This window comes from Providencia sp. wls1943 (assembly GCF_009706275.1).
GTDB lineage: Bacteria > Pseudomonadota > Gammaproteobacteria > Enterobacterales > Enterobacteriaceae > Providencia > Providencia zhijiangensis.
Genome location: NZ_WLTU01000024.1, coordinates 1 through 57,671 on the forward strand (window position 1 = coordinate 1; position 57,671 = coordinate 57,671).

At 39.6% G+C, this 57,671-nt stretch carries 42 protein-coding genes, 1 tRNA gene and 4 pseudogenes (1 of these 47 running past the window's edge); 25 read left to right on the forward strand and 22 right to left on the reverse strand.

The window, feature by feature from the left end; translation table 11 throughout:
• Positions 1-110: 110 nt before the first annotated feature.
• Positions 111-10,190 (forward strand): anthrax toxin-like adenylyl cyclase domain-containing protein, encoded by a 10,080-nt coding sequence (locus tag GKR48_RS12915; protein ID WP_230088671.1) that lies wholly within the window; start codon positions 111-113, stop codon positions 10,188-10,190.
• 76 nt (positions 10,191-10,266) lie between these two features.
• On the opposite strand, the gene GKR48_RS12920 is transcribed toward GKR48_RS12915, so the two are convergent.
• From GKR48_RS12920 to pncB, 4 genes are all read right to left on the reverse strand, one after another.
• Positions 10,267-11,457, reverse strand: a complete 1,191-nt coding sequence (locus GKR48_RS12920; protein WP_154628373.1) for an amino acid aminotransferase — start codon at positions 11,455-11,457, stop codon at positions 10,267-10,269.
• 325 nt (positions 11,458-11,782) lie between these two features.
• The gene (locus GKR48_RS12925) at positions 11,783-12,910 is read right to left on the reverse strand and encodes a porin (protein WP_305071509.1); all 1,128 of its coding nucleotides are present in this window, start codon (positions 12,908-12,910) and stop codon (positions 11,783-11,785) included.
• 610 nt (positions 12,911-13,520) lie between these two features.
• The gene (asnS, locus tag GKR48_RS12930) at positions 13,521-14,921 is read right to left on the reverse strand and encodes an asparagine--tRNA ligase (RefSeq protein WP_036960395.1); all 1,401 of its coding nucleotides are present in this window, start codon (positions 14,919-14,921) and stop codon (positions 13,521-13,523) included.
• Between the two features lie 234 nt (positions 14,922-15,155).
• Complete coding sequence (gene pncB / locus GKR48_RS12935; protein ID WP_154628374.1) at positions 15,156-16,370, reverse strand: nicotinate phosphoribosyltransferase; 1,215 nt, start codon at positions 16,368-16,370, stop codon at positions 15,156-15,158.
• A gap of 456 nt (positions 16,371-16,826) precedes the next feature.
• On the opposite strand from pncB, the gene pepN reads away from it, so the two are divergent.
• The 3 genes from pepN to GKR48_RS12950 all read left to right on the forward strand — a co-directional run bounded on the left by pepN (position 16,827) and on the right by GKR48_RS12950 (position 21,629).
• Positions 16,827-19,445, forward strand: coding sequence for an aminopeptidase N (gene pepN, locus GKR48_RS12940; RefSeq protein ID WP_154628375.1), 2,619 nt, complete (start codon positions 16,827-16,829; stop codon positions 19,443-19,445).
• A gap of 305 nt (positions 19,446-19,750) precedes the next feature.
• The gene (gene pyrD, locus GKR48_RS12945; protein ID WP_154604233.1) at positions 19,751-20,761 is read left to right on the forward strand and encodes a quinone-dependent dihydroorotate dehydrogenase; all 1,011 of its coding nucleotides are present in this window, start codon (positions 19,751-19,753) and stop codon (positions 20,759-20,761) included.
• 322 nt (positions 20,762-21,083) lie between these two features.
• Complete coding sequence (locus GKR48_RS12950; protein WP_154628376.1) at positions 21,084-21,629, forward strand: cell division protein ZapC; 546 nt, start codon at positions 21,084-21,086, stop codon at positions 21,627-21,629.
• A 196-nt stretch (positions 21,630-21,825) separates the two neighbouring features.
• Here the strand turns inward: GKR48_RS12950 and GKR48_RS12955 are convergent, their stop codons facing one another.
• Positions 21,826-22,947, reverse strand: coding sequence for a YcbX family protein (locus GKR48_RS12955; protein WP_154628377.1), 1,122 nt, complete (start codon positions 22,945-22,947; stop codon positions 21,826-21,828).
• A gap of 98 nt (positions 22,948-23,045) precedes the next feature.
• Here GKR48_RS12955 and rlmKL point away from each other — a divergent pair, with 98 nt between their 5' ends.
• The 6 genes from rlmKL (at position 23,046) to rmf (ending at position 31,065) form a co-directional block, all read left to right on the forward strand.
• On the forward strand, positions 23,046-25,154 hold the full coding sequence (rlmKL, locus tag GKR48_RS12960) for a bifunctional 23S rRNA (guanine(2069)-N(7))-methyltransferase RlmK/23S rRNA (guanine(2445)-N(2))-methyltransferase RlmL (protein WP_154628378.1): 2,109 nt from the start codon (positions 23,046-23,048) through the stop codon (positions 25,152-25,154).
• A gap of 12 nt (positions 25,155-25,166) precedes the next feature.
• Positions 25,167-27,074 carry an ABC transporter ATP-binding protein gene (locus GKR48_RS12965; protein WP_154628379.1) on the forward strand — a complete coding sequence of 636 codons (1,908 nt, stop codon included), beginning with the start codon at positions 25,167-25,169 and terminating at the stop codon, positions 27,072-27,074.
• A gap of 34 nt (positions 27,075-27,108) precedes the next feature.
• Positions 27,109-28,383: a membrane integrity-associated transporter subunit PqiA gene (pqiA, locus tag GKR48_RS12970; RefSeq protein ID WP_154628380.1), complete on the forward strand. Its 1,275-nt coding sequence runs from the start codon at positions 27,109-27,111 to the stop codon at positions 28,381-28,383.
• Complete coding sequence (gene pqiB / locus GKR48_RS12975) at positions 28,380-30,029, forward strand: intermembrane transport protein PqiB (RefSeq protein ID WP_336431165.1); 1,650 nt, start codon at positions 28,380-28,382, stop codon at positions 30,027-30,029. Before pqiA ends, pqiB begins: the two co-directional genes overlap by 4 nt.
• Positions 30,029-30,583, forward strand: a complete 555-nt coding sequence (gene pqiC / locus GKR48_RS12980; RefSeq protein ID WP_154628381.1) for a membrane integrity-associated transporter subunit PqiC — start codon at positions 30,029-30,031, stop codon at positions 30,581-30,583. Before pqiB ends, pqiC begins: the two co-directional genes overlap by 1 nt.
• A gap of 311 nt (positions 30,584-30,894) precedes the next feature.
• The gene (gene rmf, locus GKR48_RS12985; RefSeq protein WP_036951696.1) at positions 30,895-31,065 is read left to right on the forward strand and encodes a ribosome modulation factor; all 171 of its coding nucleotides are present in this window, start codon (positions 30,895-30,897) and stop codon (positions 31,063-31,065) included.
• Between the two features lie 123 nt (positions 31,066-31,188).
• Here rmf and fabA read toward each other — a convergent pair whose 3' ends face one another.
• The 3 genes from fabA to GKR48_RS13000 all read right to left on the reverse strand — a co-directional run bounded on the left by fabA (position 31,189) and on the right by GKR48_RS13000 (position 33,914).
• A complete protein-coding gene (gene fabA, locus GKR48_RS12990) occupies positions 31,189-31,707 on the reverse strand; it encodes a bifunctional 3-hydroxydecanoyl-ACP dehydratase/trans-2-decenoyl-ACP isomerase (RefSeq protein WP_036951692.1) in 519 nt (172 codons plus the stop codon).
• Between the two features lie 96 nt (positions 31,708-31,803).
• Entirely contained in the window at positions 31,804-33,540 is a 1,737-nt protein-coding gene (locus GKR48_RS12995) for a Lon protease family protein (protein ID WP_272521234.1), read from the reverse strand.
• A 197-nt stretch (positions 33,541-33,737) separates the two neighbouring features.
• The gene (locus GKR48_RS13000; protein WP_071992149.1) at positions 33,738-33,914 is read right to left on the reverse strand and encodes a GhoT/OrtT family toxin; all 177 of its coding nucleotides are present in this window, start codon (positions 33,912-33,914) and stop codon (positions 33,738-33,740) included.
• 172 nt (positions 33,915-34,086) lie between these two features.
• Between GKR48_RS13000 and matP the strand changes: the two genes are divergently transcribed.
• Positions 34,087-34,548 carry a macrodomain Ter protein MatP gene (gene matP / locus GKR48_RS13005; RefSeq protein ID WP_154604226.1) on the forward strand — a complete coding sequence of 154 codons (462 nt, stop codon included), beginning with the start codon at positions 34,087-34,089 and terminating at the stop codon, positions 34,546-34,548.
• A 118-nt stretch (positions 34,549-34,666) separates the two neighbouring features.
• Here matP and ompA read toward each other — a convergent pair whose 3' ends face one another.
• The gene (ompA, locus tag GKR48_RS13010) at positions 34,667-35,728 is read right to left on the reverse strand and encodes a porin OmpA (RefSeq protein ID WP_154628382.1); all 1,062 of its coding nucleotides are present in this window, start codon (positions 35,726-35,728) and stop codon (positions 34,667-34,669) included.
• A gap of 355 nt (positions 35,729-36,083) precedes the next feature.
• Positions 36,084-36,650 carry an SOS-induced cell division inhibitor SulA gene (gene sulA / locus GKR48_RS13015; RefSeq protein ID WP_154628383.1) on the reverse strand — a complete coding sequence of 189 codons (567 nt, stop codon included), beginning with the start codon at positions 36,648-36,650 and terminating at the stop codon, positions 36,084-36,086.
• A gap of 268 nt (positions 36,651-36,918) precedes the next feature.
• On the opposite strand from sulA, the gene GKR48_RS13020 reads away from it, so the two are divergent.
• Positions 36,919-37,521: a TfoX/Sxy family DNA transformation protein gene (locus GKR48_RS13020; protein ID WP_181478311.1), complete on the forward strand. Its 603-nt coding sequence runs from the start codon at positions 36,919-36,921 to the stop codon at positions 37,519-37,521.
• Between the two features lie 66 nt (positions 37,522-37,587).
• Here GKR48_RS13020 and yccS read toward each other — a convergent pair whose 3' ends face one another.
• Positions 37,588-39,738 (reverse strand): YccS family putative transporter, encoded by a 2,151-nt coding sequence (yccS, locus tag GKR48_RS13025; protein WP_286272645.1) that lies wholly within the window; start codon positions 39,736-39,738, stop codon positions 37,588-37,590.
• Between the two features lie 123 nt (positions 39,739-39,861).
• On the opposite strand from yccS, the gene helD reads away from it, so the two are divergent.
• Positions 39,862-41,916 (forward strand): DNA helicase IV, encoded by a 2,055-nt coding sequence (helD, locus tag GKR48_RS13030; protein WP_154628384.1) that lies wholly within the window; start codon positions 39,862-39,864, stop codon positions 41,914-41,916.
• A 103-nt stretch (positions 41,917-42,019) separates the two neighbouring features.
• Here helD and GKR48_RS13035 read toward each other — a convergent pair whose 3' ends face one another.
• Positions 42,020-42,478 carry a methylglyoxal synthase gene (locus GKR48_RS13035; protein WP_132494534.1) on the reverse strand — a complete coding sequence of 153 codons (459 nt, stop codon included), beginning with the start codon at positions 42,476-42,478 and terminating at the stop codon, positions 42,020-42,022.
• Positions 42,479-42,608: 130 nt separating this feature from the next.
• On the opposite strand from GKR48_RS13035, the gene GKR48_RS13040 reads away from it, so the two are divergent.
• Complete coding sequence (locus tag GKR48_RS13040) at positions 42,609-43,022, forward strand: CoA-binding protein (RefSeq protein WP_154628385.1); 414 nt, start codon at positions 42,609-42,611, stop codon at positions 43,020-43,022.
• A gap of 75 nt (positions 43,023-43,097) precedes the next feature.
• Here GKR48_RS13040 and hspQ read toward each other — a convergent pair whose 3' ends face one another.
• Entirely contained in the window at positions 43,098-43,418 is a 321-nt protein-coding gene (hspQ, locus tag GKR48_RS13045) for a heat shock protein HspQ (RefSeq protein WP_006813539.1), read from the reverse strand.
• A 217-nt stretch (positions 43,419-43,635) separates the two neighbouring features.
• Here hspQ and GKR48_RS13050 point away from each other — a divergent pair, with 217 nt between their 5' ends.
• Entirely contained in the window at positions 43,636-43,914 is a 279-nt protein-coding gene (locus tag GKR48_RS13050; protein ID WP_230088672.1) for an acylphosphatase, read from the forward strand.
• Positions 43,915-43,921: 7 nt separating this feature from the next.
• Here the strand turns inward: GKR48_RS13050 and GKR48_RS13055 are convergent, their stop codons facing one another.
• Positions 43,922-44,251, reverse strand: a complete 330-nt coding sequence (locus GKR48_RS13055; protein WP_036951672.1) for a TusE/DsrC/DsvC family sulfur relay protein — start codon at positions 44,249-44,251, stop codon at positions 43,922-43,924.
• 194 nt (positions 44,252-44,445) lie between these two features.
• Between GKR48_RS13055 and GKR48_RS13060 the strand changes: the two genes are divergently transcribed.
• The 4 genes from GKR48_RS13060 to GKR48_RS13075 all read left to right on the forward strand — a co-directional run bounded on the left by GKR48_RS13060 (position 44,446) and on the right by GKR48_RS13075 (position 46,541).
• A tRNA-Ser gene (locus GKR48_RS13060) sits at positions 44,446-44,533 on the forward strand.
• 245 nt (positions 44,534-44,778) lie between these two features.
• On the forward strand, positions 44,779-45,210 hold the full coding sequence (locus GKR48_RS13065) for a hypothetical protein (RefSeq protein ID WP_036965219.1): 432 nt from the start codon (positions 44,779-44,781) through the stop codon (positions 45,208-45,210).
• A gap of 316 nt (positions 45,211-45,526) precedes the next feature.
• A complete protein-coding gene (locus tag GKR48_RS13070; RefSeq protein WP_154628387.1) occupies positions 45,527-45,889 on the forward strand; it encodes a DUF1622 domain-containing protein in 363 nt (120 codons plus the stop codon).
• A gap of 394 nt (positions 45,890-46,283) precedes the next feature.
• Positions 46,284-46,541 (forward strand): hypothetical protein, encoded by a 258-nt coding sequence (locus GKR48_RS13075; RefSeq protein ID WP_006662104.1) that lies wholly within the window; start codon positions 46,284-46,286, stop codon positions 46,539-46,541.
• A gap of 191 nt (positions 46,542-46,732) precedes the next feature.
• Here the strand turns inward: GKR48_RS13075 and GKR48_RS13080 are convergent, their stop codons facing one another.
• Positions 46,733-47,626 carry a hypothetical protein gene (locus GKR48_RS13080; RefSeq protein WP_154628388.1) on the reverse strand — a complete coding sequence of 298 codons (894 nt, stop codon included), beginning with the start codon at positions 47,624-47,626 and terminating at the stop codon, positions 46,733-46,735.
• 454 nt (positions 47,627-48,080) lie between these two features.
• On the opposite strand from GKR48_RS13080, the pseudogene GKR48_RS13085 reads away from it, so the two are divergent.
• Positions 48,081-48,587 (forward strand): annotated as a pseudogene (locus GKR48_RS13085) (aldo/keto reductase); the annotation flags it as partial.
• Between the two features lie 45 nt (positions 48,588-48,632).
• Here GKR48_RS13085 and GKR48_RS13090 read toward each other — a convergent pair.
• Both GKR48_RS13090 and GKR48_RS13095 read right to left on the reverse strand, forming a co-directional pair.
• The gene (locus tag GKR48_RS13090; protein WP_154628389.1) at positions 48,633-49,790 is read right to left on the reverse strand and encodes an MFS transporter; all 1,158 of its coding nucleotides are present in this window, start codon (positions 49,788-49,790) and stop codon (positions 48,633-48,635) included.
• Positions 49,791-49,976: 186 nt separating this feature from the next.
• Positions 49,977-50,909, reverse strand: coding sequence for a TIGR03571 family LLM class oxidoreductase (locus GKR48_RS13095; protein WP_154628390.1), 933 nt, complete (start codon positions 50,907-50,909; stop codon positions 49,977-49,979).
• A 267-nt stretch (positions 50,910-51,176) separates the two neighbouring features.
• On the opposite strand from GKR48_RS13095, the gene GKR48_RS13100 reads away from it, so the two are divergent.
• Positions 51,177-51,497: a MoaF-related domain-containing protein gene (locus tag GKR48_RS13100; RefSeq protein WP_036965210.1), complete on the forward strand. Its 321-nt coding sequence runs from the start codon at positions 51,177-51,179 to the stop codon at positions 51,495-51,497.
• A gap of 51 nt (positions 51,498-51,548) precedes the next feature.
• Here the strand turns inward: GKR48_RS13100 and GKR48_RS13105 are convergent.
• From GKR48_RS13105 to GKR48_RS13120, 4 genes and pseudogenes are all read right to left on the reverse strand, one after another.
• A pseudogene (locus GKR48_RS13105) lies at positions 51,549-51,761 on the reverse strand (DUF1471 domain-containing protein).
• Positions 51,762-51,915: 154 nt separating this feature from the next.
• Positions 51,916-52,327, reverse strand: a pseudogene (locus tag GKR48_RS13110) (SRPBCC family protein).
• Between the two features lie 27 nt (positions 52,328-52,354).
• The gene (locus tag GKR48_RS13115; protein ID WP_154628391.1) at positions 52,355-53,152 is read right to left on the reverse strand and encodes an SDR family NAD(P)-dependent oxidoreductase; all 798 of its coding nucleotides are present in this window, start codon (positions 53,150-53,152) and stop codon (positions 52,355-52,357) included.
• Between the two features lie 51 nt (positions 53,153-53,203).
• Positions 53,204-54,214 (reverse strand): annotated as a pseudogene (locus tag GKR48_RS13120) (aldo/keto reductase).
• A 148-nt stretch (positions 54,215-54,362) separates the two neighbouring features.
• Here GKR48_RS13120 and GKR48_RS13125 point away from each other — a divergent pair.
• From GKR48_RS13125 to GKR48_RS13135, 3 genes are all read left to right on the forward strand, one after another.
• A complete protein-coding gene (locus tag GKR48_RS13125) occupies positions 54,363-55,262 on the forward strand; it encodes a LysR substrate-binding domain-containing protein (protein WP_154628392.1) in 900 nt (299 codons plus the stop codon).
• Between the two features lie 102 nt (positions 55,263-55,364).
• Positions 55,365-55,883, forward strand: coding sequence for a GNAT family N-acetyltransferase (locus tag GKR48_RS13130; protein ID WP_154628393.1), 519 nt, complete (start codon positions 55,365-55,367; stop codon positions 55,881-55,883).
• Positions 55,884-55,916: 33 nt separating this feature from the next.
• Positions 55,917-56,378: a GNAT family N-acetyltransferase gene (locus GKR48_RS13135; protein WP_154628394.1), complete on the forward strand. Its 462-nt coding sequence runs from the start codon at positions 55,917-55,919 to the stop codon at positions 56,376-56,378.
• 50 nt (positions 56,379-56,428) lie between these two features.
• Here GKR48_RS13135 and GKR48_RS13140 read toward each other — a convergent pair whose 3' ends face one another.
• Positions 56,429-56,644 carry a KTSC domain-containing protein gene (locus tag GKR48_RS13140; protein WP_036974768.1) on the reverse strand — a complete coding sequence of 72 codons (216 nt, stop codon included), beginning with the start codon at positions 56,642-56,644 and terminating at the stop codon, positions 56,429-56,431.
• 413 nt (positions 56,645-57,057) lie between these two features.
• On the opposite strand from GKR48_RS13140, the gene GKR48_RS13145 reads away from it, so the two are divergent.
• Positions 57,058-57,671 carry the 5' portion of an NAD(P)/FAD-dependent oxidoreductase gene (locus GKR48_RS13145; RefSeq protein WP_036951608.1) on the forward strand. 802 nt of this gene lie beyond the right edge of the window, so only the first 614 of its 1,416 coding nucleotides appear in the window; its start codon is at positions 57,058-57,060; the stop codon falls past the right edge of the window.

Here is a 57,671-nt window from a genome sequence, read left to right on the forward strand (position 1 = left end):
TAATTATTATTAATTTTTATATCTATAATCTATTTTTAAAATAAATTCAGTGCGATTATGTTTTGATTGAATATAGATTGGATATTTATAAATTAGATGAGGACTTCTAAATGGATTTTGAACAAGTTAACTTACATCAATATGCAAACTCTATTGAAAATGAGGCTTTAAGAAATAAATTATTAAGTGAGTATGGCATTAGTCAGGCTAAGACCCTTGGTTATTGTTACGGCCTAGCTAATGAGTATTTAATATATGCGGGTAATAATCAACATATTGATTATATTAAACAGTTAAATGCCCTATTAGATGTAGCGAATAATCATAAAACAAACCAAGATACCTTAAGTCAAGCACGTTCAGATGCACTAAAAATGCATACGGAAGCGCTCTTGAATGAGTTTGTTTTTAATGCAGTCAAGCATCAAGAAAATTATGAAAGCTCCGTAAGAAATTATAATTATTTTGAACAAACCACATATGAAGATATTAATGGTCGAAGTTTCAAAGACTATATTGATTACGTTATAAACACGACATATGAAGATAGCCAATTTAAAGGTGAGTATTATGAATCTATTGTTGAACTACAAAAAATAAAAGCAAAAAAATATCATCGTGCACTTTTTGCTGATGATGATTTTTTAAAATCAAAAGAAGGTCTCGAAATTTCAAAAGATCCATTATTTCTGAAGCTAAAGGCGCATTTTAGTGATGTAAATAATCCAATGGATAAATATTTTACGAAACATGATGCAAGATTTTTTTTGAAGATTGTTTTTAATGATATTCAAAGGGATAATTATAATAAAGTTGAATCTTTAAATATATTGAGAGGAATGAAAAGGAGCCAGTCACATGAAGGAAATAAATATGATGACCATTTAAAAAAAGAGGTTTCATTAAATGAATTCATAAGAAAGTTAAGTAATGAAACTAGCCATGGGCATAATCCCCTGAGATACAAATTCTGTTCAAGTACTCATGTAATGGCAATAACAGCAGATTTTAATGCAACAACAAAATCTTGGGAGTTCACATTTTTCGATCCAAACTCAGGAATAAAAAAATATGATAACCAAGAAGAATTTTTTAATTTTCTAAAGGGTTTTGTACTAAAACAATCAGATGGTTATAGTTTCATTCCCTTGAAAAACAATGATTTTAAAATAGGTTATTATAAGTATAACTATGATGGAAATGTAAATTTTAACTTAAGTAAATTAAATAAAACTGAAATTAATATTACGGAAAGTGCATTACTATCAGAAAGAGAGGTATCTGTAGGTATTAATGATAGAGATAGGATTATTTATAAAGGTTTTAATCCTGAAGAGAAAATAATTAAAGTTAAAGCTGAAATTAATGGTAAATCATTTTACATATATACAGATATTATTGATAGTTTTGAATTAAAGTATTTAATAGAAAGCAACTCCCAAACTTTATCAGAATTAGGGAGAGATATTTTTATCTCTTATGATGGAGGCTTGGTATACGAGGTAAGTAAAAATTTTGATATTAAAGATGTTAAAATTAAATCTAAGGTAATATTAGAACTTAACAATACTAAACTTGATTATAAAAGTGTTAATTTACAATTAAGCCCAATTGAACCTGATGATAGAAAGATGATTACTGGTATACCTGAATCTCATCAAAAGGCGATTACGCAAGTTGCAAATGAGGAAAATATTATCATAGGTATTCGCCCTGTTGATGAAAAATCAGCGAGTTTAATTTCATCTGGAGAATACAGTAGTAAAGGATTAAATATTAAGAGTAAAAGTTCAGATTGGGGACCTCACAGTGGTTTTATTCCTGTATTGCAGGAATATGCTAAACGATCAGGACGTGAAAATAAAAATAAATATAATTCCTATACACAACAGGCGATTGATGATGGACATGCAAAATCGACTATTCTTGAGCTAACCCCTGAGAGAGTTAATGAATTAACTGTATATAATGAAATTACACCATTAGAGAAAGTTAATGGTAGTGAATATAGCAAAACAACCTCTTTTCTCGATGGGCAAGAAAAAGTTTTTTTGTTAAAGAAAATAAATCGAGATGGCAAATATTTTTGGCATGTATACCATGAAGATGAAGGTAATATTCAACCATTCCATGTTATTGCTGATCCTGTAACAGGAAAAGCATTGACTGCCGATTATGATCTTTTTACGATTATTTTCCCATTCTCTGAATTGGAGCACTATGTAAAAATGACAGAGATGCCAAGTTGGTCTGAATGGAAATCAAACGTTATTTATGATGAATTAACGCCAGAACAGAAAAAATTATATCATAATGAAGATGAGTATAATAAAAAAGAAGGCAAAGATAATGGCATTACAAATAAAAGAATCAAAGAAATAAAAAATAAATTAAATAAAAAACTTGGTCTAGCTGAAGGGATGGAGCTGATCCATCATGGGGCTGATGACGCTAACCCTGCAAGTGTCATGAGCGAAAATTTCCCTATTACCTTTTTCTTACCGGAACGGCTAAAAGGGAAAAATAACCTTATAGGTACGACGGAATCCATCGATACTTATTTTCATATGAACTCTCAAGGTGCAATCATTGTTCATAACGTCGAACAGCTTTCTAATTTTCAGCAGTTATTAATAAATCAGGGTTATAGAGCCCCATTAAATAAAAAATGGAGTGAAGGAGATAATGGTCAATACTTCGAACCTAAACGTAAAATATCAGACAGTTTTATTGAAGGACGAACGGAAATAATACGGAAAAAAAGTATCATCAATAATGATCCGAACACAGAAAAACCTGTTGTTCAGTTAGATACAGATTTTGGTGATATTTATGTAAACATGCAGGAAAGTCATCAAAGTAGCCGATTGTCGGAAACCGATTTACCAAATACGGGCAACCTAGATATTTGGCTAGATCCGATGCTGATATACAGTACGAACAAAGCTAATGATGCGGAAACTAATAGGCAGGTAAAACCTACTGAATATACCTATAATGTTATTATACAAAATGGTGGTGATGACCGTTCAGCTAAAGCAACTGCTAATGCATTTTCTAAACATCCTGAAGACTCTATGGTTATACAGTATGATATGGGCTCGAAGCAATATAAAATTTTGCATGGAGACCTAAATAGAATTAATGTAGGAAAAGTGCGTTGGATAACAATTGGTCATGGAGAATATTATGGTGATCATCAGCCAACTCTTTATATGGGAAAAAATGCACAGCAATATGTAGATGCATTAATGTATTTGCGCAGAAAAGTTTTAAAAAATACAACGCCGGATAAACTCGTCATGATAGGTTGCAATTTAGGTCGAGGCGGTGTTAATGAAAACTTTGCACTAAAAGCGACTAGTTTACTTGCTGAAAATAATATACAAGCTCCTGTTATCGCTTATAATCGGCAAGTTGGAAATATGTATTTAGGGTCTAAGCTGATCTATCCAGTTGATTTTGAAATAGACTCAGTAAATACCCAAGGTTATAAATTTGTCTATCAATACCATTCAGAAAGTGAGCAAGTCAGGATTAATAATAACTCTAGCACATTATATTTTATTAATGAGCTTCGTCGTGGTGAACTCTCACTTGCTCAGTTAAATGATTATATTGAGCCTGATCCTATGTCTATGTTTAGGGACCCCGATACTCGTACTATTGATAATAATTTACTAAAGAAAGTTGCTTATAATCAAGATGCCTATAAATTATTTATTCAGGAGCTTAAAAAACATAATAATATTTTACCTGATGATTTCTATTCAACTTTCCCTACACGGCTAAATGAACTTGGTATCATTGATACTCCCATTTGGAAGATGGTGAATAGCCAGAATATTCAAAAAAAGTCATTAGAAAGAACAATTAAGCACTCAGAAGAATTAACCGTTATTATTAGGCTGACGGGGGATAAAAAAGGTTTATTACAAGCAGAGAATTTAGCCGCTAGAAGCCCCCAAAATACATTAATATTTCAAATGGATGTTGATAGTAAAAAACATATTTTGGAATATGGTAAAGAACATTTAATGTCTTTAGTGGAACAACAAAAAATAACTAATTGGGTGATGATTGGCGATGCAGAAACGTTACGAAAGCCCACAAATGCATTATCTATTGAGTTATCGGCACTCAAAAAACAATATCCACTGATAAGTCCTGAAAATATCCTATTTCATTCTGTGGGACCGGCAATGATAACGGAAGCGAATGAGCATAAGACATTTCTTGAAAATTTATCTGAGGGGCTTAAAGTTCAAGGTATTAACCGTGAAGTTAAATCTAAATTTATCTATGAAGCTCCAGATAAACCTACAGCGGTAAGCAGTAATGTTTCTTCTGCTGTACTCTCAAGTCAGCCTAACCAGCAGCTCATTTCGTTTTTGGAAAAAATAGCATTAAAAGAAATTGCTATTCAAGATATTGATTTTATGCAACATCCTTATTTGTTAAATTACTTTTCGGATAACGAAGGGCTTATTGATGTTAAAAAACTAATTATTGTATTAAGTGATCCTCTCGTAAATTCAAAGTTAAATGAAGCATTAAACCGTAGATATGAACTCAATTCAGCATCAATAAATCAATTGATAGAGGCAACAATAGAGATGAGTTATCGGCAACAAGCAGATAGCATCCATACTTTATTAATGGCAATAAAAAATGATCTCTCAGTATTAAATAATTTAAGTAAAAACTCCCAAGAATTACTTAAACAGCTATTTCCTGCCGGTGATGGAATAGATAAAGGTAAAATTTTAGCTTTAGTGACTGATAACAATAATTTCATTTTGTTAAGTGAGAATTTAAAAGGATTTAGTGAGCTCAGTGCTAAAAACTTTGAAGGTAATAATGGAATATTTAAAAGCATCTCTTTTACTGAAGCATTTAAAACTTATGAAAATTATCAATCCCAACGATTGCAACAATATCACCAACAATTAAACCAAGGAAAAAATATTGGTTTGATTAATCATGGCATTATATCGCAAAATGGTGGCTCTAATGGGATAGGCCGAGAATTAGGTCGTATATATGGCATTGAATATTATCTAACCGATAGTAAGTTAGCACGTGATTTTCTTGAGCGAAAGGCTCAAATTGAGTTAATTGCAGACCAAAATACACTGACTTCAGCAGAGGATACTTTGCTGAAAAAAATGCAAAAATATACTCAGGATATTGATACGCTAATCAAGAATAACAGTATCTCTATTTCTGACCAATCAGTCGTAGATTTATTTTCAGTGGTTGCTGATACGTCAAATAGGATCGTATTTTTACATGGTAAGTCAACAACTTACACTGTCACTCATGTTAGGCGTAATGGGGCGTACGAAGTTTGCCTATTTGACCCTCAAGGGGTGCAATTTAGCATTAGAAATAACTCTCTTCAGTTAGCACAACAGCAATTTCAACAGCAACTTAAACAGTATTTTAATGAGGACATCAAACTTTCCGATGGGCAATCTATAAATAGAGGGAAGTCGGCCGGCTTCCAAAAAATGGAAAATGGTGACTTTAGGGGAAACATTCAATCAATTGATTTGGAGTCGCAGAGCTTAAAAGTCGGATTATCATCTCTACAGAGTCAACGTAAATCTATTATCGAGCAAGCTGAATTTAGTTCACCTAAAAATAGTTGGGTAACTATTAATGGTGAAAAAATCGCTTTCGCTAAATTACAGCAATTAGGGGCAACGATAGAGGGGAAACCCATCACTTTATCGGATATCACCTCAGATAACCTGCATAAAAAAATTCGTTTTTCTCCTGAAAAGCTAGCAATGTATTTTTCCTTAATGGAAGGTGGAAAAGACGACGTTATTTTTACTAAAATATTTCATGAGCAGCTAAATTCAGTAGATATATATCAATTAGTCAATCACCAAGCTAGTTTTAGTGAATCGGCTGTACTGAAAAAGCAGTTTAAGTATCTAGCAAATAATAGTGATGTACAGCGAGAAACTATTCCATCTTCGACTTTATTAAAAGTTCGCCAGGCTGGAACTAAACTTCCATTATTCCAGCGTACTGCAAATAAATTTGGTCAAGGAATGGGGACTGCTGGTGTTATTCAAAGCATGATTAGCGCATATGCTATTTTGGATAAACTCGATAAACCAGGTATTACAGAAGAAGAGATTAATGAACTAGAAAAACAATTTTATTTACTTTGTGCATCCGCTTTTTTTAATTACGGAGATATGATTATACAACCGATGTTGTTAAATATCTCTTCTGCAAGAGGTGTTAGCTCCCTTATTCGTACAAGGATTGCCGCAGGAACCGTTGTCATTTTTAACTTAGTCGGGATGGGCATTGATATCTATCAAGCCTACGATTGTTTATCCAAACTCAATGAAGTATCCGATCCTAAGCAACGCCAAGATCTTACCGTCAATGCGGCTTTATCAATTGCGAGTGCTGTAGTTAATGGTGTGACAGTGGTTGCTGTATTAGTTGGAGCTTCGACTGTTCCTGTTATTGGATTAGTTGTTGGGGGAGTTTTGCTTGTGGGAGGATGGGTTTACAATGGTATTCGCGCAGTTGAGAATATTAAAGAGGTCATTAATATTGATTGGGATCGGGAATTAGAAGAAGGAATTCGAGGGGCTTTAGGTTTAGAGCCTACTTTGCGCACTCAACAGGAGATGAATACCCAGTTGTATATCAATGCATTTAAAAAACAAGATTGGGAAATGGATCTTACATTATTTGAGAGCAATATTCTAGCGGCAGGCTTTGATCATCATTTTGGTATTATTGAAGCCCCTGTTTATGATGATGAGCAAAAATACTATTTAGTCGATGGACATGGAAACTATTTTCTTGGGAAATTAGAAGAACGACGTATAGATGCAGGGCATTATAAATCCCATTTTTCGAAAAGAGATGCGCCTTCTTTTACTGCTAACGAAATTGATTTTATTTTTAACAACAAGATCATTAGAAGAAGTGCATGGTTTAAAAATTTAAATTATGTGTATCAAAGAATGGGGTTATCGGTTCGTAGTGATTTCGAGCTTAAAAAAGAAGCTAAAGAGATAGTTGATATTAAACAAATAGGAGCGAAACCTACGCATGATAGTTATTCTTTAAATTCAGAATATAAAAATCCGTTATTTGAAGAATTTAAATCTCGCCATAAAATTTCAGAGAGTCTCTTGACCTTACCAATACATCATCAGTTATTAAATTCGAGCTCCTCTCAAATTAATTTTTATTCGAAGAAAACTGAATTTGGAGTGATAGGGCAGCAGGTGTTTAGAGAAAATGAGCGGAGATTTAGTGAAAATTTAGTGGGTAATATCCCTAGGATCGCATTGTATTTGGATAACCCTCGTAGTAGAGGAACGAGTTGGAATACAGCTAACGGTAATGATGTCATTATTGGTGCAAAAGAGCGAAAAAATGCATTTCAGGTTTTATCTGGCGAAAAATATTTCGCTGGTGGAGATAAAGATGATCTATTTTATCTGCGAGATAATAATTTAAGCGGATTAATGTCACGTAATAGCACAATGCCAACTAAGTATCTTGATGGTCAAGGCGGGAAGGATACGCTGATTATTGATCTATTACCTGATGCTCATCATGCTTATGTTAATTTAGAAAAAAATACACTGCATTATAAGAAAGAAGGAAAACATCCATTTATTTCTGTTGCTCATTTACAAAATATAGAAAATATTATCATCAGAGGAAATACCAATGATAGTTTACGTGGTGATGATAAAGATAATGTACTTGATGGTGGATTAGGTAAAGATTTATTAGTCGGATATGGTGGTGATGATAAGCTTATTTTAACTCAAGGTGATGCCGTGGGTGGTGATGGCAATGATAGTTATCATATTCGCCGTTTTGAATGGATGCAGCATGTTAACGATCTCTATCTTTCAGAGCAGTATTGGGAAAGGAAAGAAAAAGCCGTCAAAACTAGACGTTTTCTAAACCCTATCTATAAGAATAATAGTAAAGAATATCAGGCTAAGGTGGCTATCAAGGAATCGAGTCGTTCACAAAGTCATGTGAGCATCGAATATTCTTTAGATGAAATAGAACAGGTTGAACTAAGCGGTAATGATTTAATTCTGACCATTAAATTACCAAGTAGCACTGAGGATGGACATGATTTTACCAATGTAAAAAGTTCAGTTTTAATTCGGTTAGAGAATGTTATTGATCCAAATAGCGACTTAAAAAAAACTCACCATGTGTATCGAGTACAAACTCGAGATGGCTGGTTGATGACGACGCAGATTGGTCAAAAAGAGTCAGGGCAATATTTTAGCCTCAGTTATATTCAAGAAGCCGACCAAGTCGCGACTACAGACAGTAAATCCGTCGAAATAGATGAAACGACTAATACCATCATAATAAATAAGCACCGAAAACATGTTGCTCCTGAATGGGGATGGTTTGCACCAATAGGTCGTGCTGAGCAATTAACATATCGCGGTAATGATAAAAATAACTTTTTGCCTTTGGTTAGATTAGGGAATTATATTGAAGTCACTCGCGGGGCTGATACCTATCAAATTCTTACAGAAAAAGATGAATATGGCGAAATTACCTTTGATTTTGCGAAGGTAAAAGACAGTTTCACCGAACATGATAAGGTGATTTTATTATTACCTGCCGAGAATGGTTTTGCTCTATCGATGGATGAGGGCAAATTAGGTAACTTCGATAAGTTTGGGCAGAAAAAACTCACCGTTCATTTTACAAATGTGGGAGATAATCTTTCTGAGGTGATTTTGATCCAAGATAAATATAGTAATGTATTTAAAGTGGATTTACAGAAAAATCATATTTCCCCACTCAATCCAGTTATAAACAGTAGCGATCATGACGATCAAATTCTTTTACCTGCGGGTTATATATCAGAAAAGCATGTTATTGATGGTCAAAATGGTGACGATACTATTATCAATAAGAGCTTAAATAGCTATGTGATATTAGGTGGAGAAGGTGATGATAATATTAAAGCCACGGTGGGGAATAATGTTCTCTATGGAGGGACAGGAAAGAACTTTGTTAGTGGCGGTGAGGGGGATGATTTACTGTTATCAGGTGAGGGAATAGATACTTTGATGGGCGAAGGTGGAGATGACCATTATATTATTGATGGCAACCACTCAGGCGCCGTTTATATTGAAGATAATCTTGGTAATAACCATATCCATTTAGTTAACTTTAAACAGCAAGCTATTGAAGAAGTCGAGCCCGACTATCAGGTCTATGTTTCATCATCAGGTAAAATTCTTAAGATTAAACAGCCAACGCATGATAGCGGGGCTCGCTTTAATATTCATCATTATAACCAACTCGATAATAACTATATTTCATCGACGACGCATAGTATGACTTCGTTGTCTTACTACTTATCTGAAAAACTCGATAAAGCAAAACATTCAGGGCAGCTAGCCATCTGGAAGCCAGTTAATGAGCTTGCTGATATGTTAAATGGCGTTCCTAAACCATTAAAACAAACCTTGAAAAATGATGGAATTGTCTTATCTGAAAATTATGCGAGAGAGCATTGGCTTATTGATATGCTCGCCGGTAATGATGAAGTGATGGATATGTCACGACATGGTCGTGTGATCAAAGGTGGGAGTGGGAATGATAAGTTGATAACAACAGGTGGCGAAAATATCCTTTATGGTGGTCAAGGCGATGATATTTTATTGGCACAAGGTATGGGGCAGGATGTATTAATTTCTTTAGATGGAAAGGACCATTTAGCTGGTGATAAAGGGGATGATATCTATATTGTGAGTGGTCATGGGCAAGGGGATGTCACTATCCATGATCTCGAAGGGCATAATCAAGTGGTACTGGTTGATTTTTCCTCTACTGAAATAAGCTACAAAGAACTTTCAGCAACGCTTGCAGAAACGGTATATCAATCAAAGAGCGGAAGGAGAGTGATTTTGCAACACAATAATCACACTGCCTCAATGACTAGTGTGATGCAGGTGAGCTTTTTGAATGATTACAAGCAATTATCAAAACACAATGAGGAGTCAACTCTTGATCGCTTGATACAGTTGTTGGCGGAACAACGTATTGCTTATGAGGGAAGTTCTGATCCTAATATTGGTCATGATAATGTCAGAAATAACTGGGGAGGCGTCCAAATGACAGAGCGTTTCCTGAGCCATTTGAAGTAATTCCTTTGTTATAAACAAAACAGCCAGTTAAGTGACTGGCTGTTTTTGTGAAGTATTTAGTTGTTTGAATAAATACTTATAAAACTTTCACGATGGCATCACACAGTGGCACCATGTTTTCCAGAGTTAAGCCTGCGACGTTAATACGACCAGAACTTACAGCATAGATGCCAAATTCGCTCCGTAGACGCTCTACCTGCTCTTTAGTCAGTCCACTGAAGGAGAACATACCATTTTGGTTGATGATGAAGCTAAAGTCTTGTTTAGCGCCTTTTTCTTCCAATGTTTTTACCAGTAACTGACGCATACGTTTGATACGCTCGCGCATTGAAGTCAGTTCTTGGATCCACTCAGCTTTTAATGTTTCATCAGACAGGATAGTGGTAACCACCGCCGCACCGTGTGCGGGTGGGTTTGAGTAGTTAGCACGGATCACGGCTTTCGCTTGGCTAAATGCGCGCTCAGCGTTATCGCTATCTTTAGCGATGATGGTGCAAGCACCCACACGCTCATTGTACAGACCGAAGTTTTTCGAGAATGAGCTGGCAACAATCATTTCTGGGTTGTTTTTGGTGAAAATGCGTAAGCCTTCCGCATCTTCATCTAAACCTTTCGCAAAACCTTGGTAAGCGAAGTCGAATACAGGTAATAACCCTTTTTCAGCACACAGAGCAGCCAGTTGAGTCCATTGCTCTGGCGTTGGGTCAATACCCGTTGGGTTATGGCAGCAGCCATGAAGAACAATCACGTCACCAGCAACCGCAGATGACAGGCTGTTTAGCATGCCAGCAAAGTCCATACCGTGGTTGGCTGCATCGTAGTAATTGTAAGTCAGCACTTCTAAGCCAGCTGCTTCGAAAATATTCTTATGGTTAGGCCACGTTGGGTTGCTGATCCAAACACGCTTTGCGTTAGTTTGTTTAGCAATGAAATCAGCTGCGATACGCAGGGCGCCTGTGCCACCCGGTGCTTGTGCGGTACGAGCACGTTGTGAGCTGATGATTTCATGGTTATCACCAAACAGTAGCGCTTGAGTGACACGACCAAACTCCGGCATTCCGCTAATCGCAAGGTAGTTTTTGGTATTCTCGTTGTCTAGCAGGAATTTCTCTGCTTTTTTGACCGTGTCCAGAACAGGGGTTTTACCTGATTCGTCTTTGTAGACACCGATACCGAGGTTGATTTTATTATCGCGAGGATCAGCACGGAAACTATCAGCAAGACCGAGGATAGGGTCAGCTGGGGCAGAAATGATTTTCTCAAACATATTGTCGATTCCAAAACTCTGTGGTTTAGCTGAAAAAGAGGTATAACGGAAAATGTCGAGTCACCAGAGTAACTTGGTAACAAGTTTTTGCCAATTGTTTTACCAAAAATTGGTGTGATCTTGTGAGCTAGATAGCCATTACATCAAATTTGACCAAAAATTGAGTATAAACCAGTGACTTTATCTAATTAGTGGGATGATTAGCGAATAAGACGGTTAGCAGGTTCTATTATGAGGGATAAAATGTGAGTAATAAAAAAGCAGCGCCGGAGCGCTGCTTTCAAAAACATGATTTACTGTTTTCAGATTATCCGTTAACGGATAATTAGAATTGGTAAACCAGACCTAAACCAACTACGTTGTCAGTCATCAGACCAGCTTTCTTAGTAAATTCATCTTCATCTAACAGGTTGATTTTGTAATCAACAACTGCAGACATATTTTTGTTGAAGTAGTAGTAAGAACCTACAGAGATATATTTAACTAAATCGTGGTTATCTGCACCATACATATTCAGGTTTTTACCTTTGGATTGGTTATAACCTAAAGATGGTTTCAGACCGAAGTCAAACAGGTATTGAGCCACTAATTCAACGTTTTCAGTTTTGTTAGCGATGTCATGAGCTGAACCGTAGTGAGTCGTGTTCAGAGTTTGACCGTACATAGCTGCTAAGTATACGTTGTTAGCGTCGAATTTAGCACCAACGTTCCATGCTTCAGCGCGTTCACCACGAGCAGTAGAGCTCAGAGCTTTTTGAGCTTCAGTACGAGCAGAGTTAGAGTAACCACCACCCAGAGTCACGCCCCAACCTAAGTCATAAGCGGTAGAGAAACCGTAACCGTCACCGTTGTCTTTGTAACCGTTAGTCCACTCAGCTTCATCTTCATCAAATTTAGAAACACCTGATTTGTTAGAATCAGTGTTTTTGCCTTGATATTGCAGAGCAAAGCTCAGGCCATCAACATAACCGAACATGTTGTTGTTACGGTAAGTAGCCAGGTTACGGTTACGTGAAGTCATGAAAGTATCAGACTGAGCCATGGTGTCGCCGCCCCATAATGGGAAAACGTCGGTCCATGCGTTCGTGTCATAGATAACACCGTAGTTACGACCGTAGTCGATAGAACCGAAGTCTTTAAATTTCAGACCCGCGTAAGCTAAACGGTTTTTGTTATCGTTGTTGTTTTCAGTTTTGTTAGTCTTAGTTTCCCACTCGAAACGACCAAAACCAGTCAGTTGGTCAGTGATTTGAGTGTCACCTTTAACACCTAAACGAACACGTGAATCGTCGCCGTCTTCGCCGCTTTCTGAGTTAGCGAAGTAGTGACGAACGTCAACTTTACCGTACAGGTCTAATTTGTTGCCGTCTTTGTTGTAGATTTCAGCTGCGTTTGCTGCACCAGCAGCTAACAGAGCTGGGATAACCATTGCAAGAATATTGCGTTTCATCATTATTATTACCCTCATTGGTGTTATTCGGACACCTGCCACTGCCAAAAATAATCCATAAAATTCTTTTGAACTATTTATGAGAGATTAGTGTCGTCTTTAGTCGGCGTCCAGTGTTCCATTGGTAGATAAATTTATCTACCCCCAAAATGCTACAAAAACGAAGATTCTGAAACAAATGGTAACAAGGTGTTTCTAAATGTAAAAAATAGAGTAAAAAACAACCACTCATCCTACCAGTTGAAAAAATTTTACAAAAAAGAGGGAACTTTTTTGAAAGACAAATTGAACTTTTTTCGAACGATATCATTCATTGATGAGGGAAAAGTGTACTGACAAATAAGAATGGTAACACGCTCAAAGCAGATTATTCTTAGTCGGAATAGGAATCGTTAATAAAAAAGCAAAAAATAGGGCAATAAAAGAAAAACTGTGACAGTGCTCTCAAAATATTCAGTCAGGGCCAATAGTTAACGATAAATCAATATTAGCGACCTGCTTGGGTATAACGTTTTTGATAAAAAACGAGTGATAAACTGTGGCGATAAAAACATCGGGCCACTCAGTGACCCGATATGAATAACCATTTAAGCCGTATGACGGGCAATTGGCATTAGAATGCCGCGTTTCTTGGGGTACGTGGGAATGGGATCACTTCACGTACGTTGCTGACGCCAGTCACATAAGCAATTAAACGCTCAAAACCAAGACCGAAACCGGAATGAGGTACAGTGCCGTAACGGCGCAGATCACGATACCACCAGTAATCTTCTTTATTCATACCCATTTCTTCTAAACGTGCATCCAGTCTATCTAAACGTTCTTCACGCTGAGAACCACCGATGATTTCGCCAATGCCAGGGGCTAAGACGTCCATTGCGGCAACGGTTTTACCGTCTTCATTAAGGCGCATATAGAAAGCTTTAATATCTTTCGGGTAGTTTTTAACCACAACTGGCGCTTTAAAGTGTTGCTCAGCTAAGTAACGCTCATGCTCAGAAGACATATCGACACCCCAGTAAACTGGGTTTTCGAATTTCTGACCGCAGGTTTCGAGGATTTTGATCGCATCGGTATAGTCAACTTGTGCAAAATCAGAATTCACAAAACGTTCCAGACGGTTAATCACGTCTTTATCAACACGCTCAGCAAAGAATTCAAGGTCATCGCGACGCTCTGTTAATGCCGCTTTGAATGCATATTTCAGCATTTTTTCAGCCAGACCGGCGATGTCATCTAAGTTAGCAAATGCGACTTCAGGCTCTAACATCCAGAATTCAGCTAAGTGGCGGCTAGTGTTGGAGTTTTCAGCACGGAAAGTTGGACCAAAGGTGTAGATTTTGCTTAATGCCGTTGCATAAGCTTCACCGTTCAACTGACCAGAAACCGTTAAGAAGGCTTCGCGACCGAAGAAATCTTCGCTGAAATCGACTTCGCCTTTGTCATTACGTGGCAAGTTGTTGTAGTCCAGTGTAGAAACACGGAACATTTCACCCGCACCTTCAGTATCTGATGCAGTGATAAGTGGAGTCGATACCCAGAAGAAACCTTGTTCATCGAAGAAGCGATGCAGGGCTTGGGCTAAAGTATGGCGAACACGTGCAACAGCACCGATTAAGTTAGTGCGTGGACGCAAGTGAGCGGCTTCACGTAAAAACTCGACGCTGTGACGTTTTGCTGCCATTGGGTAAGTGTCAGGATCTTCAACCCAACCAACGACTTTGATTGCCGTTGCTTGTAATTCAAAAGACTGACCTTGACCTTGAGATTCAGCAACAATACCAGTGACTTCCACAGAGCAGCCTGTGGTTAAATGCAGGACTTCGTCATTATAATTAGATAAATTATTATTGATGATAGCCTGTAATGGGTTAAAGCATGAACCGTCATAAACGGCGAGGAAAGAAAAACCAGCTTTTGAATCTCTCCTTGTACGTACCCAGCCTTGAACGGTGACTTCAGAGCCCACCGCCACACGGCCTTGCAGTACATCGACTACAGGCGCAACGATCATAAAAATTACTCTCTTTTAAATAATATTAACGATATGAGATGACGGGTATGCGTTATTGGGGTTGACTGCTTAAGGGTTTACAAAGAAACACTATATAAGAAGAAAACTCACGATAAGAAAAAGCGATAACCCGACATCTTTTCCGAAATCCCATATTTCAGGGGTAATCTGCTATGTTACTTGCCATTTGGCAGGAAACAAGTAAAAAATCGCTATCGGGTTATTAATTTGTTTTTAGCAGGCTTTTTCCATTTTAGGAAGGTCAAAGGCTTTGCGTAGCTGATTCACAAATTCATCATCTTCACAGATGGTTTTTCCAGGGCTATCGGATAATTTAGCAACGGGTTTGCCATTACATTCCACCAGCTTGATCACGATATTCATCGGGACCACATTTGGAATGTTGCAAGTGAGTCTTGTGCCAATACCAAACACTAAATTTATCCGTTTATGGAAATAGTGGTATAGCTCTAAGGCTTTTTGCAGGTCTAAATTATCGGAGAACACCAGTGTTTTACTCAGTGGGTCAATGCCCAATTTCTGGTAATGGGCGATGGCTTTTTCACCCCATTCAATAGGATCCCCAGAATCGTGACGTAATCCTTGGTAACGATTAGCAAATTCGTGGTCAAAATCACGCAAGAATGCATCCATCGTAATACAGTCGGTGAGGGCGATACCCAAATGATTTGGGTACTCATCTAGCCAGCTTTGTAGGGCTTCACGTTGGCTATTGGCGAGTTCAGGGCTTATCTGTTGATGAGCTTGGAACCACTCATGTGCTTGAGTACCGACAGGCATTAACCCCAATTCACGCGCCAATTTGTAGTTACTGGTACCCACTAAATAAGGGAATTCTTGCTTGAGCATGCCCACGATAGCCGCTTGCACTTCATAGGAAAAACGGCGGCGAGTACCGAAATCCATCAATTTAAAACCGGATAGATTTAATTGGCGTTCGCTGGCCTCTTGATAAAACAGTTCCAGTAACTTGTGAAGTTGGTTAACGGCATCATCAGCGGTAATGGTAGGGTGTCTGTCACGTTGAACAATTTCACTCACTAACGCTAACAGTGGCACTTCCCACATAATGACTTCGCGCCATGGACCACTGATGCGCATGGCCAGTTGGCCATTATCAGCGACGCTGACAACAACTTGCTTAGGATTAAAGCGGAATGTTTTCAGCCACGAAAGGTAATCTTCGGTGAAAAAGGGCAGAGTACGTAGGTACTGATATTCATCATCCGAAAGAGAAAGCTGTGCCATCAATTGGATCTGTTGTTCAATCTCATTGGCATAGGCACCTAAAATATCACTGCTACGGCAACGAAATTCAGCGACAACGGGAACTTGGTTGTAGCGGTGAAAAACGGCTTGCTGCATGTGGAGCTTATAAGCATCGGTATCCAGCAGTGATGTAATAATCGGTGTTACGTCTAAATTCATGCGCGCAGAGTTCCTCGCGGAGCTGACTAATTGCTAAATCGTTAAAGTTGAAAAAGTATACCCGCTTTAACAAAAGATAGAAGTTTTATTCTATCTGTATGTTGTTGGAAGATAATTCAACTTTAATCCACCCAATTAACTGTTGAGTTAAACGCGTTCAACGTGGTCATTATTCTAAACGAATCTTCATTTACTGTTCGATAACATACTCAGAACAATAATCACTGAATGATACTAACATGTAAATTTAGATTTAATAGATCTATAGCACCAACAGGCAAACCGTTCGCCCACAAAGTTGGATACTACTCTCATAAATTTAATGGGGAATAATAGAAAAACATCGCAATTTGTGATGAAAATGTTTCTCAAGTCGATTCACATTAGTTCATCTTATAGTATTGTATACAGTAGAAAGAGACTATGACACGGATATAACGAATAAAAAGGTTACCTATGACTCAGTTAAGACAAGCGAAATATCGTCAAGATTATCAAGCACCTGATTATACAATTACAGAAATATCCCTTGATTTTGACCTTGATCCCGCCAAAACCAAAGTGACCGCTATCAGCAAGGTGAAACGCCTTAATCCGCAATCTTCCACCTTAGAATTATTTGGTGAAGATTTAACTCTTATTAGCCTTGAAGTCGATGGTAAAGCGTGGACAAACTATAAAGAAGAATCCGGTAAGCTTATCATTGAATCGCTACCAGACGCGTTTACACTGAGTATTGTTAATGAGATTAGCCCTGAGAAAAACAGTGCATTAGAAGGTTTATATGTTTCTGGTGAAGCTTTGTGTACTCAGTGCGAGGCTGAAGGTTTCCGCCACATTACTTATTACCAAGATCGCCCTGATGTTTTAGCGCGTTACACCACCAAAATTACAGCAGACAAATCCCGCTATCCTTATTTACTTTCTAACGGTAACCGTATCGCGGAAGGTGAACTGGATGATGGTCGCCATTGGGTAAAATGGGAAGACCCATTCCCGAAACCAAGTTACTTATTTGCATTGGTCGCAGGGGATTTTGATGTTTTACGCGATGAGTTTGTGACTCGTACTGGTCGCAAAGTCGCATTAGAGTTATTTGTTGATAAAGGCAACTTAGACCGTGCACCATGGGCAATGAAATCCCTACAAAATGCAATGAAATGGGATGAAGAGCGTTTCGGTTTAGAATATGACCTTGATATCTATATGATTGTTGCCGTTGATTTCTTCAACATGGGCGCAATGGAAAATAAAGGTCTGAACGTATTTAACTCGAAGTACGTTTTAGCAAAAAGCGAAACCGCCACCGATAAAGATTATCTGAATATTGAATCTGTGATTGGTCACGAATATTTCCATAACTGGACAGGTAACCGTATTACTTGCCGCGATTGGTTCCAACTAAGCTTAAAAGAAGGGTTGACCGTATTCCGTGATCAGGAATTTAGCTCTGATTTAGGCTCACGTTCAGTTAACCGTATCAATAATGTCAAAGTGATGCGTGCGGCGCAGTTTGCGGAAGATGCAAGCCCGATGGCTCACCCGATCCGCCCTGAAAAAGTGATCGAAATGAACAACTTTTATACGCTGACAGTGTATGAAAAAGGATCTGAAGTCATCCGCATGATCCACACTTTGCTTGGAGAAGAGATGTTCCAAGCAGGGATCCAGTTGTATGTTCATCGCCATGATGGCAGCGCAGCAACGTGTGATGATTTCGTGCAGGCAATGGAAGACGCATCGAATGTGGATTTATCCCTGTTCCGTCGCTGGTATAGTCAATCAGGAACGCCAGTTCTGACTGTGCGCGATGAATATTCTCAAGAGAAGCAACAATATACGCTACACGTTAGCCAAATGACGCCACCAACGGCCGACCAAGCAGAAAAACAGCCACTGCATATTCCATTGGATATCGAACTGTATGGTGAAGATGGCGCGGTGATCCCGCTTAAGCGTGATGGCAGTTTGGTGAATTCAGTCTTAAATGTCACTCAAGCGTCACAAAGTTTTGTATTTGACCATGTGACTTCTCGTCCAGTGCCTTCTTTATTACGTGAGTTTTCTGCGCCGGTAAAATTGGATTATCCATACACGGATGCACAATTAGCATTTTTAATGCAGCATGCGAGCAATGAATTTTCTCGCTGGGATGCGGCGCAGCAACTGATTAATAACTACGCCAAAATTAATGTAGAAAAACTGCATAAAGGGGAAGCGCTGGTTCTGCCTGTGCATGTTGTGGATGCATTTCGCGCTGTATTGCTCAGTGACAATATTGACCCTGCATTAGCCGCTTTAATTTTGACTCTACCTTCAGAAAATGAAATTGCGGAGCTGTTTACCGTTATTGATCCTGTGGCAATCCATAACGCGATTGATTTTATCCACTCAACGCTAGCGAATGAAATGCACGATGAGTTCTTAACGGTCTATCGCTCGATTAATATTGATGGATATCGTGTTGATCACGGAGATATTGCGCTGCGTTCACTGCGTAATACTTGCTTGCAATATTTAGCGGCAGCGGACGACCGTGAGTTGGCGAATAAGCTGGTGGAAGCGCAATACCGCAGTGCGGATAATATGACGGATTCACTCGCGGCATTAACCGCTGCAAACGAAGCGGGCTTGCCATGTCATGCAACGCTTATGGCAGATTTTGACGATCGTTGGCACCATGATGGCTTGGTGATGGACAAATGGTTTACGCTGCAAGGTACCAATCCAGCTAAAAATACACTGGCAAAAGTCCGTGAATTATTAAATCATCGCTCATTTAGCATGACTAACCCGAACCGTGTGCGTGCATTAGTGGGTTCATTTACGGCGGGTAACCCAGTGAACTTCCACGCGGAAGATAGCAGCGGTTATCAATTCCTGTATGAGATCTTAGTGGATCTAAATACTCGTAACCCGCAAGTGGCATCGCGATTAATTGAGCCATTAATCCGCTTTAAACGTTATGATGCGAAGCGCCAAGGTTTAATGCGTGAGGTTCTGGAAAAACTGAAAGGGTTAGAAAATCTTTCTGGGGATCTGTTTGAGAAGATAACCAAAGCGCTAGAAAGCTAATTCTTCGGATAGTAGGCAGTTAATTCTTAGAATAAATGCATGTAAGCCCTTAGATTTTCGAGTCTAAGGGCTTTTTTATGGTAGAAGATCAAAACAATTAGCACTTTTAGTGATATTTTCATGGATTATTACCCCACAGTTGGGGTAGCATATGTGCCGTTTTATCAAGCCAATCTCACTTGTATACTCACAAACCCTATTTGGTAAAACAGGTTTGGGGGTATTTTTGCACGCGCTGAGTTTGAGTGTGTCGTGTAGAGAAATGCATATTCAATCGTACTTAGACAGAAAGTAGGTTAATAGCTATGTTATATCACCTTGCCCGAAAGGCACTGTTTCAGCTCGACCCTGAAAAGGCCCATGAATTAACGTTTCGTCAGCTTCAGCGTTTAAACCACTCTCCTCTCCAATTCCTTCTTCGTCAATCCATTGCAACCAAACCCGTTACCTGTATGGGACTCTCCTTTAAAAATCCATTAGGCTTAGCCGCAGGACTCGACAAAAATGGCGAGTGCATTGATGCGTTTGGTGCAATGGGATTTGGTTTTGTCGAAATTGGAACCGTTACACCACGTCCTCAAGATGGAAATGACAAACCAAGATTATTCAGAGTTGTTGAAGCGGAAGGGATTATTAACCGCATGGGTTTCAACAATAAAGGGGTTGATAACCTGGTTGAGAACGTTAAAAAATCAACTTACGGCGGGATTATCGGGATTAATATTGGTAAAAATAAAGATACGCCGGTTGAGCATGGTAAAGACGATTATTTAATTTGTATGGATAAAGTGTATGCCCACGCAGGGTATATCGCGATTAATATTTCATCACCAAACACCCCTGGATTACGCACATTACAATATGGGGAAGCGCTGGATGATTTATTAAGTGGCATTAAAGAGAAGCAATTAGCACTGCAATCACTCCATCAGAAATATGTTCCTGTTGCGGTTAAAATTGCACCGGATTTAACTGAAGAAGAAATTGTGCAAGTTGCTGACAGTTTAGTGAGACATAATATTGATGGCGTTATTGCGACGAACACCACATTGGATCGCTCTTTAGTTCAAGGTTTAAATTACTGTAATGAAGCGGGTGGTTTAAGTGGTCGTCCGGTACAATTAAAAAGCACCCAAGTCATTAAACTTATTTCCCGTGAATTAAATGGAAAGTTACCAATTATTGGTGTTGGCGGTATTGATTCATTAACTGCAGCCAGAGAAAAAATGGAAGCAGGGGCATCATTAGTCCAAATTTATTCTGGTTTTATTTATCACGGACCAAAATTAATAAAGGATATTGTTAATCACATCTAAAAAAATGGTGATTAATTATACAAGGGGGTTTATTTATTCCCCCTTTTATCCTATATTAAGATTGAACATAAATTATATCCATTAAATGACAAGTTATACGTGTAGTTGTGCGGCATATGGTTATAGGTTTGCGGCATATAGTTTTCGCTCATCTGATTAATTCGTTATTAAAAAGTCGACATTGACGTTTGCTTATATTGATCAGTCAGTCGTGTATCTTTTTCTTTTAAGTTTTAGGATATAACAGAGATATGTTTAAAGGGATCTTAATAAAGGATCCAAACAAAGCTTATTTGCTTATAACATCGCTAAAGGATCGTTTATGAATATTAAACCTGATGATCATTGGCGTTGGTATTTTGATCGTGACCATGACAGAGTGATGTTAGATCTCGCCAACGGCATGATATTTCGGTCTTGTTTTCCAGCTAAAATGTTGACTGTTTCTGCACAAAATGAAATGCCTTTTAGTATTGAAGATGCAGCAGAGTTTTATTTATTTGATGAGCAAGCCAAGAGATTAAATATTAGTTATGAAGAGAGAGCGGAATTAGTCTTAAATAGCCTAGTTGCTTACCGCTTTTTAAAGCCCCAAATGCCAAAAAGTTGGTATTTTTCTAGTTTCCATTTTATGAGTACGCCAGAACGTGGTCAATTAATTCAAGTGTGCTTAGAAAATAGCAATGTTTATTCAACATTTATTATTGCAGAAGCGGGTCATTCAGCAAGCTTGTGTTTATTAGCTGAAGCATCATTAGAATTACCTGATCGTACTTTGCGATTCTGTGATCCAATTAAGATCATGAACGATCGGATGATGCATTATCAATCGAGAACCAAGCGTCTATTATATGGAAATGCCATGTAATTGATCACTGATGATCATATTCGTATTTTGATTGCTTTTATGCGAAATAAAGTTTTCCATGCAAAATAAATAAAATGAAAAAATAGGCATGATAAAGTTTATACGGTAAATACAGCTGAAGAATATGAGCAGAATTTATGTTTAATTAAGAGCCTCAACTAAAAAATTATTTTCTTAGTTGAGGCTTTATTTCTATTTAATCGGCTTGATTAAATGCAAGTTTGAGCGCAGTTTTAGGAATACAGCTACAAGCCAAAATATCCCCATTATCTTTGATAGCACTTTGTTTTAGTGGGGTGACTTCCCCTTCAAGTAGTGAAATTCGGCAACGTCCACAAATTCCCGCACGGCATGAATAAGGGATTGAAAGCCCGTGAGATTCAAGCTGTTCAAGGATCACATGCTCTGTATTTCCGATATATTCTATCTCTTCAAAAACCAAATTCACGGCAGTTGGAGTCGGTTTTGTGGTCTGGGTAACAGGGGCTTCTCTATCGCGTAATGGATACTGTTTTGGCTGCTTAGTTTCTAATACGGTGAGAGTATCTCCTACGCGGATGATCCCCGTATTTTCAATTAATGCATTTTGCCCAAAGTCCACATCACCAGTGTCATCCATACGGAAAGTTTGCAGCGTAGCGAGCGGTTCTGCGTGTGGGTGTTTGATCCCTTTTTCTGGACTGACGGTGGTCAAAATACAGCGGCTACAAGGTTTATCTAAAGTGAAAATCACATCACCAATTTGAATGCGTTTCCAGCTATCTTCTTCGAACGGCTTAGCGCCGGTAATGATTAAATTACCGCGAAATTGTTCGAGTTTTACGCTGGCTGGGCAGCGGCGTTGCAGCTCTTGCACGGAGGCTTCATTGATAAGTAAAAATGGGTAGCCATCGGCGAAAGATAAGGGAACATCTTGGTGCTTTTTGACTCGGCGAGATAATTCAGGACTTAACCATCTCAATTGGACAGGCTCGTCAAAAAAGCTGCTTAACCAACTATTTATCTCATCGGGTGCAATAAGTGCATGAAAATGATTGCCCCAAACTTCTGTAGGACTCTGTTTCTCATTAAAGTCCTGATACAATACGGTGGCGCTTTCACCATTAGGTGCTTTTAGATAAAGCCCATTATTGAGCATAGCCGGGGTAAATAATAACATCTGCGGATATTTACGCGCAGTGATAAACTTACCTTCTAATGTGGTGACCATAAAGTTACGATCAAACGTCAATCCGCTGATATCAGCGTAACCATGAGATAGACGAATGCCCCTCATTGACTTGACTGGGTGTGTATACAGGCGCGAAAGCGTAATCATTTTTTAATCCTATAATTGTTGTGCAGCAACTTTATGACAAGTGCATGAGATTAGCTATAATGCGCAACAATTTTTCATCGAAATCGGTAATAAATACTATGAATTTTCTGTTTGCCAGCACAGCTCGAGGCCTGGAAGAACTACTGAAAACTGAATTGGAAGCGCTAGGCGCTAGCCAGTGCAAAGTGGCACAAGGGGGCGTCTATTTTCAGGCTGATGACCGTGTGATGTATCAAAGTCTGCTATGGAGTCGACTGGCATCTCGTATTTTATTACCGCTGAATGATTTTGATGTCTATAGTGATCTTGATTTATATCTGGGTGTTCAAGCGATTGATTGGTCTGAAATCTTCGATGTGAATGATACATTTGTAGTGCATTTCACGGGAACCAACGAAGAGATCCGTAATAGCCAATACGGTGCATTAAAAGTGAAAGATGCCATCGTGGACAGCTTTGTGCGTAAGTTAGACCAACGCCCGAATGTTGCTCGCCAAGAAGCCGATATTCGCATTAACGTTTACCTAAATAAAGAACGCGCAAGCGTGGCACTGGACTTGAGTGGTGATTCACTGCACATTCGTGGTTATCGTGACCTTGCGGGGCAAGCGCCATTAAAAGAGACGTTAGCGGCAGCAATTATTAGCCGTTCAGGTTGGCAGAAAAATACCCCAATGGTCGACCCAATGTGTGGTTCTGGGACACTATTAATTGAAGCGGCAATGATTGCAGCGGATAGAGCGCCGGGATTATATCGCCAGCATTGGGGATTCAATGCATGGTTGAAACATAACCCTGAATTATGGCGTGAAGTTGTCACGGAAGCTCAGGTACGTTTCCGTCAAGGCTTGAAAGATACTACTTCCCGTTTCTATGGTTTTGATATTGATAAGCGTGTGCTGGATATGGCGCGTGCCAATGCTCGTCGTGCAGGATTGCAAGATTTAATCACCTTCAATCACGGTGATGCTGCGGCGCTGGAAAACCCAGTCAAAACCGATATCAAGGGAACTATTATCAGTAACCCGCCATACGGTGAGCGTCTAGAAAGTGAACCGGCATTAATCGCATTGCATAGCCAATTTGGTCGTATTGTTAAAGCACGTTTTCCCGGCTGGCGTTTATCGATTTTCAGCGCATCTCCTGAATTATTAAGTTGTTTACAATTACGTTCTGAACGTGAATTTAAAGCGAAAAATGGTCCATTAGATTGCGTACAGAAAAACTATCAGTTAGCGGAAACGCCATCAGAAACCATTGCGGAAATTTCCCCAGATTTTGCTAACCGTTTACGTAAAAACCAGAAGAAACTGGCGAAATGGGCGAAGCAGCAAGGTGTTGATTGCTACCGTCTGTATGATGCGGATTTACCTGAATACAACGTGGCTGTCGATATCTATGGCGACAAAGTGGTTATTCAAGAATATGCACCGCCAAAAACCGTTGATGAGCGTAAAGCGCGTCAACGCTTATTTGATGTGATCACCGCGACGATGAACGTCCTTGAACTGACCTCAAATCAATTAGTACTGAAAACCCGTCAGCGTCAAAAGGGTAAACAACAGTACGAAAAATTAGCGCAGAAAGATGATTTCTTCTTAGTGAATGAATATAACGCTAAATTGTTAGTTAACTTAACTGACTATCTGGATACTGGGTTATTCCTCGACCACCGTATTGCTCGCCGTATGTTAGGTGAAATGAGCCGTGGTAAGGACTTCTTAAACCTCTTTTGCTACACCGGTACTGCCACCGTTCACGCGGGATTAGGTGGCGCTAAGAGCACAACCTCTGTAGATATGTCTCGTACCTATTTAGAGTGGGCAGAGAAAAACTTGCAAGCCAACCAGCTTACAGGTCGCCAGCACCGTCTAATGCAAGCGGATTGTTTGAATTGGTTAGCCAATACCGATGAGCAATTTGACTTGATTTTCATCGATCCGCCGACGTTCTCAAACTCGAAACGTATGGATGGAACCTTTGACGTTCAACGTGACCATGTGCAATTAATCACCCATTTGAAACGCATGCTGCGTCGCGGTGGAACCGTGATGTTCTCCAACAACAAGCGCGGATTCAAAATGGATCTCGAAGCACTGACTGAACTTGGTTTAAAAGCACAAGAAATCACCGCTAAGACACTGTCAGAAGACTTCGCACGTAACCGTCAAATTCACAACTGCTGGTTAATTAGCCACGCAGAGTAAGGAACAGAATTAATGGCTTTAATTAATTTATCGGGTGCATACCTCGCGTTTAGTGATGCGCCTCTGTTAGACAATACTGAAATTCATATTGAAGATAATGAACGCGTTTGTTTAGTGGGTCGCAACGGGGCAGGGAAATCGACCTTGATGCGTGTCTTGACGAAAGAGCAGCCACTGGATGATGGTTCATTAACTTATGAACAAGATTTGATCGTTGCTCGCTTACAGCAAGATCCGCCGCGTAATGTGGAAGGCACTATTTTTGACTTTGTGGCAGAAGGTGTTGCTGAACAAGCTCAATATTTGAAAGATTATCACCATGTTGCCAAGCTGGTGGAGTCTGACCCAAGTGAGAAAAATTTAAACAAACTGGCGGATTTACAAGAGGTTCTGGATAACTTAAATCTCTGGTTATTAGACTCGCGTATTAATGATGTGCTCAAAAAGTTGGGGTTACCGGCAGATGCAGAGTTATCTTCATTATCCGGTGGTTGGTTACGTAAAGCGGCATTAGGACGTGCTTTGGTCAGCAATCCTCGCGTACTGTTCTTAGATGAGCCGACGAACCACTTAGATATTGAAACCATTTTATGGTTAGAAACCTTTTTGAAAGATTTCCAAGGTAGCATCGTCTTTATTTCCCATGACCGTTCTTTCATTCGTAATATGGCAACCCGTATTATCGATTTAGACCGTGGTCAGCTCGCTTCTTGGCCAGGTAATTATGATGATTATCTGATCAATAAAGAAGAAGCGCTACGTGTTGAAGAGATGCAAAACGCGGAATTCGATCGCAAATTAGCGCAGGAAGAAGCTTGGATCCGCCAAGGGATCAAGGCGCGCCGTACTCGTAACGAAGGGCGTGTTCGCGCGCTGAAAGCATTGCGCGTAGAACGTTCAGAGCGTCGTGAAGTGATGGGTACTGCTCGTATGCAAGTGGGCGAAGCCGCACGTTCCGGTAAAATTGTATTTGAGTTAGAAAACGTTAATTATCAAGTTGATAATAAAGTTTTAGTGAAGGATTTCTCTGCGCAAGTGATGCGTGGCGATAAAATTGCATTGGTGGGACCTAACGGTTGTGGTAAAACCACGCTGTTACGTTTAATGCTCGGTGATTTGCAAGCAGATAGTGGACGCGTGCACTGTGGGACTAAACTTGAAGTTGCGTATTTTGACCAGCACCGCGCTGCACTTGACCCAGACAAAACCGTGATGGATAACCTTGCGGAAGGTAAGCAAGAGGTCATGGTTAATGGTAAACCTCGTCATGTACTGGGTTACCTGCAAGACTTTATGTTCCCGCCAAAACGCGCTATGACGCCTGTAAGAGCGTTATCCGGTGGTGAGCGTAACCGCTTATTATTAGCGCGTTTATTCTTAAAGCCAAGTAACTTGCTGATCCTCGATGAACCAACCAACGACCTCGATGTTGAAACATTGGAGTTACTGGAAGAGCTGGTGGATGGGTATCAAGGTACCGTTTTACTCGTTAGCCATGATAGGGAATTTGTGGATAACAGCGTAACAGAATGCTGGATTTTCGAAGGTAACGGCGAAATTAACCGTTTTGTAGGTGGCTATAAAGATGCTCAGCAGCAAAGAGCACAAACGGTACGTCTGAAATCGGAGCAAACCAGTAAAGTAGCTGCGCCAGAAAAAGAGGCTAAGCCAAAAGAAGCCCCTAAGCGTGCAAATAAACTTAGCTATAATTTATTGCGTGAATTAGAGCAATTACCGGCGAAATTAGAGCAACTTGAAGGGGAAATTGAAACTCTTCAAGCACAAATTGGCGATGCAGATTTCTTTAATCAGCCACATGATGTGACTGAGCAAGCGTTAACTGCACTTGCCGTTAAAGAACAAGAGTTAGAACAGGCGTTTGATCGTTGGCAGGAGCTAGAGCTGTTGAAAAACGGTTGATATGACGGCTTGAATCAAAAGGAGAGAAAACATCTTGTGTTCTCATGAGCCCCATGAACATGTGCTCTGTCCACAGTGCGACATGATGGTTGCTGTTCCTGAATTGGAACAAGGTAGTAAAGCCACATGTCCGCGTTGTGAAACAACACTCATATCCAAATGGCGTTATCCTTACAGGCAACCCGCAGCATATGCATTTAGTGCATTGATTATGCTGGTAATTGCCTGTCTTTTCCCATTTGTAAAAATGAGTGCAGCAGGCATTGAAAATGAAATCTCCATGTTTCAAATCATCGAGATTATTATGGGGACGCGTTACAGCGGCTTAGCGCTGTTTTTTCTCCTCTTTTCTTTGATTATCCCCGCGTTTTGCATGGTGACTATCATCTTGTTAGGAGTGCGGGTTCACCTTCCCAAATCAATAAAAGTGCTTATAACCCGAATTCTCTTTCAGATGAAATCGTGGTGTATGGCGGAGATTTTTTTGGCGGGGGTATTAGTTAGTTTTGTTAAGTTAATTGCTTATGGTGATATTGGCATTGGGATGAGTTTTCTCCCTTATTGCGCATTTTGTATGATGCAAGTGCGAGCGTTTCAGTGCCTAGATCGACATTGGTTATGGAACCGAATTGAAGAGGCACCCAAACTCAATAAACCGCTGGTTGTTGGGCAAACAGGGATTAGCCAAGATGTGCGTTTATGTTTAGTTTGTACGGCGATTTTGCCAGCAGATCAACATGAATGCCCGCGTTGCCATGCCCATGGTAGCGTACGTAAAAAGCAAAGTTTGCAGTGGACTTTAGCATTATTGTTAACCTCTATTTTGCTTTATATTCCTGCAAACGTTCTGCCGGTGATGACGACAAACGCCTTAGGCAGTGGGCTGCCTTCTACTATCATGGATGGTGTGATCCTTCTTTGGGAAGATGGTTCATTCCCCGTCGCCATGATTATTTTTATTGCCAGTATTATGGTGCCTTCCTTGAAAATGATTGGTATAGCGTGGTTATGCCTCGATTCTCAAGGATTTGGTAACCGTGACCCTCATCGAATGCACTTTATTTATGAGCTGGTAGAGTATGTTGGTCGCTGGTCAATGATCGACGTGTTTGTGATTACCATTTTGACTGCATTGGTTCAAATGGGGCAGTTAATGAACATCGTGCCCGCACAGGGGGTTATTTTCTTTGGCGTCGTGGTGATTTTAACGATGTTTGCCGCAATGACATTTGATCCTCGCTTAACATGGGATCGTTGTGAAAAGAGAGATGCAGTTAAGACTGTTGAACAAGAAGGAGCCGCAGGGTGACAGATCAAGAAACACCACAGGCCAATGCTAAAGTGAGTAAGTTAAAGAGCTGGTCACCGGTTTGGGTGATCCCAATTGTGACTCTACTCATCGGTGCTTGGATCATGTTTTACCATTTCAGCCATCAAGGCCCAGAAGTGACGCTAATCACTTACAGTGCGGAAGGGGTTGAAGCAGGTAAAACCAAAATTAAAAGTCGTAGCGTGGATATTGGGGTGGTTGAAAGCGTCACCCTGGATTCTAATTTTAGCCGCGTGATTATTAAAGCGCGCTTGAATCCTGAAATGGAAGATTTGCTACGCTCGGATTCTGCCTTTTGGATAGTGAAACCCACGATAGGTCGTGATGGAGTAACAGGGCTAGGTACTCTGTTATCTGGGGCTTATATTGAACTGCAGCCGGGGTTAGCGGCAAAAGAACATTTTGAGTTTACGTTATTAGATACGCCACCTTTGGCGTCCCCTGATGCTAAAGGTAAACGGATTATTTTAACCAGCGACAAAGCAGGGCAGTTAAATGCTGGCGACCCTGTATTATTCCGTGGTTATCGTGTTGGCTCCGTTGAAACCAGTAATTTTGATATGGATAAACGCGATATGCGTTATCAGCTGTTTATCAATGCCCCTTATGACAAATTAATTAGTAGCAACGTGCGTTTCTGGAAAGACAGCGGTATTGCTTTTGATATGTCTTCCCAAGGGGTACACGTTTCAATGGGATCGGTGGCGACATTATTAACTGGTGGCGTGAGTTTTGATGTACCTGAAGGATGGGTACCTGGAGAAACAGTTAAAGAGAATGCACAGTTTGAACTGTTTGATACTCAATCAAGCATTCAGGATTCGTTATACACCACATATCAAGATTTTGTGTTGTTCTTCTCTGACTCTGTGCGCGGTTTACAGCCGGGAGCGCCAGTAGAATTCCGCGGCATTCGCTTAGGTACAGTGGCACAAGTGCCATTCTATACAGCGGGCCTGGATCAATCACTGGATAATAACTTCCGCATTCCTGTTCTTATTCATATCGAACCAGAGCGTTTTTCTAAGGATGTCGGTAAAGACTTTAACTTGAAAAATAAACTGAATTTGGCGATGAAAAATGGGCTAAGAGCCTCGTTAAAATCCGGTAATTTATTAACGGGTGCACTGTATATCGACCTCGACTTTATTCCAGATGTACCAGAGTATAAAGGCCCTTATGTGATTGCAGGCTATAAAATTATTCCAACACACAGTGGTGGTTTAGCGCAGATCCAACAGAAAGTGATCGCCGTGCTGGATAAAATCAACAATATGCCAATTGAGCCTATGTTAAAGCAAACAACTCAAACATTGGCTGAAGGTCAAAAACTGGTTCAAGAAGCGAATGTGATGTTCACGCAGTTGAATAAGTTGTTGTCGAGCAAAGAGTTCCAAAACTTGCCGACGGATATGCAAAAATCACTGAAAGAGATGAACAAAACCATGCAAGGCTTCCAACCGGGCTCACCAGCGTATAACAAGATGGTTGATGATATGCAGAGGTTAGATCAGGTACTGCGTGAAGTACAACCACTACTGCGTACGCTGAATAATAAGAGCAATGCACTCGTATTTGAAGCTGAGCCAAGCAAGGACGTTGTGCCTAAAGGAGTGAAAAAATAATGAGATATCTATTAGCGATAGGTGTTTTTCTACTGGCAGCTTGTAGTAGCAGCCCTGATAAGATGTACTATCAGTTACCTATGAAGGCTCCTGAAGTTCAATCTGCGGCTGTGATGGATAAAGGCCAAATCTGGCTGCAGCGTATTACGCTGGCAGATGTGCTGACATCAAATGGGATCACTTACCAAACGTCCGATGTGGCTTATTCGAACGCAAGTGCGCATTTATGGGCTAGTCCGTTAGAGCAGCAATTGGGGCAATCAATGGTGCGTGAACTATCTTCTGCGTTACCAGATAGATTTATCTCTTTACAACCTTTGCAGAACTCACCTGAAACGTTAGATATCACTCTAACGGCATTTAATGGTCGTTATGATGGGAAAGTTTTAGTGCAGGGATTTTGGACATTGATGCGTGGCGACAAAGTTGTACGCCGCAACTTTGATATCCAATTAGAACAGCATGAAGATGGTTATCCTGAATTAGTCAGAACATTAGCGAGTGGTTGGCAAAAAGTCGCTGCAGATATTGCCCAAGAGATAAGCAAACCATAATCTGATAGTGATTTTGTTGTGAAATGAATGCACTACCGTAAAACGTAGTGCATTTTTTTGTTATTTTACAATTCAAAAAGAGGATATTAAAAAAACTTAATTAATTGATAAATAATGAATTTATTTTTAATCATTTGAATATCAGTAGGTTGTGATTATCTCGAAAGGTAGGTCACATTTATCATAATTATGACAATAATATGAAATTCTTTACTTGCATTTCTTATGGACGGGCGCTATTTGTATAGTGTATCTATTAACAAAAATAGATGCTGTTTTCTTTTCCATTTAAATGATGAGGGAAGTAAGGCATGAAAAGACAGAAGCGAGACCGTTTAGAAAGAGCGTTATCCAGAGGTTATCAAGCAGGTTTAACTGGACGTTCCAAAGAGTTATGTCCTTATCAGGCTGTAGATGCCCGTTCGCATTGGCTAGGTGGTTGGCGAAAAGCGATGGAGGACAGAGCGGCAGTAGCCGTTTAATTGGTCATTCACGAGGATAATTAGATTAACTTGCGGAAATTATTTAACGCATAATTTAATATAATCCCCAAAAAATTAGAAACCTCCGCATTTGCGGAGGTTTGCATTTAAGGCAAGCCGCGATTAGAACGCGCTTGTATCCTTAAATAAGCCGACTTTCAGGTCTGTTGCAGCATAAATCAGTTTGCCGTCTACCAGTACTTCACCATCCGCTAATCCCATAATTAACTTACGGTTAATCACGCGCTTAAAATTAATACGGTAAGTGACTTTTTTTGCAGTCGGTAATACTTGTCCAGTGAATTTCACTTCACCAACACCTAACGCACGACCTTTACCTTCGCCGCCTAACCAACCAAGGTAAAAACCAACCAGTTGCCACATAGCATCAAGGCCTAAGCAACCAGGCATAACAGGGTCATTCGTGAAGTGGCAACCAAAGAACCATAAATCTGGATTGATATCCAGTTCAGCTTCAACATAGCCTTTATCAAATGTACCGCCATCTTCGGTCATTTTGATGATGCGATCCATCATCAACATATTACCTGATGGCAATGGAGGACCATTTTCCCCAAATAATTCGCCTCTTCCAGAAGCCTCTAAATCTTCTTTCGTATAGGATTCGCGTTTATCAACCATGATCTTCAGATAGCCTTTATTATGTGTAGGTCAACAGAATAGCTTACACTTGTACGCTGAACAACTCCGATCAGCTAATATTTACTCAATCTTTACTTAGCCCATCCACTTTAAAAACCAAGGTAATCTAGACTTATCCGGTGAATTTGCTTGGTTTATGCGTTCTTGAATTAAAGCTAACAAGTGTACGTTATCACCTTCTACTTGTTGTTCAAAGTAAGGTTGTTTCGTTAAGATAGAAATCGCTTGAGCAACGTGCTCGACAGGCCAAATATGGAATTTCTCTTCCTTGACTGCCTCTATAACTTCTTGTTTCAAACATAGATGGCGCACATTAGACATTGGGATGATGACACCTTGATTACCTGTTAGCTCACGCTTATCGCAGATATCAAAAAATCCTTCAATTTTTTCGTTAACGCCGCCAATAGGTTGAACATAGCCAAATTGGTCAACAGCGCCAGTGACGGCAATTTGTTGGTCGATAGGCTGCAATGATAATGCGCTAATTAAGGCACACAGTTCAGCTAATGATGCGCTATCACCATCAACTTCACCATAAGACTGTTCAAATACAATAGAGGCAGAGAAGGGCTGCGGCTGCTCTAATTTTAATTCATAGTTAAGGTATGCTTGCATAATCATCATGCCTTTTGCATGAATATTGCCACCTAATTCTGCCTTGCGCTCGACGTCAGTAAACTCACCATCGCCTAGATGTGCTACGCAGGTGATCCGTGATGGTTCACCAATTGCGTCAGGGTAACCAGGATACTGTAAGACGGATAACCCGTTAATTTGCCCGACAACTTCCCCTTCAGTTTTAATCAAAACTTGCTCTTGCAGAATGTCGTCTTGATTACGCTCAACAAGGAAGGAATGGCGCCATAAACGATTCTCTTCGGCTTGAGAGAATGATTCCGCCGTTAAATGACCTTCGTTAGCGTATTGAGTTGCATTGGTTAATTTACGAGTTAACCAATTAATATCAAGAGGTAAATTGTATTTATCTTCGCAGCAACGTGTCGCTTGCAAAATAAATTCAGGCCAGCCGTCAGCTGCAATTTCAGGTAGCTGATTACTGTTCACTATGAATTTAATGAAATTCATCCATAAGCTTAATTGTTCTTCGTCTTCGAAAAACATGAGAGGCTCATATTCTGCATATATTGAACAATCAAACAGCTCAGGAGCTGCAAATTCAAATTCTTCTAATATGAGTCTATCACCGACAACAATCACTTTAAGTTCAAGCGGCTGAGGCTCAATTTCAATTGGTAGTGTTTGATTTTCACTATGTGGCAGCCACTCTAATTGACGGCGAGTCACCATATTTTTTAGACGTGTCCACATTAATGGCTGAGTGACCAACGCAGTTGCAGAAATAATGAGGACTCCACCGTTAATTTGGTGTAGTAAACCTGGGACTAAATTTTGATTTGGCGTGATATAGCCAAACAGCTGTTCTGGTTCAATCCAGTGGCGGTAAGCAATTTTTTCATGTGAGGAAAAACGACCGGTAACATCGTTTTGCCACTGATATCGTTGCTTATCTTCAGATAATTGATAATCACCATTGATAGATTGGGTTTTATCCAATAGCGGGGTGATAGTGTCAGTAAATAGTTTGAGATACTCTTCACTTTCGTCAGACTTGATGAACATAAAGCGCGTTTGAGCATATTCACGAATGAAATGCTGCATCCCATCGAATAATCTTGGTTGAATATCAGCCAGTGTTGATGGAGTCAACGTCGCTGAAGAGACAAATTTTGTCTGAAAAGACGATAAGTTAGGAGTTAGGCCTTGCCATGTTAATTCTTGACTGATCACTATAATTATCTGCTATTAGTATGGTTATCAATAAATGCCTGCTAATCAGCAGGGCGCATGTGCCTGAGTTTATTTCTGTACTATCTGTTTTATATACAATTTCAGGCTAATTTATTACCTTAAAATATCTTCGGCTTAAGAGTGTTATATTAGCCTCTGAGCGCTAATCTTGCAGCAATATTTGTCGAAATATCGAGTTAGAATAAAGAAAACATGAGGGCAACGGGTAAACTCAGTGGCCATGTAAAGCCAATCAGAAGCGCACTCAATAGTCTCATGCAAAAACTAGGATCTTTGGTTACTAGCAGGGCGAATAACGCTGAACATACTCCTCCAATCCCATAGATAAGAAGTATGTGTTCAAAAGTGGACATGCGATTTTAGTGGTTTGTTAACGTGTGGATGCGAATTGTACACTATTTTTTTATTTACTGTTATTTTCTTTGTGTTAATCAATAGATAATCGATTAAATGAAATCCACCTTGAGCATTTTTCCTATATTATTGCTAATATAATGATAGGTACGATTTTCTTCGGGAAAAAATATGAAATATCAGCAACTTGAAAATCTTGAATGTGGCTGGAAATGGGAATATCTAGTCAATAAAGCGAGAAGCGGGGAGCCTATTACCCGATATATAGAAAGAAGTGCGGAGCAAGAGGCAATTGAGCAGCTGTTAAAGCTGGAAAATACGCCAGTGGATGTATTGAAGTGGATTGCAGATCATATGTCCCCTCAATTGGATAACCGTATGAAACAGAGTATTCGTGCGCGTCGCAAACGACACTTTAATGCTGAGCATCCACATACTCGAAAAAAGTCGATCGATTTAAATTATTCGGTTTGGCAGCGACTATCTAATTTGGCAGTAAAACGGAATAAAACTTTATCAGAGACAATTATTCAGCTAATTGAAGATGCGGAACATAAAGATAAGTATGAGAGCCAAATGAGCTTATTGAAGCATGATCTTCAAGCGATCTTAGGTAAGTCGGAGAAAGAGTAACGATCTTTAGTTGACCAAATAGAAGATTGTGACGATCTTTCTTTCTGAGGATGAAAAAAAAGCCCCAATAAATTGGGGCTTTTTATGTTCAGTTCGAAATTCAAACTAGGGCTATAAATTAAGCGCCTGGTTGAGTTACAACTTCAGTTGTACCTTGGATTTCGATTTCAACGCGACGGTCTGGCGCTAAACACTCGATCAGAGCTGCACGGCCTTTAACTGCGTCACATTTGTTACCAGTTACTGGATCTTCTTTACCACGACCTTCAGCAGTGATTGCGCTTGCTGGAACGCCTTTAGATACTAAGTAGTCTACTACTGACTGAGCACGTTTTTGTGACAGTGGCAGGTTGTAGTTTTGTGAACCGATACGGTCTGTGAAACCAACTACCAGCACGCGACCTTGAGTTGGGTCGATGTTGCTCAGTTCGTTGTACAGTTCGTTCAGTGCTTGCTGACCTTCTGGTTTCAGAGTTGCTTTGTTGAAGTTAAACAGAACGTCTGAACGCAGAGTGAAGCGTTTGTTTTCAACAACTGGAGCTGCTGGCTCAGCAACTACTGCTGGAGCAACAACTGGAGCTGCTTCTTGACCGAAACGGTATGCAAGACCAACGCTCAGCATGCCGTTGTCTGGGCTAACGCCGATGTTGTCTTTGTCACCCATGCGGCTAACCCACTGGTAGTCTAAACGAGTAGCTAATTCTGGAGTGATAGCATACTCAAGACCCAGTGCGTAAACTGGAGAAACGCCAGTGTCAGTTTCTTTACCAAGAGCGTTAACTTTAGCTTCTGTACGGTAAACCATACCACCCAGACGAGTATAAACGTCTAAGTCTTCCATGATTGGATAGCTCAGTTTAGTAGTCAGAGAAACACCCATTGAAGAAACGCTACCTGGGTTGTCACCTTTGTACTTCATTTTACCAAACCAGTCGTAGCCCATTTCGAAGCCCATGTACTGGTTGTATTGGTAACCTGCGTACAGACCCGCACCTAATTGGTCACGAGTTTTTTTGCCAGTACCAACGGTGTCACCATCTTCATCAGTAAATTTAGCGTGCTCGTAGTGAGACCAACCTAATTTACCACCAGTGTACCAAGTGTTATCTTTTGGAGCTGCTTGTGCAACAGTTGCAAACGCTGCTACTGCTACTGCTACCGCGATAGCTGTCTTTTTCATTTTTACGCCTCGTTATCATCCAATATTGGCTTGGCTTCGTGAGCCTTATTATTTGCCATTGGTTCAATTTAATTGCTAGGTTCAGCTGACATTATCCACAAAAATTTACGAAAAGTAAAAAAATAATGTCATAAGCTTAACAGGCTAAAGTCTACAACGAACTCCAAAAGATACAAGTATGGTAAGCAATAAAGGTTAAAAAAAGTCTTTTTTTGCCGTTGAAATCAGAGAGATAAATATATTACTCATTTTGTTGTTAATAAAAGTATCCCATTGATTTTAAAGTGTTTAAGTATTTTTTATTTATAATTATCTTTATGAATGTAAAATTTCGTAAGAAAAATCTTATTGTTGTTTAGTGAATGTTATTGGCGTGAATCTTTAAAATGTTTTGATGTCTAATATCCGCTGAGCTTGTATTATATGCTTTTTCTGGCCTCATAATGAATCCCATCGAATGACCTGCTTCTGCTGCATTTTGTAAAAGAACAAAATCTTGCTCGTTTATTTCTGGCAACCATCCTAATACGACACTGTAATTACCACTTCTTAATGCTTTTTCCATGGCATCAATGGTCGTAATTGAATTAACTTGGTTAAGTTGCATGATTTTATTGACGGGTAAACCAGCTTGTTCTAGCCAGTGTTTACTCAGTTTTTTATTTGGGCTCAGCCATAATAGCCAACGTGATTGAATACCAAACTGGCGCAACATGGGTAGCAAGATGTAATCCATAATTGGGTGTTGTTCGTTATAAACTAACTCGCTCACCATACCATGTTGCATTGAGCTATTTGCAAAACTCACTGTTGAGGTTGCAGTGCTTAAATTGCTATGGGTAAGACGCTCATGCGTGAAGCTATCATTAGTAAAATGATTAAGAGAATGTGTTGTTGCGCTATTCCAAGTAGAAATACTCATAATTCACCTCGCTACAATTTTACATGTAGAACAATGTTTCATGGAGATAAGTGCTGTATGAACATACAGTAACTGTATATTTATACAATATCAAGGCTATTTTTACAAAGCGCTTCGCAACTTTGTGGTTTTTATGCGAGTTATACTTGGCATTTTTAACTGAAACTTTAAAATCAATTAAGCATAATTATATGTAAAAACAGTTGTTTTTTTATTGCTTGAACCTCAAGGACGATTGTATTTTTTTTATTCATAAGGAGATGGAAAAGTGTCATTACAAAATGAAAGAAGTTCCCTTTTACAGCAAATTTTGGGTCAGTTTGGTGCACTGAAAAAGAAAAACCACTTTGGTGGATACTGTTTGTGTATTGATAATGCACTTGTGGGACTGGTACTGGATGGGCAATTTTATGTTCGTGGATGCTTGTTTTCTCGTAGTTACTTTGAATCAGTCGGGTTTGAGCGGTTGGTTTATAGTAAAAGAGGCATCCCGCTAGAGATGCGCTACTACCAACTTCCGGAAGAGGCTTGGTGTGACCCATTAATATTGAGTCACATCATTGAATTAGCATACCGTTCAGCCATGGAAGAAACTCAACAAAGAGAGTCGGCGGCGGTACGCATCAAGGACTTGCCAAATATGAATATGGCAATGGAGAGGGCACTTGGGAAGATTGGGATTTTCCATGCAGAAGATCTCATTATGATAGGCGCTAAAGCGTGCTTCTTGAAACTAAAACAGCATGGGAAGCTGATACCAAGTGTAAAACAGTTGATTGGATTGGCTGCGGCTATCGAGGGTTGCCATAGTGAAGTATTACCTTCTCGAACTCGACAGGAGCTCATTAACTGGTTTAACAGTATGAATTAATTTTTATTCTTTCAAATCAGCGGGCATGGCCATTTATAGGTTTTAATGCCCGCTCATCAGTTTATTTTATGACAAGCTAATTTGTTTAATCATTGATTTTATTTCAGGAATTAATTCAATCAGCAATTTAGTCTGTTCCATGATCAGTACGGTTTTCTCATCGTCATCACTGGAGGCATGGTCAATGCGATTCAGTAGGCTCACCCTTAGACGCTCTGATTTTTCGTCAATCATTGCGGGATCTAAAGATGTGATTTGAATAGACGATTCGATATAGCAGATTGCATCATTTAATAAGGCAAGATTAGCTTCGTTTTGCATCTGCTCTCTATGGGCGCCGAGGGCTGAAATATAGCTCAGTAATGTATGGTTTAAACACAGTAAGCGGAACGCTTGCTCTTGCGTAATTTGGTATGACTTAGGATCCGATGCCATATTTGAAACAATTGAAGCAAATTCTGCATCATTATTGTGGGCGTCACGCCTCGCAACACGGTACTCCAAGCTATTATCTTTACCTTGATAATATTGCTGTAAAATAGCATCCAAATAACGGCAGTTGCTATCCATCGTTTTCTGCACCACTTGCGGTAATTGTCGAAATTTCCAGTCAGGCCAAATAAAACTGACGGCAAGTAATGCAATAAAACAGCCAATGAGAGTGTCGATAATTCGAGGTAGTGCAACTTCGAAGCCTTCACCGAGTAAATTAAAGCAAAATAGCACGAGCAACGTAATAAACAGCGTTGCTTGGGCATATTGACTGCTACGGAACATGAAGAACAGGAGCCCTGTGATCACGATCAGCGTGAGTTGTCCCTCAATGGATGGCACGATATTGAGTAAAGGTAAGCCGATGGCGATCCCTAACAAAGTGCCTGTAATACGCAATGCTAGGCGGCGCTTAGTCGCATTATAGTTGGGTTGGCAAACAAATAAGCTCGTGAGTAATATCCAATAACCGCGTTCCAAATCAAACAGTTGAATAATCAAATACCCAGTACAAAGTAAGGCTGACATTCTCACGGCATGGCGAAACAGCGAGGATTTTGGGGTTAAATGATGTTTGAATCGAGCAAATACATCACGAATACCAGAGACGGATTCATCAGATAACTGTTCAATTTGCTTATTATTCTGCTGCCAAGAGGCTTGACCGAGGCTCAAGCCTTTGAGTTGCACATCAATCCCTTTGAGATTTTTTAGCAAGTTTCGTAATGCTTTGATTTCATGTAATTCAGGAGATTGTTGCTGGAGTAGCTGCAAGGAGTTTTCAATATACGTAAATGTGCGTTCAAAGCGCGGATTATGTTGATATTGTTTGCGCCATAACACGGATTGAGCGACCTGCTGGCAGGCTCTTGCTTGCATGGTTAATAAGCGTTGAAAGCGAAATAAAATATCACAATGGCGCAAACGGCGGCTAAGCTGTTGATACTGAATATGTGATGAACTAGCTCGTTCATGAATGTCTTGAGCGACAAAGTAATATTGTAATGTATTACGCGTGCCCCGTTGGCCTCTGTCGCCTTTCAATCGGCTGAGTAGCGAAATTTTTGCCTGATTCATCGTACTGACTAACGTACTGTTCACTAAGGCTAAATCATAGACTGATTGCTGATAGTCATCTTCAAGGTCAGGATCAAATAAGTTTGCCTTTGCATCAAGATAAGCTGAAAGCTGCTGATAACATTGCGTAATGGCATCTTGTAGTGGGCGAACAGGGAAAAGGATATGCCCGATGAGAGTGAGAATGTTGTACCAAATGGCACCAGTTAATAAGAGCGCAGGTTGGATGTACCACGTATCAAAAATAGGTACGCCAAGCATGGTGTATATTGCAATTAGCAGAGCACCGAAAGCGATAGTGGCATAACGTTGCCCTAATGCGCCAAGTAAGATAAAACCACAGGTTGAGAATGCTAACCCAAAAAAGAATAAAACAGGGTAAGGAAAAAGTAATTCAATAGAGACTGAGGCAATTAAAAAACAGAATAAAGTGATAATTAAATTTTTTATTCTGCCAGTCAATCTATCATCTAAGTCAGTGAGTGCGGCAGCGACAACGCCTAGAGTTAAAGGGATCGTAACTTTAGGCTCTAAGCCTAAAAGCCATGGAACCAAGGTTGTGCCTGTCAGCGCAATTAAGATTCGGATATAATATAAAATATGGCTGTTATAGAGCACACGACGATAACTGGTTAGCAGCGTTAGCACAAAGTACCTCAGTGGTAAGACAAATCCTTATCTATATAGAATAACGTGTTTACGTAGAATAAAAAACTATTAGCAATTATGCTTTGATTATTTTCACGAATGATTCACACAGGTGCAGAACGTATGGAACTGAAATCGACACAGATTGGACAGCGCCTGGCTCAGCATCCCTATAATCGGGTTCGCTTACTTAATGCAGGCATCGAAGTTAGTGGTGAAAACCATCAATACCTGATTCCCTTCAATGAGCTAGTCGATATTCGCTGTAAGCGTGGGATCGTCTGGGGGGAATTGGAATTTGAAATTTTAGATGAACAAGTCGTTCGTTTGCACGGTACAGAGTGGAAACAAACTCAGCGTTTCTACCATTTTTTGAATGAAAAATGGCAGCAATGGAGCGTTGAAATGAGCGAAGTCAGTGCTCAAGTATTGACGTCTTTAACTCAGTCGATTTTACAACAAACTCAGCAAGATGCGTGGTTAAGTTTACGTAGCTTGCAATCAATAAAAGAAAGGATCACTCAGCAGTTTTCATCACTTCCTTTACCCCTCGTTCGAATGCCTTTATTTGAAAACTGTGCCGCACATTACCAATTTTGCAGGCAGTGGCTAACGAATAGTGAACAATGTCGCAAACAAAATAACCAGAATTGGTGTCAGTCAGTTCTAACGCGCTATGATGATTTTTTCCAACATATTGAATCCTCTCCATTAAATTATTCTCAATCATTATCCGTCATTAATGGCGAAGATAATGTTTTAGTTTTAGCAGGAGCGGGTAGCGGAAAAACATCGGTGCTGGTTGCAAGGGCAGGCTGGCTTCTATTAAGAGAGCTAGCTAAACCTGAGCAAATCTTATTATTGGCATTTGGACGTAAAGCTGCGGAAGAGATGAATGAGCGGATTCAATCTCGTTTACAACAAAAAGAGATTGAGGCGAAGACATTTCACGCACTTGCATTGCAGATTATCCGCGAAGGTAGCAATAAGTCACCAATAATTAGTGCGTTAGAGTCGGATACCGAAAAGCGCCAATCTCTCTTGTTGAATGAATGGCGAGAGCAGTGCTCCAGTAAAAAAGCCCAAGCGAAAGGTTGGCGAGAGTGGCTGTCAGAAGAATTGCAATGGAATATTCCTGACGGTGAATTTTGGAATGATGAAAAAATCAGTCGCAAAGTAGTCGTTCGACTAGAGCGCTGGTTGAGCTTGATCCGCTCTCATGGCGGTAGCCAAAAAGAGATGATTGACAATACACGGGAAGAAATTCGTGCGCTATTCCAAAAACGAATTCGTTTAATGGCTCCGCTATTGAAAGCTTGGAAGAGTGCTCTCAAAGATGAATGTGCGATTGATTTCTCCGGCCTCATCCATCAAGCGGTCAACATTATTGAAAAAGGGCGTTTTATTAGCCCGTGGAAACATATTTTAGTTGATGAATTCCAAGATATTTCACCACTAAGAGCCAAATTATTACATGCATTACGCCAACAAAATAAGCAAACCTGTTTATTTGCAGTCGGTGATGATTGGCAGGCAATTTATCGCTTTAGTGGCGCTGAATTGGATTTGACGACGTCATTTAAAACGCATTTTGGTGAAGGGGATTTATGCGCATTAGATACAACATACCGGTTTAATGAACGCATTGGTGATATCGCGAATCGCTTTGTATTACAGAACCCAAGTCAGTTAGATAAGCCATTAAACAGCCTGATAAAAGGTAATAAAAAATCAGTCGTTTTATTGTATGAAGATGCGCTAGAGCGTTTGCTGGATAAAATGAGCGGTTATGTTTTAGATGATGAAAATATCTTAATTTTGGCTCGTTACCACTATTTAAAGCCGGAAATTCTAAAGAAAGCGGAAACACGCTGGCCGAAATTGAAAATTCAATTTATGACCATGCATGCATCGAAAGGCCAACAGGCGGATCATGTCATTATTTGTGGTTTAAATGGTGGCAAAGAGGGATTCCCAGCGCCTGCTCGGGAGTCGATTATTGAAGACGCTTTATTGCCACAACCTGAACATTTTGAACATGCGGAAGAACGACGACTATTTTATGTGGCGTTGACGAGAGCGAAGCAGCAAGCATGGTTATTGTATAACCCTGATAATCCGTCTGAATTTGTTGAAGAGCTAAGGCAAATGGGTGTACCTAGGCAGAAAAAGCCTTAAAACTCGCGTATTAAAATTCAATTCATTAAAAATGAAAACTGCGCCATTGAGTATACCGATGGCGCAGTTTTTTATTCATTTACGGCTATTTTCCGGCGTACTATTAATTAGTGCGTTTATTTAAATAGCTTTGATAATCAGGGATCACAATATCAATTTCCCCATCAAAGAAAGGGGAGGTAATCAGAAAATCAGCGGTAGCAGGGTTGGTGGCCACAGGGATATTCCAAACAGTGGCTAATCGCAGAAGCGCCTTGACATCAGGATCGTGAGGAACGGCATTTAATGGATCCCAAAAGAAAATGAGTAGGTCGATTTTCTGCTCTGCAATCATGGCGCCAATTTGTTGGTCACCACCCATTGGGCCGCTCAACATACCGGTAACAGGTAAACCAGTTTCTTTATTAACCAAGCTCCCAGTGGTACCTGTTGCAAACAGTTTGTGTGAGCTTAATTTCGTTTTATTTTTGGTTACCCAACCGAGTAAGGATGATTTACAGTGGTCATGGGCAACTAAGGCAATATTTTTTGAGGCTGCGATTTTTCGGGTGGTAGATTCCATGAGGTTCCCTTAAACAAGATTGGCATCACAAATAGATAACGGTCACGCATCTTAAAAATTGAGTGAACAAAGATGTACAACATATATCATAATGCATATGAATAGTTTACTGATTTTGGGAGATATTTTGATGAGAGATCAAGAAATTGCTGAAATTCTAACGAGCGTTAAGACAATTGCATTAGTTGGTGCGAGTGACCGTACAGACCGCCCAAGCTATGAAGTCATGGAATACCTCTTACACCAAGGGTATCAGGTTATTCCGGTGAGCCCGAAGCTCGCGGGACAATCATTATTAGGGCAGCGAGTTTATGCCCAACTGAGTGAAATCCCTAACCCTGTTGATATGGTTGATGTTTTTAGAAATGCTGATGCTGCAGTCGGTGTTGCTCATGAGGCCGTCGCTATTAAAGCTAAAGTCTTATGGCTGCAAAAAGGGGTTATTAGTGAAGAGGCGCAAAGAATTGCTGTGAATGCGGGGTTACAGTGCGTGATGGATAAATGCCCTAAACAAGAAATTCCAGCGTTAGGTTTGGAAAAATAAGTATCGCGTGTTCATCGACGGTAATGTAAAAAAATAAAGCAGCTGGTGGGCTGCTTTACTGGATTGCGTTCATGATCAGTTACGTAGACGCGGAGCTTGTAATTGGGATCTTATCGACTCTGCTAACTCATCCATAGAAGGTTGTTCCGGATGGTCATCAGTCATCTCATAAGTAATCTGTGCTTCTGCTAAATAAGTATGAACCGCTTCCCCATTATCATCTTCCATGACGACATGATACCAAGGCAGATCGCGTAATGTACTGTTGGATGCAATGTCATCATCATGTGGTTGGTCGAGCGAGTATTCAGGGTCAACATCAACAACTACCCCAAGGTAGCCGAGAAGTTTGTGTCTGACTTGTTGCCCGATTCCATATTTACTGGTGATCATCATAGCGACCTCCTTAAAAGCCTTGCTTGTGCTGTAAACTACATGTGGGCAGTGCTGTGCGTTTTCAAGCCAATGTGTGGACAATTACTCATAACGCAATACACTGTCTTTAAGTAATAACGAAAAGCAGTGCCTCAATAATCAGATTATCTGCTGAATGAATAAAAAACAACTGCGCCAGAGGGTTTTAATTGATTAAGTAATGACATCGGAGGCTTATATGACAGCAACAGGTCGCTATTTCTATATTTATGGACGAGTTCAAGGTGTTGGGTTTCGTTACCAAACCTATCATTGGGCGAATCAAAATGGGATCAAAGGTTTTGTTTATAACCGGGATGATGGCAGTGTGAAACTGGCTATTTATGGTTCCGAGCAGGATATTGAATTTGTCGATGACTGGCTGAAAGCGGGCGGGCCTCCGGGCGCTAAAATCGATCACTACTTTAGTGAAAGTTGGCATACGGAACCAATAGCGGATTTTTCCGTCCGCTATTAATGTGTTCTTAAATGCATTTCACGGGTTTAGGAAGACCTGCAAGTTTTGTTGCTTGCTTCGCAGGGCCTTGAGGAAACAGTCGATATAAATAACGGCTGTTGCCTTTTTCTTCCCCAAATTGCTGAGAAACCGCTTTAACTAACATTCTGATCGCTGGTGATGTATTAAATTCTAAATAGAATGCACGAACGAAACGGATAATTTCGAGATGCTCATCAGTGAGTTCAATTTCTTCTTGCGCAGCGAGTAGCGGAATAAGATCTTCGCTCCATTGTTGGCTATCAAGTAGGTAGCCTTGCGAGTCTGTTTCAATTTCTTGATTATTAAAAACCAACATACTTAATTTCTATCCAAACAAAAGTAGACCGCAAATTTAGCAAAAAACCAGCAATAACCCAAGTAAACCCTGTTGGAATAGGAAAAAATGTTGATAATTTCATCCATTGAACTCATGTGCGCTTATTTTTAAAGCGAACGAACAAATTAGGGGTTTACATTGAAAGCGCAGATGATTATAGTGCTCGTCATTGCGGAGGGGTGGCCGAGCGGCTGAAGGCAGCGGTCTTGAAAACCGCCGATGGGAAACCATCCGAGAGTTCGAATCTCTCCTCCTCCGCCATATTCACTTCTAGTAACATCCTCCAAAGTCTTCCAATCCCAAGTAAATCAAGCATTCCAACTAAATCCCATTATTCCAACGTCTACTAATATTTTTCTACACGTCTAAAACCTATTGCACCGTTTTTGTATATAAATTAAGTATTGGTGAGTACCTCATTAGGAGAATTATTGTTTAAATATTTGATTTCTCTAAGAATAAGAGTCATTCCGATAAAGTATACTTAAAAAAAATTGGAGAAATACATGAAAAAAATATTAATAGCTGGGGTAATCTTGGGGTTTTCAACAGCGTCATGGGCAGTGCCTAATATATGGTCAAGTAGCTTTGCTCAAGGCTATTCCGAATACAGCCTCACCAACGAATCTAATGATTCCGTCATCATTGCATGCAATGTTGGCGCGGGAGAGGGATTTGATAACGGAGTGTCAGTTTATCATGATGGTCAACAGTTAACTGGGGATATATCATTTCTAATTGATGATGAAGCATACTACATACCTGAAAACACAACGACGAGGAATGGTGCCAATGCGTGGGTGAGTTTTACTGATGCGATAAAAAAAACATCAACATTTGAAGTATACGTAAATAACAAACCAGCAGGTAAATTCACATCTTCACCTAAAAACCACAAGAAAACGTTTAGTGATTTTGAATGCGATCCAATGTGGTGATTAACCGTTATTATTTATAATCTATTTCAGGTTTAATGTGGGCGAGTTAATCAGTTAAGCTCGCCCATGAGTACATTCATAATGTGCTAAATTTTTTTGTTTAATCCAGCTTATCTGGAAGATCCTCGCCATGTTTCTATGCCGAATTCGTCTCGTTATAGCCGCTTTATTCTGATGACTAGCCTGGTTAAATAGAGCTTGAGTTTCAAGTAGGTAGATGAAAGATAAAACTTGAATGTATCCAGAGTTATACGCTTATTGGCTAAGTGAATGCGTATTATATCAGTGCGTCAAAATACATTTTTAGGGGGATGTAATGCCAGATCTGATTGTGTTACGTGAGCTGTTAATCTCAAGTGTTAATTATTTACAGCTTTTTCTTGAGGCAATATCAGTAACGTGCGTTGCTATAGGGCTGGTGAAAACACTGTATATTCTAATTACAGTTAAGAATGGCAGAGTTGCTCGTTTTTATTTCGGTAACTGGCTGGCAATGGCTTTAGAATTTCAACTTGCAGCGGATATTTTACTCACGACCGTTGATCCTGATTTAGATAGTCTCATTAAGCTGGCTATTATCGCTGTGATTAGAACGTTCTTAAATTACTTTCTTGCCAAAGAGCTAGAGCACAACCCTTTAGTTGAAGAATCGAAGGGAAAAACACGTAAGCATCAATAGCCTGATATGATGGATGTTAATGTGGCGAGTTTATTTGTTATGCAGTAGCGAAAATATAAATTTAAGTGATTGTACAAGGCGCAAAGAGTGAACTTTCACCTTGTACGATGGCTTACTTTAAATAGTCAATACTGAATGCCAGCCCTTTCATGATTTTGGTATTAATCATGCTTAATTATTCTTATGAGTAAAGTCGTCACTCACAATTTTTTGAGTATGGATTATCAATACCTTATTTAGCAATCATCACTTTAATTTAACCTGTTAATAAATAAATGGTTTTTAATTGAAGAAAATCCTATAAATATACAATTTTTTCCAAATCATTACCTTAATGCACTACTTTTTGACAGTTGAATAGGTTAAAACTAGATTCTAATTTAAGGAGAACATGATGAAAAAACGGTTATTTTCAAAACTATTTATCGTGATAGCGTTGCTTACTAGCGCCTCAGTACTCGCTCAAACACTCGATATGAGTGGCGGATATCAGAGCACGAAAATCGAGTATTTACTGAAAAAAAATAAAATACAAGATAATGGTGATATTGAATCAATGAGAGAAGACACTGAAAATAATAGTATTTCGTTAATTGAAAAAAACTTAGATCGTCGGTTTAATAATCGCCAATTTAGAATTAATCATAAATAGCTAAAAATATGAATACTATATTCTTTATGATTATCAAACAGTATTTTTGATTCCAATTTTATAGTATTGATATTTTACAGCACTGCGATTGTTCTTGATAAAATGACCCTCTAGCACTGTTTTTGTTTTATCACTGAATCAAGCATTGTGTCATATTGCACGGCTTAAGCCATATTATGGAAATTGAGCACTTATCTAATGCCGAGTGTTAATGCTATCCCATGAGCATTATCGCTTGATAAATAGCCGATTCCAGCTTGTACTTTTACTTTGCTACCATAAATATTCATGGGCGTTTCTAATGCTAGCGAAGTATTATTAATAAAGCCGAATGATAGCTCTCTATAGTTATTTCCATAGAACCCACCGATGTCATTCGATAAGATTAGACTGAAATTCCTGCCATTTAAGTGGATTAGGTCAGTCATGACGTATTCACCACCAATAGACCATGTACCTGTACTGCTATTGACGTTAAGTTGTTTTTCATTTTTAAAACCGTTCGCAAACATATATGCCAAATGTCCGTATATATTTATTTCATCATTATTGTCCAGTTTATTGGTGTTTTTTAGTCCAACTTTAGGTGTTACGTGAAATGAGTTGAGATCCCAATCTAATAGACCTTCATCACGTAATATTTCTCTCATTTGCTGACTACCATGAAATGAGGATTTATTACTCATATTTGCATAACCGAATTCAAGCTCGTTTTCTACGCTAAATCTTTCATTTATTTGGTAGGTAACTTTGGGTGCTGCCGAGATACTAAAAATATCCCACCGAGCACGTAGGCTACCGACAGAATCCACATTGACGAGAGAAGATTTAACTTTGAGGTAATTACCTTTTAATTGCATAGAAAAGGAATAATCATCTGTTACATAAAGGTTTTTGAATTCATAGGGTAAAGAATATTTTTCATAGTTAAATCCGTCAGAATTCAGTTGGGAAGCACTAATGTCATCGGTTAACGAAAGCGCGAGCAGTTTTGCGTAACCTGAGTTTAAGTTTTCATCACTATAAGCACTATTTGTAAAAATGATACAAAGCAAAAGTAATTGTCTAGAAGATAATAAATTCATTAGTCATGCCCCTTAAGTGAACAGTAAAATAACAAGTTTTTTTATTTTTCATTTGATTTTCAAGTTGTTATTGTAACTTTTTCATTGAAAAAACAAAATAATAACGGCGAATAAATTGAGATAGTCAAGAAACGCGCTAGTGCTATATTACATTAACTTGCAGTAAAACAAATTAAACTCAACATAGCTATGATAATTATTTATTATCAATGTTATAGATTGCCGGCATGATTTCCTGTTCCACGAGATTAATTTGCAGGGTGTTTTTCTGTTTACGGTTATGTTGATATATAAATCAACTGGTTAGCTTCATTATTGACTTTTAAGCAAAAGATTATTGAGCGAATGACTATTTTTAAAATAGTCCTAATGTCCTATTCTTTTTAACATCAAGTTATCAAGAACATGATTAGTTCTGATAGTTAATATGAATAAACTTAAGAGAGATAGCACAATGACTGTTCCTATGATGGGTGTTGGTACGTTTCGTTTAAAAGATGATGTTGTGATTGCGTCAGTAAAAAATGCATTAGATGTTGGGTATCGTGCGGTTGATACGGCTCAAATCTATGAAAACGAAGCTGCTGTCGGGCAGGCAATTGCTGAAAGTGGTATTGCACGCGATAAACTCTATATTACAACCAAAATTTGGATTGAGAATTTAAGCAAAGATAATCTGATTCCAAGCCTGAAAAAAAGCCTGAGCGACTTACAGACAGATTATGTCGATTTAACATTGGTCCACTGGCCATCTCCAAATGATGCGGTTTCTGTTGAAGAGTTTATGCTTGCGTTATTAGAAGCGAAAAAACAAGGTTTAACTCGTGAAATTGGTGTATCAAACTTTACCATTCCATTGATGGAAGAAGCGGTCGCAGTTGTTGGTGCGGAAAATATTGCCACCAACCAAATCGAATTATCACCTTATCTGCAAAACCGCAAAGTGGTTGAGCGAGCAAAAGAATTTTAGCCCCTCATTACGGAAGGGCTAATTGTGATAGGCGAATTAGTTCGTTTGTGTTTTTTGCTGATGTGTATTTATCAAAACGATAATTAATGCTAAGGCTGCAATAATTGCCCCCATGACCGGAACATAGGCATAAGATAATCCGCCCGAAATCACAGCGCCTCCCGCAACGGCACCAATGGCATTTCCAAGGTTGAATGCACCAATATTCACGGAAGAGGCTAACCCTGGAGCTTCACTTGCCACACGCATCACTCGCATTTGTAATGGCGGGACAACACCAAAGGTAGCGGCTCCCCATATGACCATAGCGAACGCAGCACCTATTGAGTTTTGTGCTATAAATGGCATTAGTAACATGATGGCGGCAAGTAATAGTAAAAATCCTTTTAACGTCCCATCGACAGAACGATCTGAGAATTTCCCACCTAAATAGTTCCCAATTGAGAAACCGACACCAATCAGAACTAACATGACCGTAATCACGCCTGTACTCGCATCTGCAAGATACTCAAGTACTGGGGCTATGTAGGTGTACAACGTGAACATGGCACCAGCGCCTAATGCGGTTGTTAAGAGTGCAAGTAACACTTGTGGACGCATCAACACAGATAGCTCTTGTTTAACATTAGGACGCACGCCAGCATTGCCTTTAGGAAGTGATATCCATAGGAAAATCATCGTGATGCCCCCTAAACCGGCGGTGATTAAAAATGACGAACGCCAACCTATCGTATTCCCTATCCATGTCGCAGCGGGAACTCCCCCAATATTTGCGATAGTTAATCCCATAAACATCGTGGCAATTGCACTTGATTGTTTTTCTACAGGAACAACGCTTGCAGCAACGACGGCCCCTAACCCGAAAAACGCACCATGATTTAAACTGGTTAAAATTCGTGACAGCAATAAAAATTCATAATTGGGTGTAAGCGCAGATAAGACGTTTCCAAGCGTAAATATAGACATTAAAATAATTAGCGCTTTTCTTCTTGCCTGATGAGATAACAGTAATGTCATGACCGGGGCGCCCACCATCACACCAACGGCATAAGCGGTAATGAGCATCCCTGCTACAGGGATAGAAACTCCAGTGCTATTTGCGATAACAGGCAGTAGTCCCATTGGGGAAAACTCTGTCGTGCCGATACCGAATGCACCGAGCGCAAGGGCAAATAGAGGAAGATTAATTTTCATTATTGTCTCGATAATAAGTTAGAAATATATGACTGAATTTCGTTAAGTATGTCACAAAAAATTGAGGGGTTAATTACCCAAATCAGCAAATGATTTCTATTAAAATCGCAATAATCAATGGAAGGATTGTTAGCGGTGTTTAAATGTGACTCATTGAAAGAGGGAGATAAAATGGCGTATCGTCCCTCATTTTATGGTGACTATTGGTGAAATTCTGGCAAGACAGACAGACAGACTAATGTCTTCTAATGTTTTTTCTATTGGGCGCTCATTACGGCGAAATTGTAAACCAATGTGGTTAACACCTGCGGCTTTCATTGCGGTTAACTCTTTGATCAATCCATTTCGACCTGTTTTTACACCAAAACGGTGGCGTTGGATTGGCGCGTTTATATCATCAATAAAATCAAGATGAATAAAGCTGACATACGGCTTACTCCCCGCAACATTGCGCCATAGTTTAACCCTTTCGGTATGATCAATTGGGAGACCTGGGTAGGCAAGCCAACCTTGCATATGTTGCCCAATCCATTCCGGCGATTGCTGAGCAAGTCCCGCGACAAATAATGGGATAGGCTGATGTTCTGGTAAAATTTGTACGCCAGTGGGTAACTGTGCGTCTTTTTTGCCAGTTAGAATATCAACATGTTGGCGGAATAATTTACCTCTATCAGGGTAGTTGACATCAAAAAGAGGATACTCAATCGGTCTATCTCCACTCGCGACACCCAGTAATAAGCGCTCATGACTTAATGTTTGTAGTGTTGCTGCTGATTTTCTAACTAGCCAAGGTTGGCGCAAAGGCAGAACAATCGCGGCGGTGCCAAGTAAGATGTTTTCAGTGATCCCTACGAGGTAACCCAGATAGGAAAATGGCTCAAATACCTGAGCAGCATCACCAAAGTTAGGGTCATAGAAAGGGACATCTCGTACCCAAGCTGCGCGATAACCTAACTTATCCGCCAACTTGATCCTAGATGCATGTTCTTTCATATCCGGTACGCCAAAAGGTCGATTTTCTTGTTGACGTTTTATTTGTCCTGTTGAAGACCAATCATTATCAAGGGGTAATTCGATGCCAATAGAAAATGATTCATTTATAAATTGATGAGTATTCATAATTAACCTTAAATAAGAAATAGAGTTTAGATGTGATTATTTTCTGGATATGACATCTGAAGTAAATATGAATAATGACAATAATATTTCGCGATAAAAGCAAAGGTAGCGGCGTGGTACATGTTTGGGAATTTTTTATTATAATTGATATGTCATTGTCTATTGTTTCTTTATAAAGAAAAGACTATTGCAAATAAAAGAACAATCATACATTAGTAACATACTATATTAAAAATAACAGCTGTTTTATTTTTAATGAGGTTAGTGATGACAGAAAAATATTATTTCTTGGGTAAGTCATTTGAAATTGAAATGGATAACGGATTGCAAGTGAAAAACACCTATACGACTGACGGTAAAACCGTGACTATTGAGTTTTTAAATGGTGATTTAAAAGGTTCTATAATGCATGTCCCATATACTGCCAAAGCAGTAGATGGAGATAATTTTTTGATTTCTTGGCAAGAAAGCGACAATTCAACTGTTGTGCATTGTGATAATTTTTTACTCGGTAAGTCATACGCTTATTATACGATGATGAATGGTCAGTTCTTTGTAATGGAAGGTGTTATTACAGAGTTGAAATAAGTTTTTATTTAATAAAAAGCCCTTTACAGGGCTTTTATTGTAATCGTATTTTTATTTAATTAATACTGCGCTGACTGTTGCAGAATTTCCCATTCTTGCGCTTGTGATTTTATAACCCGAAGCACCTGCTTATTGCGCTTTTTGCGCAATAATAGCTTCAGCAGAGGAAAGTGTATCACTCGTTGCGGTGACTGATTGAGCAAAAGCGCCGAATGAAAAAATAGACAAAGTCATAGCAGCTGCTAACATTTTTAATGTTTTCATTGAATAATATCCTTTAATTTAATTGACCTAATGATTTAGGCGATGAGTACAGTGTATTCTTTTTGTTGTTATTTAATAGCGTTAACTTCGCAATACTCTTTTCTTAAAAAGAGAATAATCGTTATTATTATTAAATATAGACAGATTAAATAAATTAAAAATTTGATTTTAATGCTTCTAAACCATCTTGATAAATACCCGTAAATAATTTTACTGCTTCTTCATCACTGACATTCACGGGTGTAAAACGTCCAGTCCATTCAACATGAGATACATGTTTATTTTCAGTTTCATGCACACTGATATTCGATAAATAATTAATGACAGGGAAGGGCGCTTGAATAATCGAATAACTATAATTTTTTACCTGTGTGGTCAAACGCTTCTAACCGCTCAATGACAGTACCACCGTCTGAAGTGGTTAAGCTTCTCACGCGAGCGCCTTCACTCATCACACTTTTAGGTATAAACGGAAGCCAATCAGGAAGCGAATCAAAGCCTCCCATTAATTGCCAAACTTGTTCAGGCGAAGCAGGAATTTCGATAGAAACCGTTGTATTAGCCATAATAATTTCCTTTGATTTTAAAATTCGTTACATTGCAAGTGTATCTATAACACCACCATCGACACGCAATGCGGCGCCGGTTGTTGCAGATGAAAGGGGGGATGCTAAATACACAGCAAGATTAGCCACTTCATCAACATCTGCGGCTCTTTGGATTATGGAGCTTGGACGTGCGCTTCTGACAAACTCATCCGCTTGTTCTCGAGCCGATAATCCAGATTTCGCCATAGCATCCGTTAGCATCTCTTTTAATCCATCGGTAAAGGTTGGTCCTGGTAGGATTGCATTCACCGTCACACCTGTTCCAGCAAGGCGCTTAGCGAGACCATGCGATACTGCGAGGTTAGCGCTTTTCGTCACACCGTAATTGATCATGTCACTCGGTATTGCAACACCCGATTCAGAGGAAACAAAAATGATACGCCCCCAACCTTGTGAAGCCATGTGTTGTGCGTAGTGACGTGACAAGCGCACACCAGAAAGTACATTAATATTGTAAAAATCTAACCATTCAGTATCTGGAACAGTAAAAAAGTCATTGCTGTTAAAAATACCCAAATTATTAATTAAGATATCGGCAGTCGGCTCTTGGTTAAATAACACCTTAGCGCCTTCTTCTGTCCCTAAGTCAGCGATCACCGAACGTAATTTTGCTTCAGGTACGCCATCTTTAATAGAGTTCATGGCATTAGTGACACTGCTCTGGCTACGCCCGATGATCACGACCGTTGCACCTGTTTTTGCTAAGCCACGCGCAATACCAAGACCAATACCCGATGTTGAGCCACTAACAATAGCGACGCGATTATTCAAATCTAATTTCATATCAATCCTTAAAGATGAGTAGGTTATGCGTACTTACTCATTGTTGCGCAATTAACGAATGGGTAACGGTGCGTTCGCGGCAATCAAACCTTGGCGCTGCATTTCCAACCAGAATTCAGCTGGGATTTTAGTGGCTAATGCGGCTAAATCATCCGCCATACGACCTGGACGGCTTGAGCCTGGAATCACAGCAGCAACGGCTGGGTTAGCTAATGAAAATTGCAATGCGGCAGCTTTAACATCAACATTAAATTGCTGAGCAATTTGATAAATTTTCGCCACTTGCTGATGAATAGCAGGAGAGGCTTTTTGATATTCAAAATGCTCGCCGCCGACCAATACACCGGAGCTGTATGGACCACCAACAACGATATCAACGTTGTGTTCTAATGCTTCGGGCATCAGTCGTTGAAGTGCACGACTGTGATCTAATAAGCTATAACGACCCGCTAATAAGAATGCATCTGGTTTTGGCTCATCTAGACCCAGCGTTAACTCACAAGGCTCGACGCGGTTAACCCCTAAGCCCCAAGCTTTAATCACACCTTCTTCGCGCAAACGAGTCAACGCTCGGAAAGCGCCTGTACGTGCTGTATTAAAATGTTCTAACCAGCTATCTCCGTAGAAATCTTGTGAAGGGTCATGGATCCAGACGATGTCAATACGGTCTGTTTTTAAACGTTTCAGACTATCTTCTATAGAGCGCAACGTTGCATCTTCAGAGTAGTCATTCAGAATTTTGTTTTTCAAACCATGTTCGAAAATACCGTCTTTTTCCCCGAAATCACGTTTTGCTGGATCTTCCATCTCATCTAGCATGATGCGACCCACTTTGGTGCTCAACACATAATCATCTCGTGAATATTGAGATAGTGCTTCCCCCATGCGGATCTCAGATAAACCGGAACCATACAGTGGTGCAGTATCGAAATAACGAATACCTAAATTTCATGCTTCATGTACCGCTGCCAGTGCTTCATCATCAGGGATAGCTCTGAACATGTTACCGAGTGGTGCACCACCGAAACCAATTTGGCTAGGCAGTAGTTTTTTAATACTCATATTGTTATTCCTTAATAAATTAGATTGTTATCAGCAACATAATATTTCAGGACAGCGTGCCATCCTGTCGTGGTGGAAATATTAGGTTGATTTGTTCTGACATGATAGGACATAATTTATCTAACTTGAGATATTAAAGGAATCAACTATGATTGACCTGCGCCAACTCAACTACTTCGTTGTTGTAGCAGAAGAGGAACATGTTGGGCGTGCAGCGGAGCGTCTGCATATCTCCCAATCCCCATTAAGCCGCCAAATCTCTCAATTAGAAGAAAGACTTGGCTTAATGCTTTTTGAAAGAAGTCAGCAACGGATCCGTTTAACGTCTGATGGACAAACGTTTTTAACGGAAGCTCGTTCACTTCTCACTCACGCCAATCGCCTAGAATCTTTAGGTCGTCGCTTAGGTCGAGGAGAAGATGGTGGGCTATGTGTGGGTTACATTGAAAATGCCATGCATTCAGGCGTTCTACCTAGTTCTCTGAGTGTGTTGAGGGATTCGCGCCCTGATGTGCATATTGCGCTTTATAGTCAAACTCCAGAACGCCAATTAGAAGGGCTACGTCAACGCAGCCTTGATTTTGCAATGGTTGATACACCGCCTGAAGGTAAAGAGAGTGAGTTAGAATATTTTCAAGTACTCAATGATCATATGCTCGTTGCGATACCTCATCATCATCCTCTTGCTGAAAAAGCGGAGATCACCCCTGAAGACCTCACCGACCAGCAGTGGATTTCCGTCTTACACAACAACGATAATTCACATTCGAGGGATGATTTTGTTGCTGCTTGTGTGAAAGCTGGATTTCGACCGGATATTCGGTTAGAGGCAGAAGAACCGTTAACTGCATTAGGTCTCGTCGCTGCGGGTCTTGGCGTCACATTGATACAAAATGGTTTGCGGTATAATTTACCTAAAGGGGCTATTGTACGAGAGGTGCCTTGGATGAATATGACGACTCAGCTTTGGGCTGTGTGGCATAAGGCAAATTTACGCCCGTTGGTTATTCATTTTAGGGAGATCTTAAGCCAAATCCAACATGACTAAATTGATATGTTAAATCGAGAATATCAATAGCCACTTGGTATTGTGTGAAATGTGTTTTTCTATATACAAAATATGATGTCATCTATAGCCGCAGGTACCAACATGATTATTCAATGCTATAACGATAAAATAAGTGAAAGCAAAATAGATGAATTGACTCGCTTATTATATGAATGTGTTCTTGGTGGTGCGAGCGTGGGGTATACGCGCGCAGAGACACAGATTGATGACATGAGAAATTATTGGATTGGCGTTAATGGTGCATTAACAACACATGCTTTTAAGCTCGTGACGGTGGAAGTGAATAATCAAGTTGTCGCTACTGTAGGATTAGATTTATGCTCTAAATTAAATGGTAAGCACCGAGGTGAAATTTGCAAATTACTCGTATTACCTCGCTATAGAGGCAACGGTTTTGCAAAACAATTGATGAGTAGAGTTGAACAAATTGCGTGGGAATCAGGGTTAACACTTCTCACACTGGATACGGTGACTAAGGGCATGACGGTCGATTTATATCGCTCTTTAGGATGGCAGATCAGTGGTGAGATACCTCAGTTTGCATTATCAGTTAACGGCCATTTGGAATCGACGACACTGATGTTCAAGCTTAAGCCATAAAACTTAAATTCAATCTTATCCATTATTATTGAGATGAAAATAGATATAAAACCCTACAAACCCAGTGATGCAGAAGAACTGCATAAAATATTTTATACCTCCATTCATTCTATAGCCGCTTCTTACTATACGAAGGAACAACTCGATGCTTGGGCACCAAAAATGTTCAAGGCTGAGGAATGGCAAAATAAAATGGATTTATTAATGCCATTTGTTGCTTATAGGGGGAATGAGATTGTTGGCTATGCAGACCTTCAAGATGATGGGTATATTGACCATTTTTTTGTTGCTCAGCCTTGCTGTGGCATTGGCACTGCACTGATTCATCAGATTATCAACGTAGCCCAATTTAAGAGGATTAATAAATTATGGGCTCATGTGAGCTTATCCGCTGAAATGTTTTTTAAAATCAACCAATTTGAAGTTATTAAGCGGCAGAAAGTGACTGTCAGGGGAATGGTGCTTCATAATGCGGTAATGGTGAGAATGTTATAACGATGGTGGTCTCTTTATGGTGATAAACAATATATAGTGATCAACAATGGCTAATAATAAACCCTAATAAAAGCGTATTTTTTCATTACATAACATTCTAAATAATGTGGCTTATTTTCAGCAACCATTAAGCCTTGGTAAATGTGAAAGGAAACATTGCTATATTGATAGCTACCTTTTTGTGAATACTCCACCTCTAACGTTTTTGTTTCGTGATCATCATGCACGGAATTCAATTCTGATTCTGCAGTATATAGCCTACCCATATGCCATTTCTCACGCCTAATAGAGGTATTTAATGCCAAGATTTAGAGGTTTCTAGGCACTAACCAATAATATTGATCTCTAAATTAGACTAATTCATAACAATAAGCATTAATTGCTAATGAATAATAATCTAAAAAAGATGATTTTTTATGTATTATTATTTTAAATCAAAAGGTTAAATATATCACGGTATTGCTGAATTAATTGCATGATTAAATTGGATTATTTTTAAAAAGTCAAAATTAACAAATAATATTTATAATTGTTTTTATGCAGTTTTAAAGATAAAAAAATGGAGTTGTGAATATAATAAACACTATTTACTATCAGTTTACGAATGATTAACAAATAATATAAAATAGAATAGTTTTTTTATTAGTAATATTGGTCGTGTATAAGGAATAGTGTCGAAATGGCAATAACCAGAAGAAAATTTATTATTGGTGGTTCTGTAGTCGCTGTCGCAGCGGGAGCCGGTATTTTAACTCCGATGTTGACTCGTGAAGGGCGATTTGTTCCGGGTAAGCCACGTGTTGGTTTTGTTGAAGGAACGCCTGGCGCATTGCCACAGCAATCTGATGTTGTTGTTATTGGGGCTGGTATCTTAGGTGTAATGACGGCGATTAACCTTGCTGAACGTGGCTTATCTGTCGTAATTGTAGAAAAAGGGAACATTGCGGGAGAGCAATCATCTCGATTCTATGGTCAGGCAATTACATACAAAATGACCGATGAAACCTTCTTATTACACCATTTAGGCAAACACCGCTGGCGTGATATGAATGCGAAAGTGGGGGTTGATACTACTTATCGTACTCAAGGCCGTGTAGAAGTTCCTCTGGATGAAGAAGATCTGGTTCATGTTCGCCAGTGGATGGATGAGCGTCATAAAAACGTTGGCTCTGATATTCCATTCAAAACACGCATGATCGAAGGAAGCGAGTTAAATCAGCGTCTTCGTGGTGCGAAGTCTGATTGGAAGATTGCAGGTTTCGAAGAAGATTCCGGTAGTTTCGATGCAGAAGT

What these genes read in the sequence shown, in the direction of transcription:
- GKR48_RS12915 (WP_230088671.1), top strand. Translation starts at nt 111, where the DNA reads ATGGATTTTGAACAAGTTAACTTACATCAATATGCAAACTCTATTGAA.
- GKR48_RS12920 (WP_154628373.1), bottom strand. Translation starts at nt 11,457, where the DNA reads ATGTTTGAGAAAATCATTTCTGCCCCAGCTGACCCTATCCTCGGTCTT.
- GKR48_RS12925 (WP_305071509.1), bottom strand. Translation starts at nt 12,910, where the DNA reads ATGATGAAACGCAATATTCTTGCAATGGTTATCCCAGCTCTGTTAGCT.
- asnS (WP_036960395.1), bottom strand. Translation starts at nt 14,921, where the DNA reads ATGATCGTTGCGCCTGTAGTCGATGTACTGCAAGGCCGTGTGGCGGTG.
- pncB (WP_154628374.1), bottom strand. Translation starts at nt 16,370, where the DNA reads ATGAATTTAGACGTAACACCGATTATTACATCACTGCTGGATACCGAT.
- pepN (WP_154628375.1), top strand. Translation starts at nt 16,827, where the DNA reads ATGACTCAGTTAAGACAAGCGAAATATCGTCAAGATTATCAAGCACCT.
- pyrD (WP_154604233.1), top strand. Translation starts at nt 19,751, where the DNA reads ATGTTATATCACCTTGCCCGAAAGGCACTGTTTCAGCTCGACCCTGAA.
- GKR48_RS12950 (WP_154628376.1), top strand. Translation starts at nt 21,084, where the DNA reads ATGAATATTAAACCTGATGATCATTGGCGTTGGTATTTTGATCGTGAC.
- GKR48_RS12955 (WP_154628377.1), bottom strand. Translation starts at nt 22,947, where the DNA reads ATGATTACGCTTTCGCGCCTGTATACACACCCAGTCAAGTCAATGAGG.
- rlmKL (WP_154628378.1), top strand. Translation starts at nt 23,046, where the DNA reads ATGAATTTTCTGTTTGCCAGCACAGCTCGAGGCCTGGAAGAACTACTG.
- GKR48_RS12965 (WP_154628379.1), top strand. Translation starts at nt 25,167, where the DNA reads ATGGCTTTAATTAATTTATCGGGTGCATACCTCGCGTTTAGTGATGCG.
- pqiC (WP_154628381.1), top strand. Translation starts at nt 30,029, where the DNA reads ATGAGATATCTATTAGCGATAGGTGTTTTTCTACTGGCAGCTTGTAGT.
- rmf (WP_036951696.1), top strand. Translation starts at nt 30,895, where the DNA reads ATGAAAAGACAGAAGCGAGACCGTTTAGAAAGAGCGTTATCCAGAGGT.
- fabA (WP_036951692.1), bottom strand. Translation starts at nt 31,707, where the DNA reads ATGGTTGATAAACGCGAATCCTATACGAAAGAAGATTTAGAGGCTTCT.
- GKR48_RS13000 (WP_071992149.1), bottom strand. Translation starts at nt 33,914, where the DNA reads ATGTCCACTTTTGAACACATACTTCTTATCTATGGGATTGGAGGAGTA.
- matP (WP_154604226.1), top strand. Translation starts at nt 34,087, where the DNA reads ATGAAATATCAGCAACTTGAAAATCTTGAATGTGGCTGGAAATGGGAA.
- ompA (WP_154628382.1), bottom strand. Translation starts at nt 35,728, where the DNA reads ATGAAAAAGACAGCTATCGCGGTAGCAGTAGCAGTAGCAGCGTTTGCA.
- sulA (WP_154628383.1), bottom strand. Translation starts at nt 36,650, where the DNA reads ATGAGTATTTCTACTTGGAATAGCGCAACAACACATTCTCTTAATCAT.
- helD (WP_154628384.1), top strand. Translation starts at nt 39,862, where the DNA reads ATGGAACTGAAATCGACACAGATTGGACAGCGCCTGGCTCAGCATCCC.
- GKR48_RS13035 (WP_132494534.1), bottom strand. Translation starts at nt 42,478, where the DNA reads ATGGAATCTACCACCCGAAAAATCGCAGCCTCAAAAAATATTGCCTTA.
- GKR48_RS13040 (WP_154628385.1), top strand. Translation starts at nt 42,609, where the DNA reads ATGAGAGATCAAGAAATTGCTGAAATTCTAACGAGCGTTAAGACAATT.
- hspQ (WP_006813539.1), bottom strand. Translation starts at nt 43,418, where the DNA reads ATGATGATCACCAGTAAATATGGAATCGGGCAACAAGTCAGACACAAA.
- GKR48_RS13050 (WP_230088672.1), top strand. Translation starts at nt 43,636, where the DNA reads ATGACAGCAACAGGTCGCTATTTCTATATTTATGGACGAGTTCAAGGT.
- GKR48_RS13055 (WP_036951672.1), bottom strand. Translation starts at nt 44,251, where the DNA reads ATGTTGGTTTTTAATAATCAAGAAATTGAAACAGACTCGCAAGGCTAC.
- GKR48_RS13065 (WP_036965219.1), top strand. Translation starts at nt 44,779, where the DNA reads ATGAAAAAAATATTAATAGCTGGGGTAATCTTGGGGTTTTCAACAGCG.
- GKR48_RS13070 (WP_154628387.1), top strand. Translation starts at nt 45,527, where the DNA reads ATGCCAGATCTGATTGTGTTACGTGAGCTGTTAATCTCAAGTGTTAAT.
- GKR48_RS13075 (WP_006662104.1), top strand. Translation starts at nt 46,284, where the DNA reads ATGAAAAAACGGTTATTTTCAAAACTATTTATCGTGATAGCGTTGCTT.
- GKR48_RS13080 (WP_154628388.1), bottom strand. Translation starts at nt 47,626, where the DNA reads ATGAATTTATTATCTTCTAGACAATTACTTTTGCTTTGTATCATTTTT.
- GKR48_RS13090 (WP_154628389.1), bottom strand. Translation starts at nt 49,790, where the DNA reads ATGAAAATTAATCTTCCTCTATTTGCCCTTGCGCTCGGTGCATTCGGT.
- GKR48_RS13095 (WP_154628390.1), bottom strand. Translation starts at nt 50,909, where the DNA reads ATGAATACTCATCAATTTATAAATGAATCATTTTCTATTGGCATCGAA.
- GKR48_RS13100 (WP_036965210.1), top strand. Translation starts at nt 51,177, where the DNA reads ATGACAGAAAAATATTATTTCTTGGGTAAGTCATTTGAAATTGAAATG.
- GKR48_RS13115 (WP_154628391.1), bottom strand. Translation starts at nt 53,152, where the DNA reads ATGAAATTAGATTTGAATAATCGCGTCGCTATTGTTAGTGGCTCAACA.
- GKR48_RS13125 (WP_154628392.1), top strand. Translation starts at nt 54,363, where the DNA reads ATGATTGACCTGCGCCAACTCAACTACTTCGTTGTTGTAGCAGAAGAG.
- GKR48_RS13130 (WP_154628393.1), top strand. Translation starts at nt 55,365, where the DNA reads ATGATTATTCAATGCTATAACGATAAAATAAGTGAAAGCAAAATAGAT.
- GKR48_RS13135 (WP_154628394.1), top strand. Translation starts at nt 55,917, where the DNA reads ATGAAAATAGATATAAAACCCTACAAACCCAGTGATGCAGAAGAACTG.
- GKR48_RS13140 (WP_036974768.1), bottom strand. Translation starts at nt 56,644, where the DNA reads ATGGGTAGGCTATATACTGCAGAATCAGAATTGAATTCCGTGCATGAT.